General features: G+C 72.5%; 46 protein-coding genes (2 of these 46 only partly in view). 21 read left to right on the forward strand and 25 right to left on the reverse strand.

Going from position 1 to position 57,671, the window contains the following annotated elements:
- Nucleotides 1–429, reverse strand: the 5' portion of a protein-coding gene (locus B207_RS0111965) for a class I adenylate-forming enzyme family protein (protein WP_018636769.1). The gene continues 1,101 nt to the left of window position 1, outside the view; the window shows 429 of its 1,530 coding nt (coding positions 1–429); the start codon lies at nucleotides 427–429; its stop codon lies beyond the left edge, outside the window.
- Nucleotides 413–2,023 carry an NAD(P)-binding domain-containing protein gene (locus B207_RS0111970; protein WP_018636770.1) on the reverse strand — a complete coding sequence of 537 codons (1,611 nt, stop codon included), beginning with the start codon at nucleotides 2,021–2,023 and terminating at the stop codon, nucleotides 413–415. Before B207_RS0111970 ends, B207_RS0111965 begins: the two co-directional genes overlap by 17 nt.
- A gap of 64 nt (nucleotides 2,024–2,087) precedes the next feature.
- Here B207_RS0111970 and B207_RS0111975 point away from each other — a divergent pair, with 64 nt between their 5' ends.
- On the forward strand, nucleotides 2,088–3,578 hold the full coding sequence (locus tag B207_RS0111975; RefSeq protein WP_018636771.1) for an HAL/PAL/TAL family ammonia-lyase: 1,491 nt from the start codon (nucleotides 2,088–2,090) through the stop codon (nucleotides 3,576–3,578).
- A gap of 82 nt (nucleotides 3,579–3,660) precedes the next feature.
- Here B207_RS0111975 and B207_RS0111980 read toward each other — a convergent pair whose 3' ends face one another.
- The 11 genes from B207_RS0111980 to B207_RS0112035 form a co-directional block, all read right to left on the reverse strand.
- Nucleotides 3,661–4,983, reverse strand: a complete 1,323-nt coding sequence (locus B207_RS0111980; RefSeq protein WP_018636772.1) for a sensor histidine kinase — start codon at nucleotides 4,981–4,983, stop codon at nucleotides 3,661–3,663.
- The gene (locus B207_RS0111985) at nucleotides 4,980–5,669 is read right to left on the reverse strand and encodes a response regulator transcription factor (protein WP_018636773.1); all 690 of its coding nucleotides are present in this window, start codon (nucleotides 5,667–5,669) and stop codon (nucleotides 4,980–4,982) included. The genes B207_RS0111980 and B207_RS0111985 overlap by 4 nt, the downstream gene beginning before the upstream one ends.
- Nucleotides 5,670–5,718: 49 nt before the next feature.
- Entirely contained in the window at nucleotides 5,719–6,990 is a 1,272-nt protein-coding gene (locus tag B207_RS0111990; RefSeq protein ID WP_018636774.1) for a cation:proton antiporter, read from the reverse strand.
- Nucleotides 6,991–6,996: 6 nt separating this feature from the next.
- Nucleotides 6,997–8,316 carry a cytochrome P450 gene (locus tag B207_RS0111995; protein WP_018636775.1) on the reverse strand — a complete coding sequence of 440 codons (1,320 nt, stop codon included), beginning with the start codon at nucleotides 8,314–8,316 and terminating at the stop codon, nucleotides 6,997–6,999.
- Nucleotides 8,313–9,392, reverse strand: coding sequence for an alpha-hydroxy acid oxidase (locus tag B207_RS0112000; RefSeq protein WP_018636776.1), 1,080 nt, complete (start codon nucleotides 9,390–9,392; stop codon nucleotides 8,313–8,315). The genes B207_RS0111995 and B207_RS0112000 overlap by 4 nt, the downstream gene beginning before the upstream one ends.
- 7 nt (nucleotides 9,393–9,399) lie before the next feature.
- A complete protein-coding gene (locus B207_RS0112005; protein ID WP_195905282.1) occupies nucleotides 9,400–10,968 on the reverse strand; it encodes an NAD(P)-binding domain-containing protein in 1,569 nt (522 codons plus the stop codon).
- Between the two features lie 171 nt (nucleotides 10,969–11,139).
- On the reverse strand, nucleotides 11,140–12,507 hold the full coding sequence (locus tag B207_RS33600) for a citrate synthase (protein ID WP_018636778.1): 1,368 nt from the start codon (nucleotides 12,505–12,507) through the stop codon (nucleotides 11,140–11,142).
- 445 nt (nucleotides 12,508–12,952) lie between these two features.
- Nucleotides 12,953–14,170: an ABC transporter substrate-binding protein gene (locus tag B207_RS0112015; protein WP_230204978.1), complete on the reverse strand. Its 1,218-nt coding sequence runs from the start codon at nucleotides 14,168–14,170 to the stop codon at nucleotides 12,953–12,955.
- 368 nt (nucleotides 14,171–14,538) lie between these two features.
- The gene (locus B207_RS0112020; protein WP_026310969.1) at nucleotides 14,539–15,720 is read right to left on the reverse strand and encodes an ABC transporter substrate-binding protein; all 1,182 of its coding nucleotides are present in this window, start codon (nucleotides 15,718–15,720) and stop codon (nucleotides 14,539–14,541) included.
- 713 nt (nucleotides 15,721–16,433) lie between these two features.
- Entirely contained in the window at nucleotides 16,434–17,129 is a 696-nt protein-coding gene (locus tag B207_RS33605; RefSeq protein WP_018636782.1) for a response regulator transcription factor, read from the reverse strand.
- Nucleotides 17,120–19,033, reverse strand: a complete 1,914-nt coding sequence (locus tag B207_RS0112035) for a sensor histidine kinase (RefSeq protein ID WP_018636783.1) — start codon at nucleotides 19,031–19,033, stop codon at nucleotides 17,120–17,122. The genes B207_RS33605 and B207_RS0112035 overlap by 10 nt, the downstream gene beginning before the upstream one ends.
- Nucleotides 19,034–19,444: 411 nt before the next feature.
- Between B207_RS0112035 and B207_RS0112040 the strand changes: the two genes are divergently transcribed.
- On the forward strand, nucleotides 19,445–19,870 hold the full coding sequence (locus tag B207_RS0112040; protein ID WP_018636784.1) for a MarR family winged helix-turn-helix transcriptional regulator: 426 nt from the start codon (nucleotides 19,445–19,447) through the stop codon (nucleotides 19,868–19,870).
- 55 nt (nucleotides 19,871–19,925) lie between these two features.
- On the opposite strand, the gene B207_RS0112045 is transcribed toward B207_RS0112040, so the two are convergent.
- Nucleotides 19,926–20,939 (reverse strand): Gfo/Idh/MocA family oxidoreductase, encoded by a 1,014-nt coding sequence (locus B207_RS0112045; RefSeq protein ID WP_018636785.1) that lies wholly within the window; start codon nucleotides 20,937–20,939, stop codon nucleotides 19,926–19,928.
- A 180-nt stretch (nucleotides 20,940–21,119) separates the two neighbouring features.
- On the opposite strand from B207_RS0112045, the gene thpR reads away from it, so the two are divergent.
- Entirely contained in the window at nucleotides 21,120–21,704 is a 585-nt protein-coding gene (gene thpR / locus B207_RS0112050; protein WP_035740502.1) for an RNA 2',3'-cyclic phosphodiesterase, read from the forward strand.
- Here the strand turns inward: thpR and B207_RS0112055 are convergent.
- Complete coding sequence (locus B207_RS0112055) at nucleotides 21,653–22,054, reverse strand: winged helix-turn-helix domain-containing protein (RefSeq protein ID WP_018636787.1); 402 nt, start codon at nucleotides 22,052–22,054, stop codon at nucleotides 21,653–21,655. The genes thpR and B207_RS0112055 overlap by 52 nt on opposite strands.
- A gap of 115 nt (nucleotides 22,055–22,169) precedes the next feature.
- The gene (locus B207_RS0112060; RefSeq protein WP_018636788.1) at nucleotides 22,170–22,703 is read right to left on the reverse strand and encodes a cupin domain-containing protein; all 534 of its coding nucleotides are present in this window, start codon (nucleotides 22,701–22,703) and stop codon (nucleotides 22,170–22,172) included.
- A 1,020-nt stretch (nucleotides 22,704–23,723) separates the two neighbouring features.
- On the opposite strand from B207_RS0112060, the gene B207_RS33610 reads away from it, so the two are divergent.
- The 4 genes from B207_RS33610 (at nucleotide 23,724) to B207_RS0112080 (ending at nucleotide 26,555) form a co-directional block, all read left to right on the forward strand.
- Nucleotides 23,724–24,530: an NADPH-dependent FMN reductase gene (locus B207_RS33610; protein WP_018636790.1), complete on the forward strand. Its 807-nt coding sequence runs from the start codon at nucleotides 23,724–23,726 to the stop codon at nucleotides 24,528–24,530.
- Nucleotides 24,527–25,153 carry a flavin reductase family protein gene (locus B207_RS0112070; RefSeq protein ID WP_018636791.1) on the forward strand — a complete coding sequence of 209 codons (627 nt, stop codon included), beginning with the start codon at nucleotides 24,527–24,529 and terminating at the stop codon, nucleotides 25,151–25,153. Before B207_RS33610 ends, B207_RS0112070 begins: the two co-directional genes overlap by 4 nt.
- Nucleotides 25,154–25,301: 148 nt before the next feature.
- Nucleotides 25,302–26,201, forward strand: a complete 900-nt coding sequence (locus B207_RS0112075; RefSeq protein WP_018636792.1) for a sulfotransferase family protein — start codon at nucleotides 25,302–25,304, stop codon at nucleotides 26,199–26,201.
- Between the two features lie 78 nt (nucleotides 26,202–26,279).
- Nucleotides 26,280–26,555, forward strand: coding sequence for a DUF2530 domain-containing protein (locus tag B207_RS0112080; RefSeq protein WP_018636793.1), 276 nt, complete (start codon nucleotides 26,280–26,282; stop codon nucleotides 26,553–26,555).
- A 94-nt stretch (nucleotides 26,556–26,649) separates the two neighbouring features.
- Here the strand turns inward: B207_RS0112080 and B207_RS0112085 are convergent, their stop codons facing one another.
- Nucleotides 26,650–30,327, reverse strand: a complete 3,678-nt coding sequence (locus B207_RS0112085; protein WP_154675289.1) for a sacsin N-terminal ATP-binding-like domain-containing protein — start codon at nucleotides 30,325–30,327, stop codon at nucleotides 26,650–26,652.
- A gap of 226 nt (nucleotides 30,328–30,553) precedes the next feature.
- Here B207_RS0112085 and B207_RS0112090 point away from each other — a divergent pair, with 226 nt between their 5' ends.
- From B207_RS0112090 to purM, 3 genes are all read left to right on the forward strand, one after another.
- The gene (locus B207_RS0112090; protein WP_018636795.1) at nucleotides 30,554–31,354 is read left to right on the forward strand and encodes a sterol carrier family protein; all 801 of its coding nucleotides are present in this window, start codon (nucleotides 30,554–30,556) and stop codon (nucleotides 31,352–31,354) included.
- 425 nt (nucleotides 31,355–31,779) lie between these two features.
- Nucleotides 31,780–33,480, forward strand: a complete 1,701-nt coding sequence (gene purF / locus B207_RS0112095; protein WP_018636796.1) for an amidophosphoribosyltransferase — start codon at nucleotides 31,780–31,782, stop codon at nucleotides 33,478–33,480.
- Nucleotides 33,477–34,613, forward strand: a complete 1,137-nt coding sequence (purM, locus tag B207_RS0112100) for a phosphoribosylformylglycinamidine cyclo-ligase (RefSeq protein ID WP_018636797.1) — start codon at nucleotides 33,477–33,479, stop codon at nucleotides 34,611–34,613. The genes purF and purM overlap by 4 nt, the downstream gene beginning before the upstream one ends.
- A gap of 374 nt (nucleotides 34,614–34,987) precedes the next feature.
- Here the strand turns inward: purM and B207_RS0112105 are convergent, their stop codons facing one another.
- Both B207_RS0112105 and B207_RS0112110 read right to left on the reverse strand, forming a co-directional pair.
- Complete coding sequence (locus B207_RS0112105; RefSeq protein ID WP_018636798.1) at nucleotides 34,988–35,197, reverse strand: DUF3073 domain-containing protein; 210 nt, start codon at nucleotides 35,195–35,197, stop codon at nucleotides 34,988–34,990.
- Between the two features lie 285 nt (nucleotides 35,198–35,482).
- A complete protein-coding gene (locus tag B207_RS0112110) occupies nucleotides 35,483–36,598 on the reverse strand; it encodes a Leu/Phe/Val dehydrogenase (RefSeq protein WP_018636799.1) in 1,116 nt (371 codons plus the stop codon).
- 421 nt (nucleotides 36,599–37,019) lie between these two features.
- Between B207_RS0112110 and B207_RS0112115 the strand changes: the two genes are divergently transcribed.
- The 4 genes from B207_RS0112115 to B207_RS0112130 all read left to right on the forward strand — a co-directional run bounded on the left by B207_RS0112115 (nucleotide 37,020) and on the right by B207_RS0112130 (nucleotide 41,138).
- The gene (locus B207_RS0112115; RefSeq protein ID WP_018636800.1) at nucleotides 37,020–37,850 is read left to right on the forward strand and encodes a hypothetical protein; all 831 of its coding nucleotides are present in this window, start codon (nucleotides 37,020–37,022) and stop codon (nucleotides 37,848–37,850) included.
- Nucleotides 37,851–38,003: 153 nt separating this feature from the next.
- Complete coding sequence (bldC, locus tag B207_RS0112120; protein WP_006540950.1) at nucleotides 38,004–38,210, forward strand: developmental transcriptional regulator BldC; 207 nt, start codon at nucleotides 38,004–38,006, stop codon at nucleotides 38,208–38,210.
- 276 nt (nucleotides 38,211–38,486) lie between these two features.
- The gene (locus B207_RS33620; protein WP_230204979.1) at nucleotides 38,487–40,349 is read left to right on the forward strand and encodes a carboxylesterase/lipase family protein; all 1,863 of its coding nucleotides are present in this window, start codon (nucleotides 38,487–38,489) and stop codon (nucleotides 40,347–40,349) included.
- 141 nt (nucleotides 40,350–40,490) lie between these two features.
- Nucleotides 40,491–41,138 carry a DUF3592 domain-containing protein gene (locus B207_RS0112130; RefSeq protein WP_154675290.1) on the forward strand — a complete coding sequence of 216 codons (648 nt, stop codon included), beginning with the start codon at nucleotides 40,491–40,493 and terminating at the stop codon, nucleotides 41,136–41,138.
- A gap of 123 nt (nucleotides 41,139–41,261) precedes the next feature.
- On the opposite strand, the gene B207_RS0112135 is transcribed toward B207_RS0112130, so the two are convergent.
- Together B207_RS0112135 and B207_RS0112140 are read right to left on the reverse strand one after the other, a co-directional pair.
- Nucleotides 41,262–41,693, reverse strand: coding sequence for a VOC family protein (locus tag B207_RS0112135; RefSeq protein ID WP_018636803.1), 432 nt, complete (start codon nucleotides 41,691–41,693; stop codon nucleotides 41,262–41,264).
- Between the two features lie 66 nt (nucleotides 41,694–41,759).
- Nucleotides 41,760–42,746: an AraC family transcriptional regulator gene (locus B207_RS0112140; protein ID WP_018636804.1), complete on the reverse strand. Its 987-nt coding sequence runs from the start codon at nucleotides 42,744–42,746 to the stop codon at nucleotides 41,760–41,762.
- An 88-nt stretch (nucleotides 42,747–42,834) separates the two neighbouring features.
- Here B207_RS0112140 and B207_RS0112145 point away from each other — a divergent pair, with 88 nt between their 5' ends.
- A complete protein-coding gene (locus tag B207_RS0112145; protein ID WP_018636805.1) occupies nucleotides 42,835–43,989 on the forward strand; it encodes an acyl-CoA dehydrogenase family protein in 1,155 nt (384 codons plus the stop codon).
- Between the two features lie 54 nt (nucleotides 43,990–44,043).
- Here the strand turns inward: B207_RS0112145 and B207_RS0112150 are convergent, their stop codons facing one another.
- Entirely contained in the window at nucleotides 44,044–45,438 is a 1,395-nt protein-coding gene (locus B207_RS0112150; protein WP_018636806.1) for a hypothetical protein, read from the reverse strand.
- Between the two features lie 193 nt (nucleotides 45,439–45,631).
- Here B207_RS0112150 and B207_RS0112155 point away from each other — a divergent pair, with 193 nt between their 5' ends.
- From B207_RS0112155 to B207_RS0112175, 5 genes are all read left to right on the forward strand, one after another.
- Nucleotides 45,632–46,291 carry a response regulator transcription factor gene (locus tag B207_RS0112155; protein ID WP_018636807.1) on the forward strand — a complete coding sequence of 220 codons (660 nt, stop codon included), beginning with the start codon at nucleotides 45,632–45,634 and terminating at the stop codon, nucleotides 46,289–46,291.
- Entirely contained in the window at nucleotides 46,288–47,535 is a 1,248-nt protein-coding gene (locus B207_RS33625; protein WP_018636808.1) for a sensor histidine kinase, read from the forward strand. Before B207_RS0112155 ends, B207_RS33625 begins: the two co-directional genes overlap by 4 nt.
- A gap of 126 nt (nucleotides 47,536–47,661) precedes the next feature.
- Nucleotides 47,662–48,810: a thiolase family protein gene (locus tag B207_RS0112165; RefSeq protein WP_026310973.1), complete on the forward strand. Its 1,149-nt coding sequence runs from the start codon at nucleotides 47,662–47,664 to the stop codon at nucleotides 48,808–48,810.
- 52 nt (nucleotides 48,811–48,862) lie between these two features.
- Nucleotides 48,863–49,561, forward strand: a complete 699-nt coding sequence (bluB, locus tag B207_RS0112170; RefSeq protein ID WP_018636810.1) for a 5,6-dimethylbenzimidazole synthase — start codon at nucleotides 48,863–48,865, stop codon at nucleotides 49,559–49,561.
- Nucleotides 49,562–49,946: 385 nt separating this feature from the next.
- Nucleotides 49,947–50,288, forward strand: a complete 342-nt coding sequence (locus tag B207_RS0112175; protein WP_018636811.1) for an indolepyruvate ferredoxin oxidoreductase subunit alpha — start codon at nucleotides 49,947–49,949, stop codon at nucleotides 50,286–50,288.
- Nucleotides 50,289–50,334: 46 nt separating this feature from the next.
- On the opposite strand, the gene B207_RS0112180 is transcribed toward B207_RS0112175, so the two are convergent.
- The 3 genes from B207_RS0112180 to B207_RS0112190 form a co-directional block, all read right to left on the reverse strand.
- Nucleotides 50,335–53,814: an ATP-binding protein gene (locus B207_RS0112180; protein WP_051102495.1), complete on the reverse strand. Its 3,480-nt coding sequence runs from the start codon at nucleotides 53,812–53,814 to the stop codon at nucleotides 50,335–50,337.
- A 45-nt stretch (nucleotides 53,815–53,859) separates the two neighbouring features.
- Nucleotides 53,860–55,368 carry an FAD-binding oxidoreductase gene (locus tag B207_RS0112185; RefSeq protein WP_018636813.1) on the reverse strand — a complete coding sequence of 503 codons (1,509 nt, stop codon included), beginning with the start codon at nucleotides 55,366–55,368 and terminating at the stop codon, nucleotides 53,860–53,862.
- A 140-nt stretch (nucleotides 55,369–55,508) separates the two neighbouring features.
- The gene (locus B207_RS0112190) at nucleotides 55,509–56,267 is read right to left on the reverse strand and encodes an SDR family NAD(P)-dependent oxidoreductase (protein ID WP_018636814.1); all 759 of its coding nucleotides are present in this window, start codon (nucleotides 56,265–56,267) and stop codon (nucleotides 55,509–55,511) included.
- Between the two features lie 631 nt (nucleotides 56,268–56,898).
- Between B207_RS0112190 and B207_RS0112195 the strand changes: the two genes are divergently transcribed.
- A protein-coding gene (locus tag B207_RS0112195) for an amidohydrolase family protein (RefSeq protein ID WP_026310974.1) crosses the window boundary here: on the forward strand, nucleotides 56,899–57,671 show its 5' portion. Its footprint extends 430 nt past the window's final position; the window shows 773 of its 1,203 coding nt (coding positions 1–773); its start codon is at nucleotides 56,899–56,901; the stop codon falls past the right edge of the window.

Below are 57,671 nucleotides of genomic sequence, written 5' to 3' on the forward strand. Positions count from 1 at the left end.
CAGCAGTTCGGCAACGGTGAGCTGGGCGACCGTGCTGGTGGTCGGGCTGCTGGTGGCCGGGCTGTCGGCGACCGGTCTGTCGGAGACGACGGCTGCGATGTCCTGGCCGAGGATGTGCCGCAGCTGGCCGTCCGGCAGCCCGGCGCGTACGCCGACGACCCGGGCACCGACGACATGACCGGCGAGGATCGTCGCGAACGCCTCGGGATTCACCCAGAGCAGCAGCGCCAGGCCGTCGCCGGGGCGCACTCCCGCGCGCCGCAGCCCGGAGGAGATCCGCCGGATGAGGCCGAGCATCTCCGCTCCGGTGACGACACGGGCGCCGTGCTCGAAGACGGGACGCTCCCCGGCCTCCTCCAGCAGTTCCAGGACCGGTCGCGGATAGGCGTCCGGTGCGGTGCGGGTGAACGGGTCAGCCGGCGTCGGCAAGGCATTCCTTGAGGAAGGCGGCGAGAGGCTGCTGGTGCACCGCCGGCAGGTTCCACTCGTTCTCGAGGTTCTCGGCGAGGTGGTGGACGCCCGCCGCCTCACCGTCGACGTACCAGCGCACCACCGGGTGCAGGTAGCTGGCGTCGTGCGCGTTGGCCGCGTCGTTCTCGGCGACACGCGGCACGGAGATGTCGAACGGGTCGACGCTGTCGTGGTCGGGCCCGTATTCGAGCGTGACGACGAACATGTGCCGGGCGCCGCTCCCGCCCCCATGCCCGGAGCCCCCGGTGAGCCCGTCTCCGGCGAGCCTGTCTCCGGCGAGCCCGCCGCCGGTGGCGTACGGGACCGGGACCTCCTCGTGGTACAGCGCACGGGAGCCGTCCACCGTGACGACGTCGCCGATCACCCCGAACTGCTGCCACAGCGCGGACGAGCGGTTCACCCGGGCGATGATGGCGTCGCTGACGGTGTCCGCGGACGGATCGAGCGGCTCGGCCGGCCAGGGCGTGCCGTGATGGCGGGCGGCGAGAATCCGGTACAGCGCCCGGGTGCCGTAACGGAAACCGTGGATGAAGCCGCTGGTGGACCTTTTGAAGTCACGCTGCTGGGTGAGCGTGCCGGCGAAGTACAGGCCGGGAACGTTGGTCGACTCGTACGCCGCCGTCTGCTCGGGGAAGCGGTCGTTGATGACCAGGGTGGGGCGGCAGTCCTCGGCGAACACGGAGGAGTCGAAACGGAAGCCGGTGCAGGCGATCACCCGGTCGTAGAGGATCTCCCGCAGCGCCTCCACCGACCGGGCGTACCGGAACATCACCCGGTAGCGGCCGTCGGGAAGCCGCTCGATGCTCTCGACCGTGCCGTCGAGGACGGCGTTCTGGGACTTGAGCTGGTAGGTGTCGAGGAAGTTGTTGTTCACCGCGCGCAGGTGCCCCACATAGTGGGACTGCCAGGCGAGTCTGATCGAGTGCGGCCCGGCGACGTGGATGACGGCCGCCGTCTCCACCAGCGCGTCCGCGGTCTCGAAACCCGAGTTCCCCTTGCCGATGATGAGCACCCGCTGGTCGACGAACGACTCCGGGTCGGTGTCGAAGGTGTCGTAGCGCTGGGCGGTCTCGATACCGGGAATGGGCGGGACGTGCAGCTGGGAGACGCCGGTGGCGACGACGAGCCGGCGGCACCGCCATTCCTGGCCGGTCTGGTCCACCGCGACGAAACCGTCGTCGTCCCGGGAGATCCGCACGATCTCGGTGTCGTAACGCACCCGCGCCCCGGTCGCCGCGGCGAAGTCGGCCAGATAACGGATGAGATCCGCCGCCTGAGGGAAGTACCGTTTGCTGTACCGGGTGAACAGCAGCCCCGGGTCGTCGCTGAGCAGCGAGTTCCAGTCCATCCGCAGGCGCATTTCCGGGTCGTCGAGCCCGGTGTGCACCTTGTTGATGGAGATGAGTTGGCGGTGCCGGGGGTAGGTCTCGAAGAACGTGCCCGGGCCGGCTCCGCGTTCCAGAACGACATAGTCGTGACCACCGCGCTCCAACAAGGCGGCGAGCTGCAGCCCGGCTGGCCCCGAACCGATGATCAGGTAGTCGTGCCTCATGGTGAGGGAAGGTACCGGGGCGAGTTCAGAACACTCTGAGAAACCGACCCTAGGGTCTTCAGGCGTGCTCGCCACCGAGAAGGTTGTTGATCTTTCCGTGCCGCTGTCAGGCCCGGACCTGGTCCGGGCCTGTGGGCCGCTGACGGTGCAGGTCGGCCCAGCGGTGCGCAGCGGGGTCGAGCGTGGCCGGCGCTTCCTGCACGAGGTGCTGCGGGAGGAGGACCGCCCCGTCTACGGAGCGACGACCGGCTTCGGGGCGCTGGTCGGGTTCGCCGGCCGGGCCGATGAGGCGGACCAGTGCGACAACACCCTGGCCCACCTCGGCGCCGGCCAGGGCCCGGACCTGCCCCCCGACATCGTGCGGGCGGCGCTGCTGGTCCGGGCCTGGTCGCTGGCCCAGGGCGCGTCCGGGGTGTCGGCGCACGTCGTCGACGGCCTCGCGGCGATGTTCGCGACGACCTTCGTGCCCGCCGTGCCGCGGTACGGCTCGGTCGGCGCGAGTGGGGACCTGATACCGCTCGCCTACGCGGCGCAGGCGCTGCGCGGCCGCGGCACGGCCTACCTCGACGGTCGGCGGATGCCGGCGGCGCAGGCCCTGGCGGACGCCGGGCTCGTCCCGCTCGCGCTCGACGGCCGGGACGCGCTGGCGCTGGTCAACGGGACGTCCCTGACCACGGCCGCGCTCGCGCTGGCGCTGGCCGGCGTCCGCGCGTCGCTGCGGGCGAGCGCGGCGCTCACCTGCCTGCTGGTCGACCTGCTCGGCGCCGACCCGCAGTTCCTCGACCCGCGCCTGATCGCCGCCTACGCCCATCCCGGCGCGGCGGCGGTCGCCGCGGACATGCGCCGGACGCTCGCGGGCGCCAGCCCCTCCGGCCAGCGGGCGCTGCAGGAGCCCTACAGCATCCGCTGCTCACCGCAGCTGCTGGGCGCCGCCGAGGACGCGCTGCGCTACGTCGACGGTGTCGTCGCGGCGGACCTGCGCAGCGTCAGCGACAACCCGCTGTTCTTCCCGGCGGACGACGCGGTCGTGCACGGCGGGAACTTCTTCGGGCAGCCGGCCGCGTTCGCCGCCGACGTCCTGGCGATGGTCACCGCCCAGCTCGGCAACCTGGTCGAGCGGCAGCTGGACCTGCTCGTCGACCCGACCCGCAACGGCGGCCTGCCGCCGATGCTCGCCGCGGGCCCCGGCCGCCAGCACGGTCTGCAGGGGGTGCAGCTGGCCACGACCGCGCTCGTCGCCGAGATCCGCCGGGCGGCGGTGCCTGCTGGCATGCAGAGCCTGCCGACCAACCTGCACAACCAGGACGTCGTGCCGTTCGGCACCCAGGCCGCGCTGCGGGCCCACGAGATGGCCGGGCTGCTGCGGCTGCTGTGCGGCTCGCTCGCCCTGGGGCTGCGGCAGGCGCCGCACGTGGGAGCCCGCCGTCCCACCGCCCCCGGGTGCGCCGCCGTCCTCGACGCGCTGACGGAGGCGGTGCCGCCCGTCGATCCGGACCGCCCGCTGGACGGCGACGTCCGCACCGCCGCCGAGGTGATCGCTGCCATGACGTCCTGACGGGCCGGTCGGGACGGGCCGGTCGGGATGGGCCGGTCGGTCGGGATGGGTCAGTCGGGACGGGCCGGTCGGGGCGGTGGCGCTATCTCGCGTTTCGCGGGCCCGCGACCGCGTCGGCCGGCTCCGGTAGCCGGTCGGTCGACTCCGGCAGCCGGAGGGTGAACGTGGCGCCCTGCCCGGGCCGCCCGACAGCCTCGATGGTGCCGCGGTGGCCCGCCACCACCTCGCGCATCAACGCCAGGCCGAGGCCCAGGCCGGCACGACGCTCCCGACCGCCGGGGCCTCGGTAGAAACGGTCGAAGAGCCGCTCGGCGGCGGCGGAGTCGAACCCGTCCCCGTTGTCGGCGACGGTCAGCTCGATCCATCTGCCCCGATGGGAGCGGCCGAGGGCCAGCACGATGCGCCCACCGGCCGGGGTGTGGTTGACCGCGTTGGTCAGCAGCTCGTCGACCGCGCGGCGCAGCGCCGAGGCGACGCCGTCGACGAACAGGGGCTCGGCGGGGCGTTGGAAGTCCAGCGTCACCTGCTGCTCGGCCAGCCGGTCGGCCTCTGCCGCCACGGCCGCGTCGACGACTCCGGCCAGGTCGACCGGCTCCCGGCGGGGTTCGGCCGCGCTGCCCACGAGGCGGGCTGACAGCAGCAGGTCGTCGACGACCTCGCCGAGCCTGCGCACGGTCGCCGCGAGCTGTTCCAGCCCGCGCAGATGGTCGGCCGGAAGCCCGCTGGCCGCCCCCCGCCGGATGAGGACCTGCACCCGGGTGTAGGCCACGGTGATGGGGGTGCGCAGCTCGTGGCTGGCATCGGTCACGAAGCGGCGTTGGGTGGCCAGTGCCTCGGCGAGCGGAGCGACCGCGTGGCGGCTCACGGCCACCCCCGCCGCGATCGCGACGACCACCGAGCCGGACGAGACGACCAGCAGCGCGATCAGCAGGTGCCGGCGGTCGGAGAGCTGGTAGCGGGTGTCGAAGACAGCCTGGACGGCGCCGTCGCCGCGGGCCTGGGTGCGGACGACGTACCTGGTCCCGTTGCGGCTCACGGCGCGTTCCGAGGGCGTGCCGGAGACGGCGGTGGCGTCCAGGTCGGCACGCAGCGGGAACCCGGGCGGGGCCGGCACCGGGCCGGCCGTGACCCGCGCGTCGTCGAGGGCGAACAGCCATGCGCAGACCGGAGGTGCCGTGGGCGTCCCGTAGCTGAGGGTGTAGCGCAGCTCCCGCTCGATCTGGTCGTTCTGCGCGTGCACCAGCACCGAGTACGCGACCCAGCTCACGAGCGCGACGAGCAGGGTGATCAGCACGCCGACCACGACCCCGATGCGGAGTCTGGCCCGCCGCAGCACCGTCCGCTCGGCGGTGGCCCACGAGCCGCTCGGCTCGATCCACGAACCGCCGCCGCCTGGTCCGCTCACAGCGCTCCGAGGCGGTAGCCGAGGCCGTGGATGGTGCGCACGACGGACCGGCCGAGCTTGCGGCGCAGGTAGTAGACGTAGGTGTCCACGATCGACGCCGCGGGGGCGTCCCGGAAGACGCGGCGGCGCAGCTCGGAGCGGGAGTGCACGGTGTTGGGCTGTTCGGCGAGCAGCCGCAGGAGCTCGAACTCGCGGGCCGAGAGCGCGACCCGGTCCCCGTCGGGGAGCGCGACGTCGCGCAGGCCGAGATCAAGGTGGGCCGAGCCGATGGGCAGCACCTCGGTCATGTCGAGGGTGCGCCGGCACAGGGCCCTGATCCGGGCGCTCAGCTCGTCGAGGTCGAACGGCTTCACCAGGTAGTCGTCGGCTCCGGCGTCGAGGCCGTCGATCCGGTCGTGGACGGTGCCCAGCGCGGTCAGCAGGAGGGCGCGGGCGCGGACCGCGCGGGCGCGCAGCCGGACGAGCAGGTCGAGGCCGTCCAGGGCGGGCAGCCGGCGGTCGATGACGACGACGTCGTACTCCCTGGTCAGCCCGAGGTGCAGGCCGCGCTGCCCGTCGTGGGCGACATCGACGTCGTAGCCCTCGACCCGCAGGGTGTCGGTGAGGAGGGCGACGAGTTCGTGGTCGTCCTCGACCAGAAGCAGTCGATAGGGGCCGGACGACCGCGACCTGACTGGGGCCCGCACCCGCCAACCATCCCACGCGGGTGGCTGCCAGAAAAGTGACTGATTACCCTTATGCCCGCCCTTCCGGGACTATCCGGGCTGGTTGGGGGGCGGTGGCCCAGGCCCTCTCCCGGCGTTCGACCAGTGTCAGCAGCGGCGTCGTCATCAACGTCGTCACCAGGGCGACGAGCACCAGTGCGGTGAACAGGGAGGGCGTCACGATGCCCTCCTCCAGACCGACGTTCAGGGCGATGAGCTGCATCAGCCCGCGGGCGTTCATCAGTGCGCCGACCCGCAGCGCGACACCGTTCGGCTCGCCGCGCAGCCGGGCCGCGGCCCAGCACGCGCCGAACTTTCCGACGACAGCGACCACGACACATCCCACGGCGAAGAGCAGCACGGATCCGTCGCCGAGCAGGCCGAACTCGGTGCGCAGCCCGGAGTAGGTGAAGAACAACGGAAGAAAGATGTTCTGGGAGATCGGCGTCAGGGTGCCCGTGACCGCTTCCGCGCGCTCGTTGTGCGGCATGACCACGCCGACCGCGAAGGCACCGAAAACCGCGTACAGACCAATCTCGTCCGTGTACCACGCGATGGCGAAGAGCAGCGCGACCGTGCCGAGCAGCTGCTCCTGGGGGCTGATCCGCGGATGCGTCAGCAGCAGGCGGGACAACGGCCGGGCGCCGAACCAGACGAGCACCACGAAGAACGCCGCTCCGACGAGCGTGACCAGCGCCGGGCCGAGCTCGCCGGACGCCACCGCAATGACGAACGCCAGCATGATCCAGGCCACCACGTCGTCGATCGCGCCGCTGGCCAGCGCGAGGGCGCCGTGCCGGGTACCGGCCTGCCCGCGCTCGGTGATGATCCGCGCCAGCATGGGGAAGGCGGTGATGGCCAGCGCCACCCCCACGAAGGCGGCCGTCACACCGGTCGGCACGCCGTCCGCCCGGATCGGCACGTGCCCGCTCGTGGCGAGCACCAGCAGGGCGCCGAGCGCCAGCGGCGCGGTGACCCCGGCGAGCGAGACCGCGCCGGCGGTACCGAGGAGATTCGGCACCCGGTGGCGGGCGAACGCGTGGCCGGCCTGGAACATGAAGATCACCAGGCCGACCTGGCCGAGGATGTAGAGCACCGGGTAGAGCTCCCGGGGGAACAGCGCATCCTGCGCGTCGGGAAACAGCAGCCCGAACAGCGACGGCCCGAGCAGCACGCCGGCGAGCATCTCGCTCACCACCGCCGGCTGCCCGACCCTGCCCAGCGTCCACGCGACCAGCTTGCAGAACAGCAGGATCACGACCACGGCAATGAAGAACCGCGGCGCGAGCTCACTGGGAGTCACTGTCGGTTACCTCCGGGTGGTAGGAGATCCGAAATAGTTCGCGCACAGGCGCAGGCGGCGGGCATCGAGCACCATCACCGCACCGAAGAGGAGCTGGAGCACGCTGCGACCGGCGTCGGCCCAGCCGTCCCGCCGCCGCATCGCGCGCAGCCGGGCGGCTCCCGGCCCGGCCGCGGCTGGCGGCACCAGATAGCACGGTCCCCGGCTCGGCAGTGAGCGGGTGTGGTGCACGGTGGACGTCAGCGCGAAACGGCGCAGGACCTCCCGGGTGACCGCGCGCATCATCACCGGCGCGGCCCCCCGGGCCGGGCACGCTCGGTTGGCGGTCACCCCGAAGGGGATGAAGTGCGCCGCGCGCCGTTCGAGGGTGAACCAGCGGTCCGGGTCGAACGTGCCGTCGGCCGCCGGCCCGGTCCGCTGGTAGGCCAGGTAGTTGAACAGCAGCACCGATCCTGCCGGCAGCGTGACCTGGTCGTCGACCACGATCGGCGCGGTGGTGACGCGGTGGGCGACACCGAACAGCGGGTGGACCCGCAGCGTCTCGTCGATGACCCGGTCGAGCGCGTCGTCGTCGTCCAGGGCCTCGTGCAGGCGGCGCTGGACGTCCGGATGCTGCGCGAGGGCGAGGAGCAGATGGGCCATCGCCTCTGACATCTGCACGACCGCCGTGTTGAAGAAGGCGCCCTGCAGGTACCAGGCCGTCTCCTGGACGGTGAACGGCGCGGGCAGTGTCACCGGCACGGTGCCCGCCTCGATCCGGCCCGTCAGGTACCGGGTGAGCCGGTCGCGCCGGCGCATGTGCCGCAGCGAGCAGCACTTCAGCGCCGTGACGACGTCGTCGGCGTTCGCGACGATCAGATCACGGACCTGCGGCGGGCATGGCTCGGCGAAGACCAGCTCGTAGTAGACCTCGGCCCAGACGGGCATCATCAGGTCACGTAGCCGGACCAGGCTGAGCCGGTCGACCGGCAGCGCGTCGAGCCGGCGGGCGGCCGCGTCCCGGGCCAGCTCGTAGGAGCGCTGCTGCGGCACGGCGAGGACCTGGCGGGTGACGCGCGCGACCGCCCGGTACCGCCCGCCTGGTTCGAGGTGTTCCTGGTGCATCTGCGGCCCGGGCGCCAACCAGTACCAGAACAGGTCGGACAGGCCCGCACCCTGGCTGCGGCCGTTCGCGGCCGGGTCGGCGTAGACGCGGTGGAAGTGCTCCGGCCCGACGAGCGGCCCCGGCACCGGGACGCCCTCCCCACCGTTCATGCGGGTGAACATCCACTCTCGGGCCCGCACCAGCAGCGCCGGCAGCGCGGCGGTGTGGGCGGGCAGGGTCACGGGTGGCACCAGTGGGCAGGTGCGACGAGATCAGGGGTCAGCGCGGACGGCCGGTCGGCACCGCACAGCGCCATCGCCCGGTCGACGTCCTCGCGGAGCAGCTCCAGCACGGCCCGCGCGCCGTCCGTGCCGCCGGCGGCGAGTCCCCACACGACCGGTCGCCCGACCGCGACAGCGCTCGCCCCGAGCGCGAGTGCGGTCACCACGTCGGTGCCACGCCGCACCCCACCGTCGAGCAGGACGGGCAGCCGCCCCGCCACCGCGTCGACCACGGCGGGCAGCGCATCGAGGGTCGCCACGGCCCCGTCGAGCTGCCGTCCGCCGTGGTTCGAGACGACGATCCCGTCCACGCCGTGCTCGACGGCGAGCCTGGCGTCTGCCGGGTGGAGCACGCCTTTCAGGACGATCGGCAGCGGGGTCAGCGCACGCAGCCAGGCGACCGTGTCCCAGCCCAGCCCCGGGTCCCAGGCGATCTCCCGAGGGTGGCCGGCCCCGGGCTCACGCATGTTCTCGCAGGCCAGCCCGTCCGGGAGGTCGAGAAAACCGTTACGCAGGTCCCGCTCGCGCCGGCCGAACACCGGGGAGTCGACGGTGACGACGAGCGTGCCGCAGCCGGCCGCCTCCACCCGCCGGACAAGCCGTTCGGTGAAGCTTCGGTCCGGCTGCGGGTAGAGCTGGAACCACAGCGGTGCGCCGGCCGCGGCGACCTCCTCGACCGGCTGGGTCGCCGCCATGCTCAGAATCATGATCGTTCCAGTGGCGGCGGCAGCCCTCGCGGTGCCGACCTCCCCGTCGGGATGAGCGAGCCGGTGGAACGCCGTCGGCGCGACCAGGACCGGGAAGGCCAGCCGCTGGCCGAGGAGTGTCACGCTCAGGTCGCGTTGCCCGGTGCCGTGCTGCCCGGTGCCGTGCTGCCCGGTGCCGCGCAGCACCCGGGGCCGCAGCCGGTGCCGGTCGAAGGCCGCGACGTTGGCCCGCAGGGTCCGCTCGTCGCCCGCGCCGCCGGCGAAGAAGTCGTAGTGCGCCGGGTCGAGCCGGGCTGCGGCCTTGTGCTCGATCTCCGTCAGGGTGAGCACCGGGTGCTCAGCGGGCCAGGCAGCGGTCGATGAACGCGACCAGCGGTGCGCCGTGGACGTCCGGCCGGTCCCACTGGTTCTCCAGGTTCTCCGCCAGGTGGTGGACGGCGACGACCGCGCCGTCGCGGTGGTGGCGGACGACCGGGTGCAGGTACGCGGCGTCGTGCGCCTGCCCGGCCGCGTTCTGGGCGATGCGGCCCACGTTGATGTCGAACGGGTCGACCTTGTCGTGGTCCGGGCCGTACTCCAGCGTGACGACGAAGGCGTCCGTCACCTGATGGTCGTCGGTCGACAGCCCGACCCGGGCGAAGTAGTCGACCGGGACCTCCTCGTGGTAGCGGGCGTCCACCCCGCCGACGGTGACGACATCGGCGAGCACGCCGAACTGCTGCCACAGCGCGGAGGTCCGGTTGACCCGCGCGATGATGGCGTCGGCGACGGCCGTCGCGTCCACACTGATCTTCTCCACCGGCCACGGCACGTCGTGGTACCGCCGCTCGAGAATCCGGTGCAGCGCCCGGACGCTGTAGCGGAAGCCGTGGATGAAGCCGCCCGTCGACTTCTTGAAGTCCCGCACCTGGGACAGCGTGCCCGCGAAGTGGAGACCGGGGACGTTCACCGACTCCCACTCGTCGGTCTGCGCCGGGAACCTGTCCCGGATGACCAGCTCCGGTCGGCAGGTGTCGTCGAAGATGTCCGGGTCGAACCGGAAACCGGTGCACAGGATGATCCGGTCGTACCGGATGTCCTTCAGTACCTCGTTCACCCGGCTGAAGCTGAACGTGACCGTGAAGCCGTCGCCGTCCGGCTCGCGGCGGATCTCACGCACGTTGCCGTCGAGGATCGCGTTGGCGGACTTCAGCTGGTAGGTGTCGAGGAAGTTGTTGTTCACCGCCCGCAGGTGGCCGACGTAGTGGCTCTGCCAGGCCAGGCGGATCGAGCTCGGACCCGCCACGTGGATGAGTGTGGTCGTCTCCATCAGGTTGTCGGCCGTCTCGAAGGCCGAGTTCCCCTTGCCGATGATGAGGACCCGCTGGTCGGTGAAGTCGCGCGGATCCACCGAGACCTCGTCGTAGCTCTCGGCCGCCTCGATCCCCGGGATCGGCGGCAGGTACGGCCTGGAGACACCGGTCGCCACCACGAGCCGCCGGGCCCGGTAGGTCTCCCCGTTCGTGTCGGTGACCTCGAAGAACTCGCCGCGGTGCACGCGGGCGACCCGGGCGTTGTAGCGCACCCGCACTCCGGCGGCGGCGGCGAAGTCGGCCAGGTACCGGACCATGACGTCGGCGTCCGGAAAGTAGCGCTCGGTGTACGAGGTGAAAAGCGGGGTCCGGTCACCGAGGAGCGAGTTCCAGTCCAGGCGCAGGTTCAGCTCGGGGTCGGTGGACCCGGTGTGCGGCTTGTTGATCGAGATGAGCGTCCGGTGCCGTGGGAAGCGGGCGAAGAAGGAGCCGGGGGCGGGGGCGCCGTCGAGGACGAGATAGTCCCGTGTGCCGTCCTGCTCCAGAAAGGCGGCGAGTTGCAGCCCGGCCGGTCCCGCACCGATGATCAGCAAGTCCAGCGGTGTCCCAGTCACGACACGACGGTAGATCGGTCAACTCAGAGAAATTTCAGTCCGTGCCCGGGGCCGGCCGACGACCTCCTCGGGCGGGGGAAAAGCAGAACGACCGCCTGCCGGCCAGATGGCCGGAGGCGGTCGTCCGAGTCGGGGGGCCGCCCCGAGGATGGAGGGGGACCCCCCGGTAGGTCAGCGCAGCGGGCGGCTGGGGGCGGCCTGAGCGGCCTGGGCGGCGATGGGGTCGCTCTCGGAGTCCGTCGCCGTCGACCGGGCGTTCATCGGCACATACGGGCGCTCGTCGTAGCCGACGTACAGCTGCCGCGGGCGGGCGATCTTCTGCTCGGGGTCGAGCAGGCCCTCCTCCCACTGGGCCAGCCAGCCCGGCATCCGCCCGATCGCGAACAGCACCGGGAACATCTCGACCGGGAAGCCCATGGCCTGGTAGATGATGCCGGTGTAGAAGTCCACGTTCGGGTAGAGCTTCCGGGCGATGAAGTACTCGTCCTCGAGCGCGATCCGCTCCAGCTCCATCGCCAGGTCGAGCAGCGGGTTGGTGCCGGTGACCTTGAAGACCTCGTCGGCGACCTGGCGGATCACCCGGGCCCGCGGGTCGTAGTTCTTGTAGATCCGGTGGCCGAAGCCCATGAGCTTCTTCTTGCCGTCCTTGACCTGCGCGATGAAGGCCGGGATGTTCTCCACCGAGCCGATCTCGGAGAGCATGCGCAGGACCTGCTCGTTGGCGCCGCCGTGCAGCGGCCCGTAGAGCGCGGAGATCGCCGCGGCGGCGGCCGAGAACGGGTCGGCCTGCGAGCTGCCCACGGCGCGCATCGCGTTCGCGGAGCAGTTCTGCTCATGGTCGGCGTGCAGGATGAACAGAACGTCGAGGGCGTGCTCGAGGTTCGGGTCCGGCTCGTACTTGAGCTCGGTGGCCTTCCACATCATGTTGAGGAAGTTGCCGGCGTACGAGAGATCGTTGTCCGGGTAGACGTACGGGAAGCCGACGGAGTGGCGGTAGGAGAACGCCGCCAGCGTCGTGATCTTCGCGATCAGCCGGACGATCTGCAGCCGCCTCAGGCCCGGGTCGTCGATCGTCTTGGCGTCCGGGTAGAAGGTCGACAGCGCGCCGACGGTCGACACGAGCATGCCCATCGGGTGGGCGTCGTGGTGGAAGCCGTCGATGAACTTCTTGATCGACTCATGCACCAGGGTGTGGTGCGTGATCTCGTCTTCCCAGGTGGAGAGCTCGTCCGAGGTCGGGAGCTCGCCAGCCAGCAACAGGTAGGCGACCTCCAGGAAGCTGCTCTTCTCCGCCAGCTCCTGGATCGGGTAGCCGCGGTAGCGCAGGATGCCCGCGTCGCCGTCGATGTAGGTGATGGCGCTGCGACAGCTCGCCGTGTTGGTGAAGGCGGGGTCGTACGCCATGAGGCCGAAGTCGTCGTCGTCGACCTTGATGGCACGGAACGCACTCGAGCGGATCGTGCCGTCGGTGACCGGCACCTCGTACGTCCGACCGGTGCGGTTGTCTGTGACGGTCAGGGTACTGACCTGCTCGGACACGCCGGGCTCCTCTCGCCATGGCACTGCCGGGTGACGGCGTCGGCCACCTCCGGGCGCGCGCCCGGGTTCGGAGCGCTCTCGCCGGTTCACTGGTCTGGTTCGGTTGTCCCCAAGTCTCGCGGTTCGAGCCACGACATGCGCGTGATCGGTGGCGTCTGTCCCACGTGTGCTGTGCCACCCTGTATGTCGACGGGCTCAGAGTGGCGCGCGGGCTGATGCGCCTGGTAAGGGTCTGCCCGATTTGGGTGTCCTGGGGCGGTTGGGCCACCGGCCCGTGCTCCTGTGTGGGGCTGCCGTCGTCCGGCCCGGTCGCCGCCCAGGCGGTGGTTTGGCGAGATTGGTCACACCGGCGAGGGGTCGGTTCCCGCGCGTCGCGACCGCCTGATCGCGCCGCGCGGGGGACCTGCCTCTGCCGCGGTCCCGGGGCTCCTGGCCCCGACGCCGGTCAGCTGCCGGTGCCGTCGGCGCAGAGTCGCTTGCGGACGACGTCGAACGCGGTGCCAGCAGGATTGATCTTGACGAAGGCGTGGCAGTTGAGCGGCTCGGTCGCGTTGTTGGCCAGGTTCACGGGCTCGATGAGGCCGCCGGCGTCGTAGTCGCTCACCTTGCGCAGGGCATCGATGAACCCCTCGCGGGTCGGGCATTCTCCGGCCAGGTCGAGGCCGCGCAGGAACATGTCCGCGTAGATGTAGGAGTTGAGTGCGTACCGCTGGTCGGTCTGGACGGTTTCGGGCGCGAAGCGGGTCATTCCGTCCCGGTAGCGGTCGATCGCGGGCCCACCGGCCTCGAAGGGGAGGAAGTAGACGGGGAAGGAGACGCCCGAGAGCTGTGGGCCGAGGGCGGAGAGGACGCTGCGGTCGTATCCGGTGAACGAGACCGCGGAGGTCAGGCTCAGGTCCGACTGACGGGCGGCCTGCATGATGCGCGCGAGATCCTCGGGGACGGTGAAGGCGACCAGCGCGTTGACATCGTCCGAGGCCAGCTGCTGGACGACCCTGGCCGGGTTGTCGGTCGCGCTGGAGAACTGGATGGTCTCGGTGGTGGTGAGCCCGATGGACCGGAAGGCCTCGTTGTACCGGTCGATGACCGGGATCGTGGAGGCCGACGCCCCGGTCATCACGACACCGACCTTGGTTCCGCCGTTCGCCTGGATGTAGCGCCCGAGGGTCGTGGGGGCGGCTGAGGACAGGTTCGAGAACATGTTCGTGTGGGACGCCCAGGTCGGCAGGCCGTAGCCGACCACGGGTACGCGCAGCGCGGACATGGTGTCGATCGACTCGCCGAGGGCGAGGGTGACGGCCATGAGGCCGAACACGGAGTTGTCGCGGAGGAACTCCTCGACGACGCGGTCGCTCTGGGCGGGTGAGTTCGCGTCGTCATGCCACTCGTAGGCGATCTGCCGGCCGTGCACCCCGCCCTCCTCGTTGGCCTGGCCGATCCTCGCGTCGATGCCCGAGCGGGCCGAGGCGAAAGCGGTACTGCCCACGCCGGAGTCGGTGACGACCAGCCCGAGATTAACCATGTCGGGAGTGATGCCGGGGGATTCGCAGGTGGCTGAGCTGCCGCTGCTTCCCGCGCCGCCGGAGCAGCTGGTCACCCCGGCGGCGGCGAGAACCGCAGCCACCGCCAGGCCCAGGCTTCTTTTCCTCCTGGATAAGAGCACGCATTCCTCCGTGAGCATGAAAGGATGAAGATGGAGTGCCTGTGGCGATATGTAGCCTGCTGGTTCCACCCGTCAACCCGACCAACTGTTAGATCATCTCGTTAATGTTGTGGTTCAGGATGCTAGCGACCTGTTCAAGGGGGCGGTCCGAGGGGCTGGCCGCGGCGGGCCCAGGTGATTCGTTGTGGGTGAAGACGAATGTCTTTCGGTGTTCGGGTTGACGGCGTCGCTTCCAGGGCAGTCGTCTTTGGTCGGAGGTGCAATCTGCATATAGCAGGATGAATCGGGCGGATAGGTGCTGCCTGTCGACCGGGGCCCGGGCCCGGACCCCGGTCGCGTTGCGCGGGATGTCGGCCCTTCCGGTCGCGTCAGCTGCCGGTGCCGTCGGCGCAGAGTCGCTTGCGGACGACGTCGAACGCGGTGCCAGCAGGATTGATCTTGACGAATGCGTAGCAGTCGAGTGGTTCGGTCGCCGTGTTGGCCAGGTTCACGGGCTCGATGAGGCCGCCGGCGTCGTAGTCGCTCACCTTGCGCAGGGCACTGATGAACCCCTCGCGGGTCGGGCATTCTCCGGCCAGGTCGAGCCCACGCAGGAACATGTCCGCGTAGATGTAGGAGTTGAGTGCGTACCGCTGGTCGGTCTGAACGGTTTCGGGCGCGAAGCGGGTCATTCCGTCCCGGTAGCGGTCGATCGCGGGCCCACCGGCCTCGAAGGGGAGGAAGTAGACGGGGAAGGTGGCCCCCGCGAGCTGTGGGCCGAGGGCGGAGAGCACAGTGCGGTCGTACCCGGTGAACGAGATCGTCGCGGCCAGGTTCAGGCGCACCTGACGGGCTGCCTGCATGACGGCGGCCAGGTCCTGGGGCTGGGTGAAGCCGATCAGTGTGTCGACGCCGTTAGCGGCCAGGTGCTGGGCCACCCGGACCGGGTTGTCGGTGGCACTCGCGAACTGGACCGTGTCCGTTGTGGTGAGCCCGATGGACCGGAACGCCTCGTTGTACCGCTCGATGCTCTGGATCGTGCTCGGCAACGACCCGGTCATCACGACGCCGACCCGGGTGCCGCCGCTGGCCTGGATGTAGCGCCCCAGCGTCGCCGGAGCTGGCAACGAGAGGTTCGTGAACATGTTCGTGTGCGGGGCCCAGCTCGGCTGGCCGTAGCCGACGACGGGGATACGCAGTGCGGACATGGTGTCGATCGAGGCGTCGAGAGTCAGGGTGACCGCCATGAGACCGAACACGGAGTCGTCGCGGAGAAAATCCTCGACGACGCGGTCGCCCTGGGCGGGTGAGCTCGCGTCGTCACGCCACTCGTAGGCGATCTGCCGGCCGTGCACCCCGCCCTCCTCGTTGGCCTGGCCGATCCTCGCGTCGATGCCCGAGCGGGCCGAGGCGAAGGCGGCGCTGCCTACGCCGGAGTCGCTGACAACCAGGCCGATATTCACTGTGTCGGGGGTGACGCCCGGAGAGGTGCAGGCCACCGAGCTTCCGCTGCTTTCCGTGCCTGGGGAGCAGCTGGTCACCCCGGCGGCGAGAAGGGAAGCCACAGCCAGGCCGAGGCTCCTTGTTCTCCTGGGTAAGGGCACGATTTCCTCCGTGAACGAAAAGAGGGCGGTGGAGCGCTGGCGGCGCTGTACACCCGGCTGGCTCCTCCCCGCCGACCTTTCCCGACTTGACCGGCAGCCGTGACCAGGAAAGGGTTCGCGAGGTTAGATATTTGGCTGATGATGCAGGTCAGGATGCTAGCGACCTGGTCAGGGGTGCTGTTCGACGGGTGGTTGTCGAGGTCGAGCGTGCGATTCGGTGTTGGCGCGCCGACCGCTCCGGTGACGAAGTCATTGGTGGCTGACGGCCCGTCGAACCGGTAAAGACGGCTGCTGTCGATGACGTTGTCGAAGGGGGTTGACAGCACCATTTCAAAGACAGTTGACTTCTCTAAAAATGGTGCAATCTTCGCGTATCGCGGAACGAAACGGCCAAATCGGAAAAGTCGTGCACGAAGGGGAACCGTCTGGAGACGTCGTGAAGTGGTCAGGCTGTTACCCAGAGGGTGTGGTGCGCGTCTTCGGGTAGCGCCGCCGAGTACTCCAGCCGGTGGGCCCACCGCCTCGCGGAGCGACCGAGGGTTCTTGTCGGTGAGCAGCCGGTGATGGCTGACCTGCGCAGATGCGCGTGGACGTGGTGCCGAGCTCTCGTGCCGGGCGGCTGTCGCATGTCCCGTCGGACCGACGTCCGTGTGTCTGGTCCAGGTGCCCGGACTGCCGGATCAGCCGGGCTGTGCGCCGGGTGCACCTGCCGGGGGGGATGCCACCTCACCGGCGGAACGGAGCCAGGCGACAACGGCCAGCACCCGTCGGTTGTTGTCGCCCGAAATCGGCATCGCGAGTTTCGCGAACACGCTCGCCACATGGTTCTCGACGGTTTTTGGCGCCAGATGGAGTTTCGCCGCGATTCCCGCGTTCGAACGACCCTCGGCCATCTCGCGCAGGACGGCACGTTCCCGTTCGGTGAGCCGGTCGAGGGCCTCGGCGCGGCGGCGGTGCGTCAGCAGACCGGCGATGATGTCCTCATCCACGACGAGGCGGCCGGCGGCGATGCGGTGCAGCCCGTCGAGCAGGCTGTTGAGATCCGTGACCCGGTCCTTGAGCAGGTAGCCCACGCCGCCCCGGCCGTCGCCGAGCAGTCGGACGGCGTAGTGGACGTCCGCGTAGGTGGAGAGGACCAGGACCCCCACCGCCGGGTACTGCAGACGGATCCGCTCGGCGGAGACGAGGCCCTCGTCGGTGAACGTCGGCGGCATCCGCATGTCCAGGATGACGACATCCGGCGGATCGTCGGCGAGCCGGGCGAGGATGGGCTCCGGCTCGGCGGTCTGCGCCGTCACCTGCACCCCGGCCGCGGTCAGCAGCAGCGCGAGACCCTCGCGGAAGAGCGCCGAGTCGTCGGCGATGGCTACCCGCACCGCTCACCGCTCACCTGTCGAGCCCCGCCGTCATCTCGAGCCCCGCCGTCATCGCCTGCCCCTGTTCTGCCGCCGAAGTCCGGCCCGTCACCGGTGCCCTGGCTGTTACCGACGTCCTGGCTGTCGCCGGTGTCCTGGCTGTCGCGGGTGTCCTGCCACGCGCGTTCCGGGGGCCCGCTGGGGATCGTGGCAGTCAGCCGCGTGCCGGACTGCCACGGGCTGGACAGGGTGACCTCCCCTCCGAGCGCGCGGACGCGCTCCACCAGCCCGGCGATGCCGCCGTCCTCCCGGACGACCGCACCGCCCCTCCCGTTGTCGGCGATCTGGATCAGGAACTGCGCGCCCGCCCTGCGCACTGTCACCTGGACATGGGTGGCATCGGCATGTTTCACCGTATTCGCGAGGGCCTCGCTGACGGTGTAATACGCAGTGGTCTCCAGCGCGGTCTCGTAGCGCTCGTCCGGGACCCGCAGGTTCACCGTCAGCGGGAGCGGCCCGGCGACGTCCTCGAGCGCCGCGCGCAGCCCGCGTTCGGTCAGCACCGGCGGGTGGATCCCGCGGGCAAGCCCGCGCAGCTCCTCCAGCGCGACCCGCAGGTCGGCGGAGGCGGCGGCGAACGCGGCGGCCGTCGCCTCGTCGGCCGCCTGCGCCTGCGCGAGCCCGAGCCTGGCCGCGAGCGCCAGCAGGCGCTGCTGGGCGCCGTCGTGCAGGTTCCGCTCGATGCGGCGGCGCTCGGCGAGGCCCACCTCGACGAGCCGCGTCCGGGCGGCCCGCACCGCGTCCAGCTGGGCGGTGACCATGACGTGCAGCCGGGCGTTCTCCAACGCGATCGCGCTGGCGCTCAGGGCGACGTCCACCAGGTCACGGTCCCGCTCGAGGGACGACCGGGCGGACAGGACGGCCAGCGGCGCGCCGGAGGTGCTGCGGACCGGCAGCGAGAGCAGCGTGTCGTCCGCCGGGGGCGGGGCGGCGGGCTGCCCGTCGCTGTTGATGTGAACGCCCCGGTCGGGCACCCACAGGTAGATCTGCGCGTTCTCGTCACCCAGCGCGGCCCGCAGGACCTGCCGGATCGCGACCGGTGACGGCGGCATGCTCAGACCGCTCAGCAACTGGGCGATACGCGCCCGGGCCAGGTGCCGGCGCACCGCCGCGGCCGCGAAGGCCGCCGGGATCGCGAACAGCATCACCGCCATCGGTGTGAAGAGCAGGCTGATGTCGTGGCCGTTGGGGTAGTAGACGAACAGGTTGACCACCGCGGCCATCGCGAACGCGGCCATCATGCCCACGGCGACCGGGCCGAGGGTGCGCTGCTCCAGCGCCGACGCCCGCCGGTACCGCCGCGTGACGACGATCCCGAAGGAGACTACGACCCCGAGGGTCAGGGCGTCGAGGATGTTCACGACGACCTCGAACACGCCCGGGTCCACCGCGGAGCCGTACCACCAGACGTCCGCCTGGTAGCCGAGCTCCTCCGGCCGGCACAGCGCCAGCAGGACGAGGTTGCCCACCGGGATGGCCGCGATCGCGGTGACGACCAGGGCACGTTCGGTGGCGTTGGTGAGACGCCCCTCCGGGTACCGGAGCACGCCCCACCCCAGACAGACCCAGAAGTGGGTGTACGCGAACGAGGAGATCACGGCGCTCGGCCCGTGCTCCCAGGTCGCGGTCCAGGTCACCGCCCACATCAGTCCACCCAGCACGAACGCCCAGCTCACGCTGCCGAGGGCGTCCTCGTCGAGGAGCAGCAGGCCGGTGAGGACGAAGGTGACGGCGACCAGCACGTTCAGCGAGGCGGGAAACGGGGTGACCGACCAGGCCGGCCACTGCGCACCGATCGTCAGCAGCGACGTGATGATGCCGGCGGTGACCAGGGAGACGAGGCGATGCCGGGCGATCGCGTGCACCAGCGCCCGCGGTACGCGCGGCTCCCGTGGTACGCGCGGCTCCCGCGGGGGCCGTGGCTGTCGCGGCTGTCGTGGCTGTCGCGGCACATCAGTGTGCCGCCGCATCACCGTCCCACCAGGTGTGACGATCTCACCGCACAAGGGTGACACACCGGTCGGTCGCGTCTGAGGGTTACCCCCGGGTGGGCAGGGTGGTAAGTACCCCGAAACGGTGGAGGTGGCCCGGAAGCGGCGAACCGTCGCCGCGGGAAACTATGAGACCGGCCCTCCCGCCGGCTTCGCCGCGCACGGGCAGGTGCCCGCGAACGTCGGGAGCCGGACGCTACCGGGGGGCGGCCGGCCCCCGACACCCGTTGTGTCGCCGTCAGATCGGCCTTGAGTACGGATGAGGCCAACCAGTAGCTTCGACGGATGGAGAGCGTGGGTGTCGCGGAGCTTGCGTCGACCCTGCGTCTGTCCGTGATGCGGTTGTCCCGGCGGATGCGCCAGGAGCGTTCCAGCACGTTGACGCCCACCCAGGTCGCGACCCTGGCCACGCTGGCCCGGCACGGGCCGATGACCCTTGGTGAGATCGCCGCCCACGAGCGTGTGCAGCCGCCGTCGATGACGAGGGTGATCGCCATGCTGGCCGAGGCTGGCCTGGTCCGCCGCGGCCAGCATCCCTCCGACGGGCGTCAGGTGATCGCCGAGGTGACGGAGGAGGGCCGCGACCTGCTCACCGCCGACCGCCGCCGCCGGGACGAGTGGCTGGCCGAGCGCCTCGCCGACCTGCCCCCGCAGGACGCCGACGCGCTGCGCGCGGCGGCCCCCATCCTCGACCGGCTCGCCGGCCTCTGACTCGCGGCGCCGCCGGCCCGCGGCGCCGCGAGTCAGAGGCGGCGCCAGCCCAGTGCTAGAGCTCGACCCAGCCGCCGCGCTGCCGGGACGCTGTGGCCGCCACCTGCAGACGGGTGGCGGTGAGCAGGTCGTGGAAGGTGGCGCCACGGACCAGCGCGGGATCGTTCAGCTCCGCGGCGCGCACGACGTCATAGGTCGCCTCGACCAGGCCGGGCCGTTCGGCGGGGACCGTCGGCATCCACAGGTCGCGGACGCCTGTCCGGTCCTGGCGGCGTACCCGCCGGCCCTGGACGACCATGCGCCCCGCGTCGCCGCAGACGGTGACGACCGCGGTGGCGAGCTCGCCGCTCATCCGCTCGTTGATGAGGATCGTCGTGCCGTTGGCGGCGAGCAGGGCCAGCGTCACCGGCGCCTCCGGGGTGAGCGCGGCCGCCGGCATGCTGCCCGGATCCGCGCACACGGCAAGGATCTCGCCGCACCAGCGCAGCGCCAGGTCGATGGTCTCCGCCCGGCCCAGCGGGCCGGCCGGCGCACCGACGACGGTGATCTGGCTGAGCCGCCCCAGTGAGTGGACGGACGCCTGCACATGCCACGCCGCCGGCCAGGCCCGCCCGTCGAGGGCGACGACGTGGGCCAGGTCCGCGTCCTCGGCGACGTCGGCGACGGCGCGCAGCGACTCCGCTTCGGCGGTCGCCGGCCTGGCCAGCAGCACGTGCAGGCCCGCCTCGGCCGCCCGGCGGGCCACGAAGTCGGACGCCGGTGGGGCCATCTCGACGCAGATCGCCTCGATGTCGTCCGACAGCAGCGCGATCAGGTCGCTGTAGGCCCGCGGCGCATGCGCCTCCGCCGCCCAGGCCAGCGACTCCAGCGGCTCCGGGGCGAGCAGACCCACGACATCGACACCGGCGTCGCGCAGGACGTCCGCCGTGGTGAGCTCCGAACCGTCGGTGGCCAGGGCCATCGCGACCGGAAGATCGGGCTCGTCGCGCCGCGCGGCGCGACGGTCGGAGCGCCACGCCCGGGAAAGGCCGGGATCGCGGGGCGCCACCAGTTCGGGGACCGTCGTCACAGCTCCGATAGTGCTCCTGAAGGCCACCCGCGGGTGGGCGGTCGGGCCGATACCGTCGTCAGACCACCCACTCGAACCAGCCCGCTGTGACCAGACCGCCTCACGCCGAACGGGGGTGCCGTTCCGGGTGTGCCGGGCCAGGTGTGCCCACGCAGCCAGGGCGCGGTATGAGTGTTCGTGATGAGGTTCTTCGTCGCGCTGCTGCCGCCCGCGGGCGTCGTCCGCGACCTGGCCGCCGCGATCGCCGCACTCCCGGGAGACAGCCGTCCGGAAGAGGTCGTCGCGGCGCTGCGCTGGACGAGCCCGGACCGCTGGCATGTGACCCTGGCGTTCCTGGGGACCGTCGACCCCGGGGTGCGGGCGGGGCTGGCCGAGCGGCTGGGGCGCGTCGCACACCGGCACCCGCCGGTCGAGCTGCGGATCGACGGTGCCGGGCAGTTCGGTCAGCGGGTGCTGTGGGCGCGGGTCGCCGGTGATCTCGGGCCGCTGGCCACGGGCGTGCGGCGGGCCGCCGTCCGGGCGGGTGCGGCCGACGGAGACGACCGCCCGCTGCGGGCGCACCTGACGTTGGCCCGGGTGCGGCCCGGCGCGGAGGTCGGGCTGCGTGAGCTGGCCGGTGCGGTCGACCAGACCCTCGCCCGGGCGGCCGGGCCGCTGTCATGGACCGCCCGGTCGATGACACTGATGAGCAGTTCCGGTGGTCCGGCGCCGGTCTACGGCATCGAGGGCGAATGGGACCTGCGGGGCTCGTCCGCCGGCCGGTAGCGGTAACCGACCCGGCGGACCGTCTCGATGCTGTCCCGGTGCTGCCGGCCGAGTTTGCGCCGCAGCCGGGTGATCATGACATCGACCGTGCGGGGCGCGGAGGCGCCCATGGAGCCGGGGTCCTGCCCCCACACCTCCCTGAGCAGCTGCTCGCGACTGTGGACTCGTCCCGGGTGGCGCACGAGGTAGTCGAGGACCTCGAACTCCAGGTAGGTCAGGTCGATCGGCTGGCCGTCGACGAGGACCTGCCAGGCCAGCCGGTCGACGTCCAGGGTGCTGTCTGCAGGTGTTCTCTCGACGAAGCCGGCGTGGGCTGCCACGGTCGCCTCCAGGCGGATCAGGGCGGGCACTGCGGATGCGGATGTCGGGGCACTCGGCTGTCGAGGGCGCGGTGGCTGTCGAGGGCGCGGTGGTTGTCGAGGGCGCGGTGGTTGTCGAGGGCGCTGTCGGGGTCGCGGCGGCGGTCTACGGGCAGCCGGTGACGTCGTCGCTGGTCGTCCGGACGGATCCGGTCCAGCGCAGGTCCGGCAGGTTGACGACGATCGCGTCCTGGGTGCTCCGGGCGATCACCACGAGCGCCTCGTTGTCGGGGTCCGGGTTCTCCTCGCGGTGCGGCACCCACGGCGGGACGAAGATGTAGTCACCCGGAGTGGTCCGGATGCGGATCTCCCGCGGCGGGCCGCCGTCCGCACCGTCGGCGATGTCCTCCGGGAAGACGAACTCGGGACTGCCGCTCACCACGTAGATCGCGGTCTCGGACTCGCCGTGGTGATGGTTGGCCGAGGCGGTCGCCGGCGCCACGTGTGTCTGCCCCATCCAGAGCTTCGAGGACCCGACCGTCCGTGCGCTGACCGCCGCCAGCCGGCGCATGCCCGAGGTCTGGGCGGTCTCGGCGTCGAGAGCCCAGGGCGCCACGTGGTGCAGGCGCCGGTGGAAGGCGTCGATGTCGGCCGGGGAGGGGACGAGGTCCTCCGCTGTGCTGACGTGCAGTTCGCTCACGGGTCGGCTCCGCGCTCGGGTCGGTCGGGAACGTTCCGCGGCGGTGGTGCCGCAGCCGGAGTGTGGCGTGGATCCGGGCCGGGACCGCCGCGCCCGCTGTCGCCCTGGCCCACTCCTGCCCGAGGCTTCTGCCGCCGAAGGGCGGGGACCCGCGGTGGCGGGAGCCGGTGCCGCAGGCGCTGGGATGCTGCAGGCGCTGGGATGCTGCGGTGCTGCGGCTGCACGGGGCCGGGCTGAGCGGGGCCGGTGAGCCGGGCGGGTAGCGCGCCGCCGGCGCGGTCAGAAGGCCGGACAGGCCGCGGAGGCAACCCTCAGCAGGTCGATATGGCCCCGCGTGACGAGGTATGCCGGCTTCAACACGGGACCAACGGAAACACGCCTGACGATCCCGTGCCAACCAAACCGTTGTGTGATCTGACTCACTTTATCACCTCTTGACTGAACAAAGGCCCGCTCCGCACAGTTCTGGACGTGGCCGCTCACCTACTTCCCAGCAGTCGGGAGCTGCCGTCTCCTCGCTCGTTGTTCGCCTCCCGCCCGCTGCTCACGCGTCGGCGGTGCGTCGACTACGGCCGTGCCACCCGCAGTCGCTGTAGTCGCTGCAGCCGCTGACGGAGCTTTCTGAAGCGGGCCGGGTCGAGAGTCCGGGCCGCGGGTCCCGTCACGCGTTCCTGTCTGTTCCGCGTTTCCCCGCCTGTTCCGTCCGCCCGTGCCGCCACCGCCCACTGCCCGCACGTCCCGCGCGCCCACCGTCCGCGCCTCCGCTGAGTCGCGCCTCCGTCTGCTCCGTCCGTCCCGCCGTTCCTGACAGTGGCCTGCCGGCCTGCGCCGGCCTGCCGTCGGGCCATGTCCCGGGACGTCGGATGCGGCGGGGCCGGTGGGTGTGCGGCGGCCCGGCGCGGTCGGTCGGTGGCACGCCGCGGCCCGGAACGGGACACCCGCCATGGCTCGTGGCCGCATCCGCGGCCAGACCAGGTCGGACGCCGTGACGCGACGTCCGACCAGACTGGAAGGCCATCCATGACCCAGTCATCACCGCTCGCGCTGATCTCGTCCGCGTCCGTGCCCGTGCCCGTGCCCGTGTCCCGCGTGCCCTCGCCCGGCGCCCTGCCAGAGCCGGGCGAGCTGCCACGCCTGGTGGTGATCAGCGGCAACCCGAGGCCGGGGTCGCGGACCCTGGGCGTCGCGCGGGACCTCGCCGAGCGCATCGCGGACGATCTCCCCGTGGTCGGCATCGAGATCATCGACCTCGCGCCGCTGGCCCGCCGGCTGTTCGACAACGACAGCCAGGTCGCCGCGGCGGCCCGCACCACGGCCGCCGCAGACCTGCTGATCGTCGCCTCCCCGGTCTACAAGGGCAGCTACACCGGCCTGCTCAAGGTCTTCCTCGACCTGTTGCCGGGCGGGGCGCTGCGCGGCGTCACCGCTGTGCCGCTGGTGGTGTCGGCGGCGCCGGACCACTCCTTCGCCGGCGATCTCTACCTGCGCCCCGTGCTCGTCGAGCTCGGCGCCACAGTGCCCGCGCGATCCTTCGCGGTGGTCGAGGACCAGCTCCTCGACCTGGACATCGTCGTCGACTCCTGGGTGGTCTCCCACGGCGACGTCCTGCGGGCCGGCGTCCTCGGGAACGCGGGTGCCCGCCAGCGCGCAGGCGCCGCTCCCCGCGGCCTCGGCGCGGTGGGCCCGACGGACCACTTCCCGTGCGTCGCGACTGAGCACATCACTCACGCGGTGGCGGACGCCGTCGTGCCAGCCGGGCAGCGGTCCGCCGCGCCCGGCGGGCCGCGGACCATCCTGCGTACGGACCTGGCGGAGGCGGCACTGTGACTCTCGACACCCTCGGGGTGGAGGCCTTCGACGCGTGCGGTGCGGCAGTGGCCGACCGGCGCGGTGCGGCAGTGGTCGTTGACCGGCGAGAAACGGCGGCGGCGGACATCCGGAGCGCGGCGGTGGTCGAGCCGGCCGCCCTGCGGCGAGCGTTCCGCCGGCATGCCGCGGGGGTCACCGTCGTGACGATGGCCGGACCGCGGGGACCGGTCGGCTTCACCGCGACGTCCGTCGCCTCGCTGTCGGCGGATCCGCCGCTGCTGTCGCTGTCCCTGTCGGTGACCTCGTCGTGCGCGCCGGCTCTGCTGGCGGCGCCGGGCCTGGTGGTCCACCTGTTGTCCGATGGTCAGGAGGGGCTGGCTGCCCGCTTCGCCACCTCGGGTATCGACAGGTTCGCCGAGCCGACCCGCTGGCGACCGCTGCCCACCGGCGAGCCGCTGCTTGTCGACGCGTCGGTGTGGCTTCGGACGCGGATCCTCTCCCGGCTGAGTGCCGGAGACCACCACCTGGTGATCGCCGAGGTCGTCGAGACGCGGGTCGAGCCGGACGCGGATGTTCCCTCGGCGCCTCTCGTCTACCACAACGGCAGTTACGGGACGGTGACGCCTCGCGTTCCCGGCTGACAGCCGTCGCCCGCCGGATCCCGCCTTCGAGCCGCCCGGGCCCGGCTGAACACTGCCATGGTCCGCGGTATTTTCGACTTAACCCGTCGAGAAGTGCGGGTATATTCTTGGCTTCTGTATGACCGTTGGTCGGGAGGAGGGGCCGGCAGTGGCGCTGCCCGACTTCGTCGTGGTCGGAGCTCCCGATGCCGGCACGCGGATACTCCACACGGCTCTCGCCCGTCATCCCGGGCTGGCGATGTCGGAGCCGGCCGAACCCGGCTTCTTCCTCGCCCCCGGAGAACGGCCGCCGCATCCGGGCGGTGCGGAACCCGATGTGCCGGTCTGGTGCCGGGCGGACTACGAGGCGCTCTTCCCCAACAGCGGCCTGCGGCCCCGGGGCGAGAGCACCCCGTACTACCTGGCGGACTTCCCAGCCCAGCGGCGCATGCACGAGCTGCTGCCCTACCTGCGCATGGTCGTCGTCCTCCGTGACCCGGTCGAGCGCGCCTACGCGAACTGGCTGGCGCAGCGCAGCGCCGGCCTCGAACAGCTGCCGACCCTGGCGGCGGCGCTGGAGGCCGAGGAGGCGCGCCGCGCCGCGGGGTGGAAGCGCCGGTGGCGGTACGCCGAGCACGGCCGGTACGGCAGCCAGCTACGGCGCCTCCACACCCTGTTCCCGCCCGGTCAGGTGCTGCTTGTGCGCTACCGGGACCTTGTCGCCAGGCCGGCGGTCGCGCTGCGTGACATCTGCGCCTTCGTCCGCGCGGCCGACCCGGCGTCCACCGGCGCGAGCCTGGCCGCTCCGGGCTGCACGTTCGTCCCGGCGGTGCTCGGGCCCGACGGCGTCCGGGCGCGCGAGGTGCGCTCGGAGGACGCCGACCCCCTGGCGCCGGCGCTGGCCGTGCTGCACCGGCGCCTGGACCCGGGGCCGCCGCTCCCACCCGGTCTGCGCGAGCAGGTCCTCGACCGCTTTGCCGACGACATCATGCTGCTCGCCGAGGTCACGAGGCAGTCGTACGACGAGTGGCTCGACCGCGGGGACCTTCCGCTCGGCACCAGCAGCTGACCGGCCGCCGAACCCGCCCGCCGAACCCACTCGTTGATCCCGCCCGTCGGGACCGCGGGCGCGGTAGCGTCGCCGGTGATGAGCACACCCCTGCCGGACGCGGCCGGCCCGCGCCTCGAGGAGCTGCGCCCACTGCCGTATGACGGCGTCCGCTCGGTCGCCGTCGGCACCGTGGTGTGGCTGGTCGCCCTGCTGGTGATGCTGCCCTTCACCGACGACCTGCGCGCGGACGGCCGGCTCTGGTGGATCGCGACGGCAGCGGTCGGCTTCGGGCTCGGGCTGCTGGGTCTGTGGGTGGTGGTGCGCCGCCGCCGGCGCCTGCGCGCGGCCGGCGAGCCGCCCGGCGCCGCCTGATCCCCTGATCCCCGGCTGATCCCGGGCTGCTGCCGTTGCCGACCACCGCTGCCGTTGCCGACTACCGCTGCCGTTGCCGACTACCGATGTCTCGTCAACGGTCGTCGAGGTCGTCCTCGGCCTGGCGCAGCTGGGCGCCGTCGGGGTCGCGCAGGGCCGCGGCGAGGCCGTGCCGCCGTTCCCACTGGCCCGCCTGCCAGGCCAGCGCCCGGGCGAGCGCGTCCGTGCCGGCCTGGGCATCGACATGGATCTCGCCACCGATGCCGCCGACCACCCGCCAGGACACCCGGGTTCGTTGCCCGCCAGGGCTGCTGATCCACAGCTGCGGGTGCACGCGGTAGGTCGCCGTCAGCGGCCTGGCGGCGCCGGGGACGGCTGCCAGATCCGTGTCGATGTCGATGTCGGTGTCGGACGCGCCGGCGGAGCCGTCCGCGGCGGTCTGGTCGAGCACGGCCTGCTGGTCGAGCACGACCCGGCTCGCGGCGACCATCACCGTCCGGGTCACCGGGGCGCCGTCGAGCACGCGGAACCCGTCCAGCTCGGACGCCAGCCGCAGCCCGAGCACATGCGCGGCCTCGGCGGCCCGGTCCAGCGGGATCCGCAGGATCGGGTGGTCCGCGCCGAACGCGGCCAGCAGGTCGGGGGCATCGATCACCGCGACCTCGCCGGAACGGAACACCCCGATGGGAGTGCGCACGGTCAGCGGCGGGTCCAGCAGCGGGCCCGACCCCCCCGGTTCGGCCCCCAGCAGCCCGGCGGCGCTGACCGCCGCGATGTAGAGGGTCCGCGCCGCGGGCCAGCCGATCTCGCGGTCGGCATCGCCCAGCCGGTCGAGGAGGTCGACCACGGCCTCCGGGTCGGTGAGGACGTCATCCAGGGCCAGGCGACAGCCGAGCCGGCGCAGGAACTCCTCGTCCACTCCGGGCAACGGCGCAGCCGGCGCGAACAGCCCGGTGAGGAGAGGGTCCGCGCCAGGCAGGACCAGTTCCCCCGGCGGGAGCCAGGTATCCGAACCGTCGCCTGTCGGGAGCAGGACGTGCCGTGCCAGCCACCAGCGGGTGTAGGACGGCTCGGGGCCGAGCACGACCCTCCGCAGCGGCGGGCGCGCCAGTTCGGCGAGTGCGTCGGGCCAGGCATCGGGGTCGACGAGCTCGAGGTCACGGACGGCCGCGAACCGCCCGAGAACCAGCGGCGCGCCCGGAACGACTGGCACACCCTGGAGCGTCGGAGCCCCTGGGCCGCCCGTGGCCCGTTCGGAGGACTCGTAGACCTCCTCCACCCAGGTGTCGCTGTCATCCAGCTCGAGCAGGACAGGCTCGTCGGGGTCGAGGGTGACATCCTTCGCGCGGAGCACGCCGAACGTACGCAGGACGCCGACGGCTTCCAGGACCTCGCCCGGCCAGGCCTCGCCGTAGCGGGGGGCGAGCGTCCCGAACGGGGCGTCGTCGGCCAGCAGCAGGTCGAGCTGCCCGTCCGCGACGACCAGCTCGGCGGCCGGAGCGAAACCACCACCCAGTTCGGGGAGCAGCAGTCCGGACAGCCACGACGGGACACGCACCCGCCCGGGCCCGAAGCCTTCCGTCTCCACGCCGGGGCCGCCCGGCTCCTCCCCGTCCCCGTCGCCAGCGCCAGCGCCAGCGCCAGCGCCGTCGCCGTCGCCGTCATGGCCGCCCGCCGCGAGAGCGCCGCGGACCAGCGCCAGCACGCCGTCGGCCAGCGCGTGGAGCTCGTCGGGATCGTCGTCGGGATCCGAACGGGTGACGGCCTCCCGCACCGCGGGGTCCCGCAGGACCCCGGCCGGGGTGCCGTCCGCCGAACCCAGGGTGCGTAGCGCGTCGCGCGCTGCATCCGTGCAGGCATCGGGATGGACGACGCGCAACGGCAGGCCCGAGCGGGCGAGGGCGACGACGTCCAGCTCGGGGGTGGGAAGCAGCGCGCCGCGTGGCCCGGTCACCATCCGGCTGGGGGGTGTCGTCGTCGCGTCCGGCGAGGCCTCCCCGCTCCCCGGTCCCGGGGTGACCCGGCCGGGGCCGGTGCCGGCCGGGCCGGGCTCCCCGAAGGCCGAGGCACGCCTGAGATCGTCGAGGTCGGGCACGTCCACCACCGGGATGGGCAGTGCGCCGAGCGCGTCCCGATCCGGTGCGGTGAGCAGCAGCGGGTACAGGCCCGCCCACCATGACGGCGCCCGGTGCACGCCGCGGAGCACCTCCACGACCCCGCTGGTGTCCAGGCGCCGGACGCCGAGCAGGTCGAGCGCCGGTCGCCGCCGGCGGACCGCGAACTCGGCCGGCAGCAGGCCGTCGACGACGATCCCCTCGTCATCGCCGGCTCCGTCCTCGTGGCCCGCTCCGTCGTCATCGCCGGCGCTGTCGTCCCGGGCGCTGTCGTCCCGGGCGGCGGCGGCCCCGGCGGCGGCCGGGACGTCGGCGCCGGTGCGCAGCAGGGCGGTGACGGTGTCGGTGGCGGGTCCCAGATCCAGGACGACGCAGTCCCGGCCCATCCGGCCACCGGGCAGGAACGGGGCCTCCGGCAGGAGCGCGAGCAGGCGGTCACGGAGCCGGCCGTCCACCTCGCCGCGCGGCAGACCGGTGGGGACGAGATCCAGAACCGCGAGCGGGTCCGGGCCGGGGTGGTCCGAACCGGCGGTGCCGAGATGGACCGCGAGCGCGGCCACGGCCGCGGCGAGGCGGTCCGTGAGCCAGTCCCGCAGCGGGCCGGGGACGGTGTGCCGGCGAGAGGGGTCCAGCGGCAGATCGACGCTGATCAGCGCGGGGATGCCGACCGCCTCGTCGGTGGGCTGGGGGGCGCGGACGACCTGTGGGGCGCCGGCGGGCCAGCCGCCGTCCGGAACCATCGCCCGGGCCGTGTACCCCGTGCGCCCCCGCTCCTCGACAGGGCGGTCCGCGAGCAGCTCGGCGGGGATGCCACCGCGGAGCACGCACCCACGCCACCGCGTGCCGTCCACGGTGGCTACCTCGAGGTCGGATCCGTCCGGGCCCGGACGGGTTGGTTCCCAGGCGCAGCGGTGGACGCGGGTGGCGCCGTCCATCTCGATGACGATCTCCTCGAGGCCACGCAGGACCAGTGGGAGAGTGGGATCGAAGGCGGCGATCAGGGCGCGGGCTGTCGCGCGCGCGGCCTCGTCCCGCAGCGGCAGCCGGACCACGGTGTCGTACCCGGCGGGTCCGTCCGGTACGTCGATGAGATCGGCGGCCTCGGCGACTTCGGTGAGGTCGAAGGGCAGACGCAGCACGGGCACCGCCCCCGCCCGCCGGTCGAGCTCCCCGTGCAGCGCGGTCGCGTCCGTTCCGCGGACCAGATCGGCGGTGCGGCTTCGTGACCAGCCGACGCCCCGCCAGACGTCCGGGCCACCGTCGATCCGGGTGGATCTGGACAGGATCGACGGAGTGTCCGTCACCGCGAGCACGGCGGCGAAGCCGGCACCGAACCGCCCGACGGCCTCGACGTCGCGCTTGGCCGAGGCGCGCAGAGTCGACAGCGCCTCCACCCCGGCCGCGGTCAGCGGCGCGCCGGTGTTCGCCACCTCCAGCAGCCCGGAGCTCAGCCTGACGCGGACCCTGGCGGGCATCCCGGCGGCGGTGGCCGCGTCGACCGCGTTCTGGATGAGCTCGACCAGCAGGCGGTCCCGGTAGGCGCCGAGGGCGGCGTCCTCCTCGGCGTTCGCATCCTCCCGGAAGCGGCTGGGGGACGCGGTCCATGCCTCGAGGACGCGTGCGCGCAGCGTCGCGGTGCCGAACGGGATCACAACCACGGGCCCATCCTGGTCTGTGGCCGGCGGGCCGCGCCGGGAGGGGTGCCTACCATCGGCGCCGGGCAGGCGAGCGCCGGCAGGCGGCATGAACGCGGGGAGGGGTGGTCCGATGGCCGGCGGTGGTCGGGGAACGGGGCGAGGTGGCGGGGACCGGCGGGGCCCGGCCGGGCGGAGCCGCTCCACGGGGCGGGGCGGGGCGGGCGGACGACGGCTGACAGACGGCCGGGTGCGGTCGGCGGGCGCCGATCCGGATCTCGCCCGCACGCTCGCCGAGCAGTGGACGGCCGTCGCAGACCATGTGGACCTGCTGTCCGACGAACAGGTCGTCGGGCCGGCGGCAACTCCCGGGCTGACCATGACCGACCTGATCATCCAGGCCACCAGCCGCGTGCTCGCGCTCGACCGGGCGGTACGCGGACTACCGGCGTCTCCTCCCCGGGACGGCGATCCCGAAGCCGGGCGGCAGCCCGCGGATCCGCCCGGCGGGCGGCCCGCCGAGATCCGGGCCGAGTTCCGGAACGCGGTCGCAGCCGCGACCGCCGGCCTGACCGACACCGCCGGCCTGGCTGGTACCGCCGGCCTGGCTGGTACCGCCGGCCTGGCTGGTACCGCCGGCCCGACCGACTCGCCGCTGCCGCCGGAGCCGGAGCCGGGGGACGTCAGGGCCGGCGCGGTCGCGGAGGCGGTGGTGCTCGGCCTGGGGCTGGGAGCGACGCCGGTCCGCGCCGCGTTGCGTACGACAGTCCGCCTGATCACGGCGCTGCTCGCGCAGCGCGCCCCGGGGCACGCGGTCGAGCTGCGGGTGCCGCCCTTCGCGGCGGTGCAGATCGTCGAGGGCCCGCGGCACACGCGGGGCACCCCGCCGAACGTGGTCGAGGTCGAGCCGTCGGCTTTCGTCCTGGTCGCGACAGGCTGTCTCGGCTGGGAGGAGGCGGTGGCCGACGGCCGCATCCGGGCCAGCGGGGAACGGGCCGATCTTCGCTCGCTGCTGCCGCTGAGCCCACCGCTGCCGCGGCTGCCTGAGTAATCAGCGGAGCCACCGTGTAACCAGCGGAGCCACCGTGTAACCAGCGGAGCCACCGCCGGAGCCGTGTCCGGAGCGGCGGCCAGGCCCGTGGGCGCGCGGCGGCCCGGCCCGCACCTTGTCATCGGGCGTCGGCGGGTTTCTTCGACCGGCGGGACCGCGTTGGCTTTTGTCGTGCTTTCGCTGTGATTTCCTCGTGGGTCGGCGTCGGAGATCGTGCTCGACCGGCTGATCGGCGTCACCGCTGCTAGCGTTGGTTATGTGGGGAGTCGAGGGCGGGCGTGAACGTCGGGTGGTCCGAGAAACTTCTCGTGGCTGCCTGTTGATGTGAGCGTTGTCATGTGCGCCCGGGGTAGTACGACATCCGCCGTGAACCCGACCCGTTCCTCCCGACATCTCGGTCACCCTGACCTCATCTAGGAGACCTGGTGCCACACGTCGCAGACAGCGACGACTCCGCAGCCTGCCCGGAGTCGACCTCGGCCCACCCGCCCGAGTTGCGCGGCGGCTCCCGCCGCGGCGGTCCGGGGCGTGTCGGCCCGCTGCCGCCCGAGCTTCTCGACGACGATCCGGGCCCGCGCGACGCCTGTGGCGTGTTCGGTGTGTGGGCTCCGGGCGAGGACGTGGCAAACCTCACCTACTACGGCCTTTACGCACTTCAGCACCGCGGCCAGGAAGCCGCCGGCATCGCCGTCGGCGACGGGCGCACGGTTGTCGTCTTCAAGGAGCTGGGTCTGGTCGCCCAGGTCTTCGACGAGATCACGCTGTCGAGTCTTTCGGGGCACGTCGCCGTCGGCCACACCCGGTATTCGACGACCGGCTCGTCCACCTGGGAGAACGCGCAGCCGTCGTACCGGACGGCCGGGTTCGGTGGGCCGATCGCCCTCGGCCACAACGGGAACCTGACGAACATCGTCGAGCTTGCCAGCTCGCTCCACGAGCGCGCGGGCGGTCTCGGGGCGACCACCGACTCGGACCTGATCACGGCGATGCTGGCGGAGCATCCGGGGCCCACTCTCGTCGACGCCGCGCTCGCGGTCCTGCCCCGGCTGCAGGGGGCGTTCTCGCTGGCCTTCGCCGACGCGTCGACGCTGTACGCGGCGCGCGACCCGCACGGCATCCACCCGCTGGTCCTGGGGCAGCTCGAGGACCGGCCGGCGGGTGCCTGGATCGTCGCCAGCGAGACGGCCGCGCTGGACATCGTGGGCGCCCGGTTCGTCCGCGAGATCGAGCCCGGTGAACTGGTGATCATCGACGCCGCGGGCCCGCGCTCACTGCGGTTCGCCGAGGCGGACCGGCATGTCTGCCTGTTCGAGTACGTCTACCTCGCCCGGCCCGACACGACGATCGGCGGCCGGTCGGTGCACGCGACCAGGGTCGAGGTGGGGCGGCGGCTGGCGCGCGAGGCGCCCGCCGAGGCCGATCTGGTGATCCCGGTGCCGCAGTCCGGGGTGCCGGCGGCGGTCGGGTTCGCCGAGGCGTCCGGCATCCCCTTCGGGGAGGGGCTGGTCAAGAACTCCTACGTGGGACGGACGTTCATCCAACCGTCGCAGACGATCCGCCAGCGGGGGATCCGGCTCAAGCTCAACCCGCTGCGGGATGTGATCGAAGGCCGGCGTCTTGTCGTCGTGGACGACTCGATCGTGCGCGGCAACACCCAACGAGCGCTGATCCGGATGCTGCGCGAGGCAGGGGCGACCGAGGTGCACGTGCGCATCTCCTCGCCGCCGGTGCGGTGGCCCTGTTTCTACGGCATCGACTTCGCCACCCGGTCCGAGCTGATCGCCAGTGGCAGCGGCGTGGAGGAGATCCGCGAGTCGCTCGGCGCGGACTCGCTGGCCTATGTCTCGCTCGAGGAGCTGGTCGAGGCCTCCGAGCAGCCCGCGGACGCGCTGTGCCGGGCCTGCTTCGACGGCATCTACCCTGTTCCGCTGGCCGATGCGGACAAGCTGGGCAAGCACCGGCTTGAGTCGTTCGGCCCGGCGACCACGGAAGAGGTCATCGCCCAGGCGGTGCGGGCACGGGTGACACTCGGCATGAACGGGGCCGACCCGTCACCGGACAGCCACGACGCCGACATCGAGCCGGTGCCGCTCGTGCCGACCCGGACAACCGGAGGTTCCCTGTGACCGGCGCCGTCACCGATGGCGCCGGAGGTTCGGCGCGCTCGGTCTCCTACCGGGACGCCGGGGTCGACGTCGAGGCCGGTGACCGGGCCGTGCAGCTGATGCGTCAGCACGTCGCGCGGGCGACCCGCCCTGAGGTGGTCGGCTCGCTCGGCGGTTTCGCGGGCCTGTTCGCGCTGGACGTCGCCCGGTACCGCCGCCCGCTGCTGGCTTCGTCCACGGACGGTGTCGGCACGAAGATCGCTGTTGCCAGGGCGATGGACACCCACGACACGGTGGGCATCGACCTGGTCGCCATGGTGGTCGACGACCTTGTGGTGTGCGGTGCGGAGCCGCTGTTCCTGCTCGACTACATCGCCTGCGGCTCCCTCGAACCCGGCCGGATCGCCTCGATCGTCTCCGGGATCGCCTCCGGCTGCGAACAGGCGGGCTGCGCGCTGGTGGGCGGTGAGACCGCCGAGCACCCCGGCCTCATGGGAAACGACGACTACGACCTGGCCGCGACGGGGGTCGGGGTCGTCGAGGCCGACGCCGTGCTCGGGCCGGAGCTGGTCCGGCCGGGGGACGTGGTGGTCGCGATGGCGTCATCCGGTCTCCACTCCAACGGCTTCTCGCTGGTACGGCACATCCTGTTCGGTCCGGTTGAGCCTGACCAGCCCGGAGGCGTCTCCGCTGCGGGCCGGGAGCTTCTGGCCGGGTACGAGGAGGCCCTGGGCGGCACTGTCGGGCAGGCGCTGCTCGCGCCGACCCGGATCTACGCCCGGGACTGTCTTGCCGTGAACGCGGCCGCCCAGGTGCATGCCTTCGCCCACATCACCGGTGGCGGGCTCGCGGCGAACCTGGCCCGGGTGATCCCACCCGGCGCGGTCGCCACGGTGGAACGCTCCACCTGGCGCCCGCCCGCGGTGTTCGGCTTCCTCGCCGAGCGCGGCGGTGTCAGTGAAGCCGACATGGAGGCCACGTTCAACCAGGGCGTTGGAATGGTCGCAGTGGTCGCCGCCGACGACGCGGCGGCTGTGGTGCGTCTGTTGACGGACCGGGGGGTGGTCGCCTGGATCGCGGGCGGCATCGAGGCCCAGCCCGATGGTGGGGAGCCGCAGAGCGGTTCGGCGCGTCTCGTCGGCGCCTACCGCTGACAGGGAGCACCGCGCGCGGCCCGGGAGATCGGCCTGTCGGGATCGGCGGGACACGGTCTCTCGCGCCACGTGCCGCCCCGCCGTTGTGCGGGCGCCGCGCGCGCGCGGATCCGGACCGCCCCCCGCAACCGATGGTGAATGGTCGCAGGTCATTGCCGTGGGAGCCTCCTCGGCCGGAAAGATCCTGACCTTCGGAACTCTAGACCGCGACACCGACAGTTCCGCCCAGATCAGTTTCGAGGCCCGGTGTGCCCGTACAAGACGGGCGTACCGGACTCGACCTCCGACACCCATGGCCACCTGAGGCCAGGCGGCCATGGCCTGCCCACCCGGTGTCACCCGGAAGGGCGGCATCGGCCGGGGCGGCCCCGGACTCAGCGGGATGAGCGGTGCTCGTCCTCATCGTCCAGGTATGAGTCGTAACCGTATTCGTCATCCGAGTACGGTTCGTCGCTCTCGGTCTCCCGCGATGGAGTACCCGCGCCCAGATCCGCCTTCAACCGGTCGAGATCCATACTGGGCGAGTTGTACTTGAGCTCGCGGGCGACTTTCGTCTGCTTGGCCTTCGCTCGGCCGCGCCCCATGGCTCGACCCCCTCGAACATGACGACGGGGACCCGCCCCGGTGCTCTCACTGTCTCGTGCTTCCCGAGACTACAGGGATCGCAGCCCACTCGGCACGCCAACCCGACAGTTACCTGTCGTCGGACAACAGAAAGAAGATCCCCGGAGGCTCCAGGGCGCCCCCGGGACCCCCTGACAGCGGGCACGCGGGCCCCCGGAGAGGGCATGGATGTGCTCATCGTCACGCTCTCCTGATCGCGGTGGGGCACCCGGCGCGGCGCCGGTGGCCGTCGGGCGCCCCGCCGGTCACGGGAGTATCGGGCCGGGGACGAGGATGCCCCGCAGACGGCCGATATCGGCCATCCGGCGCCGGGCGAACCGGCCCGCGGCGACCTCCGGCGTGACGCCCTCCGCCTCCGCCAGCCGAAGGACGTCCCCGGTCGTGTCGAAGATCCGGCCGGCGCGTGCCCTGGCCCGTTCCGGGGAGTACCCCTCGATCTCGTCGGCGACCTGGATGAGGCCGCCCGCGTTGACCACGAAGTCCGGCGCGTACAGCACGCCCGCGTCGGCGAGCACCTTGGCGACCCCGGGGTCGGCGAGCTGGTTGTTGGCGCCGCCGCAGACGATCCCCGCCCGCATCCGCGGCACGACGTCGTGGTCCAGCACGCCGCCCAGCGCGCAGGGGGCGTAGATGTCGACGTCCGCCCGGATCAGCTCTCCGGGGTCGGCGACCGCCCGGACCTCGGGATGCCGGGCCAGGACGCGCCGTACGGCGGCCGGATCGGTGTCGCCGACCAGGACTGCCGCCCCGGCGTCCACCAGGTGCTCCACGAGGCGCTGACCGACCTTGCCGACCCCGCTGACGGCAACCCGGCGGCCGGTCAGCTCCGGTGTCCCCCATCGGTGCCGGGCACAGGCGCGCATGCCCTGGAAGACGCCGTAGGCGGTGAGCACACCCGAGTCTCCCGAGCCGCCGTGGGCGGGCGACCGGCCTGTCGCCCAGCGGGTCTCACGGGCCACCACGTCCATGTCCTCGACGTAGGTACCCACGTCGCAGGCGGTGATGTACCGGCCGCCGAGGGAGGCGACGAACCGCCCGTAGGCCCGCAGCAGCGCCTCGCTCTTGTCGCGCGACGGGTCGCCGAGGATCACCGCCTTGCCGCCGCCGAGATCCAGGCCGGCGCAGGCGGCCTTGTAGGCCATCGCGCGGGAGAGTGCGAGGGCGTCGGCCAGTGCGGACGCCTCGTCCGGATAGGCGTGGAACCGGGTGCCGCCGAGCGCCGGCCCGAGCGCGGTCGAGTAGACCGCGATGATGGCGCGCAGGCCACTGGCCTGATCGGAGCAGAACATCACCTGCTCGTGCTCCGCGCCGGCGCCGAACACCGATGAGGCCACCGTGGGCGTGTCGACCTCCGATGACATGGCTGCCTCTCCTCTCCGCGGGCGGTGCGGTGCGGTGCGGTGTGCGGGCCGCGGAGGGGGCGGGGCAGGGCGCGGGGCCGCGGGCTCCGCCAGTCGTTTCCGGCCGAACATACGGGCCTCCCGCTTCGCCTCCCGCCGCGCCGGCGCGCAGCGCGCGCACGCGGCCACCCCCCGTCCGCGCGAGGGCAGTGGCCTTTCGGTGGGTGGGCGGCACCCGCCCGGAAACAGTTCACCGGGCCAGGCCGGCGAGATGCCGGACCTCTCACCGCCGTCCGGCCCGTCCCGCCCCTGGTCCGTGCCAGGATCGGAGGCATGCCAGCATCCAGGGGCATGTCAGCACCCGTACCGGTGCCCTGCCGGCGGGCGACCGGTCCGGTCGCCGCCGTGCCGGCAGCCAGTCCCGCCCATGCCGGGTTCTAGGGTGCCCGTCGTCTCGCCCGCGGCGTACCTGCGGATCTACGAGCCACTGGCGGCCTTCCCGCCCTCCGACCGGGTGCGGTGGCAGCGCTACGCCGCGTCCGGCCCGCCCTCGAGCCGTGCGGGTGCCCGGCGCGAACGGGTGGTGGCGCTGGTGGCCACCGTCCGGCCGTCGCTGGATGTCGCCGACGAGTCCGCGTTCATCCAGTGGGTGGACGGACTGATGTTCGTCTGCCCGTGGTCGACGCAGCTGCGCGTGTGGCAGGCGGCCAGGGAGTTCCGGGGGCAGATGCCGGAGCGGGTCGCGGAGGCGTTCCTGCCGCGCCGGCTGGCGGACCCGGCCGAGGTCGAGCTCGATCGGTGGAAGGCGCGCCGGCCCGAGATCAAGCTGCATGTCCAGACCTGTACCTGGATGGTGCCCCCGACCTGGTTCGTGCTGTTCGACCCGGCCGAGCGCGCACTGATCACCGGCGACAACGCCGACCGTTCCATGATCTATCGGACGACGATGAGCCTCGCCCGCCGCCGGATCGGCCGCGCGGTGGAGGCGATGGAGACCCTCCGGTCGGGGACCGCGAACGTCCCCGCGATCGAAGGCGTCGCCGAGCTGGCCCGTTGGCTGGGGTCCTTCCATCCGCAGAGCAGGGTTGAACTGGACTACGACGGACTAGTTGACCTGCTCGACGACGACATGCTTCGACGGGACACCTCGGTCGAGGACATCGTCGAAGCGGTCAGTGCGTTACGCCGAGGGCGAACAGACCTTGCGGTCGAGGCGTACGAACGCGTGCTGATCAGGTGGAGACCCCTGCAGTCACGGGAATCCGCCAGCTGATCGGCGCCTCCTGTTAGCGCAGCGTTGCACTCCGCTTCGGACGAGCTGTGACTAGTCAGCAGATGGTCCTGACGTGCCATGTCCGAAATGCCCCCGAAGGATGCACGATCTGTATGGGACGGAGCGACGCTCTGTGACGGGAGGCCAACGCAAATGACGACGAGAACGCCGGATGCCGAGCCGCTGCTGACGCCCGCCGAAGTTGCCACGATGTTTCGGGTGGACCCGAAGACCGTGACCAGGTGGGCGAAGGCCGGAAAGCTGACCTCGATCCGGACTCTGGGCGGGCACCGCCGGTACCGCGAGGCCGAGGTGCGGGCCCTGCTGAAGGGGGTTCCGAGCATCGGTAGCGACATCTGAGACCGGCGCCGACTCGGCGCTGATGGAGGCGTCCTGGTAAGTCCAGGCGTTCGGCGGCGGCCCGGCCGGGCTTCGAGCCCCAAGGCCGGAACCGCCACCTGAGCGGACGTCCCATAGCGATATTTTCCACCGCTCCGGGAGGGCGGTGGTGGTTCGCGTGTCGAAACCGACGGGCAGCAGCCACGCTGCCCGTCGGTTTCGTACGTTTTCGGCGCACGTGTAAGGATTAGACGTGTGATCTTGCGTCGCGCCGCGGCGCCGGTGAGGCTGTCCGCCATGGCAGGGGGACCGGGCGCGGCAGGGCAGGGCTCGACGGGGCAGGGCTCGACGGGGCAGAGCTCGACGAGGCTGGCGGGGATGCTCCTGCCGCTGTTCCTGGCGGTGGCGGTTCTCTGCGGCGCCTGCAACGGCGGCCGAGGCGGATCGGCCGAGCCTCCGGGCGGCCTGGGAGCCGTGCCCGCGCCGGTGGTCGCGACCACCGGCGGCGAGGTCCGCGGGGTTGTCACCGGTGATGTCGCCTCCTTCTACGGCATCCCCTACGCGGCGCCCCCGGTCGGGGATCTCCGCTGGCGGGCACCGGCGCCGCCGGTGCCGTGGCAGGGAGTCCGTGACGGGTCGGTGCGGGGCCATCCGTGCCCGCAGACCGATGCGCTGGCGGCCGCCGCCAGCGAGGACTGCCTGTTCGTCAACGTGACCGCCCCGACGGCCACGGTCGTCCCGACGGCCACGGTCGCCGCGGCGGGCACTACGAGCACGGGCGGCAGTACCGGAGCCAGTACCGGAGCCAGCACTGGGGCCAGTGCTGGAGTCAGTGGCGGAGCCAGCGCCGGTGCGAGCGCGACCGCTCGCACCGGGGAGGGCCGGCGGCCGGTGCTGGTGTGGATCCACGGTGGCGGCTTCGCGGCCGGCTCGGCCAACGAGGTCGACATGTCGGCACTCGCGGCCGGCGGGCCCGCGGTGCTCGTCGGGGTGAACTACCGGCTCGGGGCGCTCGGCCAGCTCGCGCTGCCGGCGCTGACCACCGAATCGGGCGGTGACGCCGGCTCCTACGCGGTCGCGGACATCATCGCTGCGCTGCGCTGGGTCCGGGACAACGCCGCCGCCTTCGGCGGTGACCCGGGAAACATCACGATCTTCGGTGAGTCGGCCGGTTCGGTGAACGTCTGTGCGGTGCTGGCCGCGCCGTCCGCACGCGGACTGGTCCAACGGGCGGTCATGCAGAGCGGTCCGTGCCTGTGGCCGTATCCCTCGATGGCGGCGGCCGAGCGCACCGGCGAGGCGTTCGCCGCCCAACTGGGCTGTACCGACCCGGCCACCGTGCTCGGCTGCCTGCGGGCCACCCCGGTGGAGCGGGTGCTCGACATGGGCGGCCAGGCGGATGTCCTGACCTCGCCCAGGTGGGCTCCGGTGACCGGGAGCCTGACCCTGCCCCGGCCCCCGGGGGAGGCGATCGCCGAGGGTGCGGCGGACCGCATACCGGTCATCGTCGGGACCGTGCGGGACGAGGGGCGTGCCTTCACCGCCAACTTCGACCCGGGTCGGGAACTGACCGCCGAACGCTTCACCCAGATCGTCCGGGAACAGATGCCGGACAGGGCGGACGCCGTCCTCGCGGCCTATCCGCCCGGCGCGGTGCCGCCCCGCGAGCGCCTCGCCCAGGTGATCACGGACCGGCTCTTCGCCTGCCCGACCGCCCGCTCGGCTGACCTGTTCACCCGGACCGGCTCGCGGGTGTACGGGTACGAGTTCGACGTCCCCGGCCTGACGCCGGTCATCGCCGGCGTGAACCCGGGGGCCACGCACGCCGCGGAGCTGCCCTACCTGTTCCCGACCGGATCATCCGGATCGTCTGGATCGCCGACGTCGTCCGGTCCCGCGGGGTTCGCCGGGGGACCGTCGGCAGGGCCGTCGCTGACCCCGGACCAGCGTGACCTGTCGGCCGCAATGATCGACTACTGGACCCGGTTCGCGGCAGCCGGTGATCCGAACGCGGCCTCCTCCACCGGCCCGCTGCCGATCTGGCCCACCTGGCCGGTGACGCCTATCCCGCCCTCACCCGACCGGCTGGTGCTCCAGCCGGGCACGATCGAAGCAGATACCGGCTACACCGCGGCACACCACTGCGAGATCTGGGGCTGAGCCCGCCGACGGCCGACCCGCACGGACCGGCCGTTTGCAGCGACCGCCGGCCGCTGGCCGTTCCTGCTGTTGGCCGTTCCTGCTGATGGGACAGCCCTCCTCAGACGCGGCGGGCCGGGCGGTATGCGGAACAATCGGCCGGTGTCGGCAGACAACCAGGGCGCGGCCACTACTGGCATCGGAAGGAGAGATCGCCAGCAGCTCCCGCGGCGGCTGACAGACGCGGACGTCATCACCGATCGTGATGGTGAACGGCGCGAGCGGACCAGGGTGCCAGAGCGCACGGTCGGTGCCCTGGCGAACAACGTGGCCTGGTTGGTGGGGGAGGCGGTTGTCGCAGCATTCGTCCTCGTCCTCGTGCTCGCGCACGCGCACGCGGTGCGTGAGGGCAGCCTGGTGTCGCTGATCCTGGCCGCGGCGTTCGTCGTCGTGGTGCGGGCTGGGGCGGAGTTCCGCGAACAGGTGCGGGTGGCGCGTCATGGGCTGGTCGTCGACGGTGTCGTCGTGCGCCTGTCCAGGCTCGGATTCCTGGATCCTGGCTGGAAGCGAGTCAAGGTGCGCTTCACCACCGCACAGGGTGCAACCCGGTCCTGCTGGATGACCGTGCGACCTGCGGGGGTGGGGGAGCGGGTGACAGTGCGCCATGACCCGTGGTGGCCACGGCGGACGGCCTGGGGACCGGCTGGAGGGGCACTGCTTTTCCTGGCCGTCGCCCGGCTTGTCCTGTGCTGTCTCGTCTATTTCCTGATCATCCTGGGTGAGATCGTCGCGATCGACGCGATGGGCTGAGACGCGCCGCGCACCCTGCGCACTCTGCGCGCCGGGCACGTCGGCGCCGTCCGGCATCGGGGGCGCCGTGCGCCGTGTCAGGTGGCCGCCGCCGCGGCGGCAGGCGGCGGCCGACGCCGGCCGTCAGTCCTTGCGGGGCGCGCCCGGGTAGGTGCCGAAGGACCACAGGTTGCCCTCGGGGTCCCGGGCGGCGAAGTCGCGTGACCCGTAGTCGGTGTCGTGGAGCTCGACGGTGATCCGGGCGCCCGCGGCGCGGGCCCGGGCACACAGCCCGTCCGGATCGGCGGTGACGACATAGGCGCCGAAGGTTCCCGGGCCCAACGCGAACGGGTCATCAGCACCGCCGCGGACAGTGCCCAGCATGATCCCCCCGCCCTCCGGCCAGGCGAGCTCGGCATGGTCAACACGGGCGGGGGATTCCGGCGACGCGGCGGTCTCGCCGTAGCAGACGATCTCTTCGAAGCCGAAGGCCGCGGCGAGGAAGTCGATCAGCGCCCGGGCGTCGCGGGCCCGCAGACAGGGCCAGACCTGGGGCGGGGGTGCGGAGTCGCTCATGATTGCTTCGGGTCCCCTCGTGTCGGTCAGGGCGATCGCAGTCCGATCGGCTGTGATCGGCTGTGATCAGCGGGGCCTGGCCGACCCCGGCCCGTCCAATACTTCGTCGTAGCCGTAGCTGCCGGCTTGGACGTTTCGGAACTCCTCGGCGAGCCAGCCACTCGGGGTGCAGCCGGCGAGCGCGCGGAACTCGCGGGCGAGATGCGCCTGGTCGAAGTACCCGCACGCGGCCGCCAGATCGGCCAGGGTCAGCGACGGTCGCGGCCCGCACCCGGGGCTGCTCCGCGTGCCCCGTTCAGCCGCCTGTCGGGCCGCCTGTCCGGCGGCCCAACCGGCCAGCACCCGCCTGGCCCGGTCGAACCGGATCACCCGTCCGGCGGCCTTCGGGGAGAGCCCGATCTCGGCCTGGAAACGGGAGCCCAGATGGCGGGTGCTCCAGCCGACCTCGGCGGCCAGCGTGGACACGGCGACGCCGCCGCCGTGGTGGCGCAGCAGGCTCCAGGCGTGCCGGATCTCGGGCCGCACCTCCCGGTCGATCCGGCGGTCGGACCAGGCGAGGCGGGCGAGTTCCGCGTCGAGAACAGCGAACCGCTCGGGCCAGCCCGGCGCCTCCCGCAGCCGATCCGAAAGGCGGCGGCCGGCGGTGCCCAGAACCTCCTCGGCGTGGAGGTCGTGTGCGGCCAGCGCTCCGGCGGGCAGCCCGAGCAGCGCGCGGACGCCGAGCGGACGCAGCGCCAGCTGGACGCCGGACTGGGCCCCCTGGTGGCTGATCAGCGCGGGTGTCATGTGCAGGCCGGCCACCAGGGAGTCGAAGCTCCGGGCAGACGGCGCCGGCACCGCTGGTGCCGGGGGTACCGCTCGTGCCGCTGGTGTGGGCGGTGTGAGCAGGACCAGTGGTTCGTCCAGAGTGAAGATCAGAGTCAGGGCGGGCGAGGGCAGGCCGCGGTGGGCCGCGGGGGGCAGGCCCCGCTGGCGGTACCCGCTGTACCAGGCCACGTAGGGGCGCAGCGCCGCCGCCGGCGCGATCCGGACGTGCTCGTCCACCTGCTCCACCGTCTCAGTGTCGACATCCGGCGCGGAGTTTGTCCGGTGCGCCACGCGACGGGGACGGCCCGGCCGGGGGGTGCGCCAGACTGGTCGGATGGAGCTGTCCGCCGAGGAGCAGGCGATCGTTGCCACCGTCCGCGACTTCGTCGACCGAGAGGTGCGGCCGGTCGTCCGGGAGCTGGAGCATGCGAACACCTATCCCGAGCGGCTCATCGGGCAGATGAAGGAGCTCGGCGTGTTCGGGCTGGCGGTGCCCGAGCCGTACGGGTTCGGGAAGGTCTCCACCCCCTGCTACGCCATGGTCACCGAGGAGCTGGCGCGTGGCTGGATGAGCCTGGCCGGGGCGATGGGCGGCCACAGCGTCGTCGCGAAGCTGATCTCGGCCTTCGGCACCGAGGATCAGCGGCGGCGCTATCTGCCGCGGATGGCCACCGGGGAGCTGCGGGCCACCATGGCCCTGACCGAACCGGGCGGTGGATCGGATCTGCAGGCCATGCGGACGGTGGCTCGTCCTGACGCCGGCGGCTATCTGATCAACGGCACCAAGACCTGGATCACGAACGCGCGCCGGTCCGGTCTGGTGGCGCTGCTGTGCCGCACCGACCCGGACGCGACACCCCCGCACCGGGGGATGAGCATCCTGCTGGTCGAGAAGGTCGAGGGCTTCACCGTCTCCCGGGACCTCCCCAAACTGGGCTACAAGGGTGTGGAGAGCTGCGAGCTCGTCTTCGACGACGCCCGGGTGCCCGCCGACGCCCTGCTCGGCGGGGCGGAGGGCCACGGGTTCCCGCAGATGATGACCGGGCTGGAGATCGGGCGAATCCAGGTCGCCGCCCGGGCGACCGGCGTCGCGCGGGCGGCGTTCGACGATGCGCTGCGCTACGCCCAGGAGCGGGAGAGCTTCGGCCAGCCGATCTGGCGGCACCAGTCCATCGGCAACTATCTGGCGGACATGGGCACCCGGATCACCGCCGCCCGGCAGTTGCTGCTGTACGCCGCCCGCCGCCATGACAGCGGCGAGCGCTGCGATCTGGAGGCGGGCATGGCGAAGCTGTTCGCGTCCGAGACCGCGATGGAGGTCGCGCTGAACGCCGTCCGCATCCACGGCGGCTACGGCTACTCGACCGAGTTCGACGTCGAGCGCTACTTCCGGGACGCGCCCCTGATGATTGTCGGTGAGGGCACCAACGAGATCCAGCGCAACGTCATCGTCAGCCAGCTCGTCCGCCGCGGTGGCCTCGACGGCTGATCCCGGGGTGCGCCTTCCGGGCACGCACCCCGGGCACGCACCCCGGGCACGGGCTCAGGCCTCGCCGACTGCCAGGGTCAGCTCCGGGTTCTCACTGCTGAACAGCCCCCAGGGGCTCTCCCAGCCCGGGACGACCCAGGCGTGCATCATCCAGGCCTGGTTGGCGCTGACGCCCGCGCGGGACCGGCCGCCGACGGTGGCGCAGTCGTCCGGGTTCACCAGCGGGACGACCATGCCCTTCACCGAGCACAGCGAATCGTGGTAATGCCAGTCGTCGTTCGGCCCGGCGAAGCCGGACGGCTCGGCGTCCGGGGTGGACTGCTGCAGGTAGCTCACCCCGACCACGGGCGCGTCCCGGCGGTTCGAGCCGTACAGCAGGATCTCGGGCTTCGCCGCGTCGAGGCGGCCGTCCCGCACGTTCGCGATGCTCAGGTAGTGCGCGCCGATGCCCGGCAGGTACTGCGTCACCTGGATGTAGCCGGCTGCCAGGGCGTCGGCGGCCGTCGGCAGCGCGAGCGCCGCCGCGCGGGACTGCTCCAGCTGGGTGGTGAGGGTGGCCCTCGTGGCGGGGTCGGTGACCGGTTCCCAGGCCGCGGGACCGGAGTGTCCGTGCCCGCCGTTGCCCTCACCCGATCGCACCATGGCCTCGACGCCCTCGTCGACCAGTGGGGCGATCTGATCCCGGCCCGGCCCGTCGGGGTTGCGCCGGAGGACCTCGGTGACGAGCCATTCCTTGCTGTTGCGCATCGCCATGTCGATCTGCGCCTGCGTCATGTCCGCCGTGAACGCCTGATAGCGATCCATGACCAGGGCTGAGCCGCCGTGGTCGTGCCCGCCGTCGGCGTGGGAGTGCGAGTGGCCGCCGCCGGTCGCTCCGGCCGGGGCGGCCACGGCCAGCACGGCCACCGCGGTCACCGGGGCGACCCACAACCGGGCCCGGTCCGGCCCGGTCACCGCGGCGAGCAGCAGCAGGCCGGCGAGGACGGCGACCGCCTCCAGGCCGAGCACCGCGACCCCCTGGGCGTCGAACGCCTCCGGCTCCGCCAGGCCGGGCAGCGGCGCGCCGGTGGTGTGCGCCAGGGCCAGCACCACCGCGGCGCCCAGGTTCACCGCGGTGACGGCGGCGGCGATCAGCCGTCCGGGCTGCGCCCACAGCGCCAGCGCGAGCGTGACCTGCACGGCTCCGGTCAGGGCCATGCCGCCGCCGACCAGGGTGTCGGCACCGTGCGCGAAGGCGATCGGCAGGTGCACGATTCCCGCCGCGATGGTGGTGAGGGTGACGATGTCCACCACCAGCCGACTCGACCGGCCCCGGGCCCGGGCCTGATCCTGGCGCTCGTTCTGGCTGACGCTCTGGTCACCGCCTGAGGTGCCGTCCGGGGGCGGCTGGTACGGCGGGGCGGTGGGTGGATCAGCCGGGCTGATGCCCGTGCCGGACGGGGCGGTCATAGTGGGCCACTCTCCCGATGGTCGCTCGAAACTCGGGTGTCACGGGCCTCCGGGGAACCGTGGGAATCAGCGGTCGGATGCTCTCTCACGTAACCGGAACGCCCGCTCGGCACAGTAGGTGGCGGCGCGTATGGCCCGCGTCTGGTCACCTTCCGTCCGGCCGCCGCGCCGGCGCGGCGAAGGGAGAGGCACCATGCGGGTGCTCGTGGTCGAGGACGACGAACCGCTGGCGGACGTCATCCGCCGGGGCCTGCGGGCGGCGGGGCTGACGGTGGACAGCGCCGACGACGGTGTCGTCGCCCTGGAGAAGGCGACGCTGGTTGACTACCCGGTCATCGTGCTCGACCGGGATCTGCCCCGGCTGCACGGCGACGAGGTGTGCCGCCGGCTCAGGCGGGACTCCCATCCCGCGCGGGTGCTGATGCTGACCGCGTCGGCCGCGGTGGCGGAGCGGGTGGACGGCCTGGAGCTGGGCGCCGAGGACTATCTGACGAAGCCCTTCGCGATGGCCGAGCTCGTCGCGCGGGTCCGGGTGCTCGGCCGACGCCCGCCGCCCACCCTGCCGGAGCCGCTGCGCTGGGCGGACGTCGAGCTGGACCCGGCCCGCCGCGTGGTCCGCCGCGGTGGCCGGGTGCTGAGCCTGACCCGCAAGGAGTTCGGGCTGCTCGAGACGCTCCTGGCCGCCCGCGGTGCGGTCGTCAGCGCCGAGGAACTCCTGGAGTCGGTGTGGGACGACAACGCCGACCCGTTCACCAACGCCGTGCGGATCACCGTGATGACGCTGCGCCGCAAGCTCGGCAGTCCGCCGCTCGTCGAGACGGTGACCGGGGTCGGCTACCGGATGGCACCGTGACCGCGTCGGCCGCGGTCGGCGGCGTGCGGCGGCGTCGGTGGCCGCGGCCGACGATCGGGCTGCGGCTGACTCTGCTGATCACCGCGCCCGCCGTGGTGATCACCGGTGCTCTGCTGCTCCTCGGCTACCTGCTGGTCAGAGACTTCTTCTACACCCCGCTGGACAGCACCGACCGGACCCGGCTGCTGGCGGCGGCCGGAACCGAGCGGCGGGACCGGGCGACCAACCGCCGTTTCCGGGACAACTACGGAATGTCGGTGTCCGACTTCCTGGACGGGATCCGCCGAGAGATCGGGGACGAACTGCTGCGGGCCCTGCTGACCCGGTCGGCCGTCGTCCTCGTGGTCACAGCTGTCGTCGCGGGTGTCTGCGCGTGGGTCGTCGCACGCCGGGCACTGCGCCCGATGCGGGAGGTCACCGCCGCCGCCACGACCCTCTCCGAGGGTGACCTGCGGGCGCGGATCCCGACACCGGGTGTGGACGACGAGGTGCGCGACCTGGTGCGGGCGTTCAACGGCATGCTGGCCCGGCTCGAGGCGGCGTTCGCCGCGCAGCGGGCGTTCGCGGCGCTCGTCTCGCACGAGCTGCGGACGCCGCTCGCCAGCCTGCGCGGGGAGGCGGACCTGATGTTGGCCCAGCCGGACTGCTCGGAGCGGGAACGGCTGGTCGCCGGCGCCGCGGTGGCCGCGGTCGAGCGGTCCGAGGCGCTGGTGTCAAGCCTGCTGGCGCTGGCCCGCGCGGAGTCCGGTCAGTTCGACGCGCGTCCGGTCGACCTGGCCGACGTCGTCGGCGAGGTGGTCGGCGAGCATGCGGAGGCGGCCGGGCGCGCTGGTATCCGCCTCGACCTGCGGCTGACCGAGGCGCGGCTGCCGGTCCACGGCGAGCGGGCCCTGCTGACCGCGATGGTGACCAACCTGGTCGGCAACGCCGTGCGGCACAACCGGCCGCGGGGCACGGTCGTGGTGGCCGTCGACCGCGCCGGCCCCGAGGCGACGCTGGAGATCACAAACACCGGCGCTCCGCTGTCCGACGAGGACGTCGCCGCGCTGCTGCGGCCGTTCAGCAGGCTCACCGGTGACCCGGGCCCGGCCGACTGCCGCCCGGCCGGCCACGGGCTGGGCACCGCGGTCGTCGCCGCCGTCGTGGCGGCGCACGCGGGCACCTTCACCGCGCGCCCGGCCCGCCCGGACGGCCTGCACGTCCAGGTGCGCCTGCCGACCGGCGGGACCGAGCCGGCGCCCTGACGCGCGGGGTTGTGCGTCTCGTCACGGCTGGCCCCGGGACGGGCCGGGCAACGGGGACGTCCGCCTGCGAACTGTGGCACCGTTGGGCAGGCCGCCTGGAACCGGGACGAGAGATGAGGGACTGCCGTGCGGGAAGCAGTGATCGTGGAGGCGGTGCGCACGCCGATCGGCAAGCGCAACGGGTCCCTGGCGGGTTTGCACCCCGTGGACCTCGCCGCGATGGCGCTCAACGAGCTGATCAGCCGGACCGGGATCGACCCCGTGCTCGTCGACGACGTCCAGTGGGGGTGTGTCGGCCAGGTCGGTGACCAGTCCAGCAACGTCGGCCGGTACGCGGTGCTCGCCGCCGGCTGGCCCGAGTCCGTGCCCGCGGTCACGGTCAACCGGGCCTGCGGCTCCAGCCAGCAGGCGCTCGACCAGGCCGTGTTCGCGGTCATGGCCGGTGCGCAGGATCTGGTCGTGGCCGGCGGGGTCGAGTCGATGAGCCGGGTGCCGCTCGGCGCGACCCGCCAGTCGGGTGAGCCGTACGGGCCGGCGGCCAAGGCCCGCTACGACGGCTTCGAGTTCAACCAGATCGTCGGCGCGGAACTGATCGCCGAGCGCTGGGGCTTCACCCGCCGGCAGCTGGACGAGTACGCCTCGCTCAGCCACGAGCGGGCCGCGGCGGCGATCGACGGCGGGGCCTTCGAACAGCAGACGTTCGCGGTGCCGACCGAGTCCGGGCCGTTCACCGCCGACGAGGGCCTGCGCCGCGGCACCACACCGGAGAAGCTCGCCGGGCTCAAGCCGGTCGCGAAGGAGAACGGCCTGATCCACGCCGGCAACTCCTCCCAGATCTCCGACGGTGCCTCCGCGGTGCTGGTCACCACCCCCGAGCGGGCCCGTGAGCTGGGCCTGCGCCCGATCGTGCGTTACCACAGCGCCGCCGTCGTCGGCTCGGACCCGGTGCTGATGCTCACCGGGCCCATTCCGGCGACGCAGAAGGTGCTCGCCCGTGCCGGCCTGTCCATCGGCGACATCGGTGCCTTCGAGGTCAACGAGGCGTTCTCCTCGGTCACCCTGGCCTGGCTTGCCGAGCTGGGCGCGGACATCAAGACGGTCAACCCCCTCGGCGGCGCGATCGCGGTCGGGCACCCGCTCGGCGCCTCCGGCACGATTCTGATGACCCGGCTCATCCACCACATGCGCGACAATGGCATTCGCTACGGCCTGCAGACCATGTGCGAGGGCGGTGGCACCGCGAACGCGGCGATCGTCGAGCTCGTCGCCGAGTGACCCCCCGCCCCGCGGATCCCTGACCCGATTCGCCGGAGCGGAGCTGAACCCCGTGACCTCACTGCCCGATTCGCCCGTCCCGCCTTCTTCTGACGTCCCGCCTTCCGCGGACGTCCCGCATGTCCCGTCCGCCGCCGCCGGCCTTTACGAGGTCGTCGGGCGGCGGCGGGACGTCCGCGGGCAGTTCACCGGAGAGCCGATCACGGCGGGCGCACTGCGCCGGGTGCTGGGCGCGGCGCACGCCGCGCCCAGCGTCGGGCTGACCCAGCCGTGGGACTTCGTCCTGGTCGAAAGCCGGGAGACGAAGGCGGCCATGTACGCGCACGTCAGCCGCGAGCGGGAGATCTTCGCCGGCACGCTCACCGGTGAGCGGGCGGCGCGGTTCGCCGGCATAAAGATTGACGGAATACTCGAGTCCACTCTCTCCCTCGTGGTCACCTACGACCCGGCGCGCGGGGCTCCGGCCGTCCTCGGCCGGAACACGATCGCGGACGCCGGCCTGTACTCGGTGTGCCTGGCCATCGAGAACCTGTGGCTGGCCGCCACCGCCGAGGATCTCGGCGTCGGTTGGGTGTCCTTCTACCGCGAGGAATTCGTCCGGGGTCTGCTCGGGATACCCGACAGTGTGCGTCCGGTCGCCTGGCTGTGCCTCGGGCCGGTGAGCCACCTGGAGATCACACCGGATCTGGAGCGCCACGGCTGGGCGGCCCGGCGGCCGCTGGACGCCGCCGTCCACCACGAGCACTGGTAGCGCCACCGGAGCGTGGGACGTCCCGGCGGAACCGGAAAGGGCCGGCCGGGAACCGGCGGCCGGGCGGATGGTCCCGGGGGGCCGCCAGGCCAGCCCGCCGCCGCCGGTGTCGGCAGGAAAAACTTTTCCGGGCAGAGTTCCAAAGAATTATCCCGAAGACGGGTCCGTGGAATTCATGTGGACAGGCTGCCCGCTTTTCTTCGTTACCTCGCGTTTACCGCCGGAAGCGTCGGCGTGACAAACGCCCGCCAATAATCTATGCGGGTTCGCCGGAGCTCGATCCCATTTTGGTCGGCGCGCGGCTGAAGTGCGCCGGCCGCCGGTCACGGATCCGCCGTGGCCGGCGAGCCGGAGCAGTTTTCGGCTGATTGGAGACGATTCTGCCATGCCATTCGTGATCACCTCCGCGTGCATCGACGTGAAGGACGGCGGCTGCCTCAGCGGCGGTTGCCCCGCCGACTGCATTTACACCGGCGGGCGCAAGATGTACATCAACCCCGACGAGTGCACCGAGTGCGGGGCATGCGCGGTGGCATGTCCGGTCGGAGCGGCGATGCTCGACGAGATGGTGCCCGCGGCGGAGAAGGAGTTCATCAAGAACGAGGAGCTCTTCTTCACGGAGGTCCTCCCCGGGCGGGACGAGCCGTTGGGTGAGGAACCGGGCGGCGCGGCGAAGACCGGAAAGATCAACGCCGACACGGAGTTCATCGCCAACTTCAAGAAGTAGGTCCCGCCCGCGTGACGACCCGTCCGACCCGTCCGACCCGTGCGGCTCAGCGGAGCAGCTCGTCCGCCGCGCGGGCGACGCCGGCCATGCCCCGGCGGGTGGCCCGTTCGGCGATGTCGCGCAGTTCGGCCGGGTCGACGGGATCGCCGCTCTGCCTGGCGAGCTGGGCGGCGACCAGCCGGGTGCGCAGGAGCGCGCCGATCCCGTGCGAGCGGGCAGCGGCGTCCGTCGCTGTCCGCAGGTGCGCCTGGGCGGCTGGGAGGTCGCCCTCCAGCGCCGCGAGCCGGGCCAGGCCCAGCGCGACCGGACCGGCCATCCCGCACTGGCCCAGGTTGGCGATGCTGCCCGCGATCGGTGCGAGCCGTGCGGTCAGCGACCCGACGTGCTCCCGCAGGCCCCGGTCGGCGACCGCGTGGGCCAGCATCGTCAGGGCCGCATGGGTGGTCCAGACCACCGGTTCGACCTGCCGGACCGCTGCGGCGATCAGCTCGTCGGCATCCGCGTCGTTCCTGGCGGCGGCGAGCACCGCCACCACCCAGGGCGCGTTGACGGCATTGGGGGCCTTGTCGTCCGGCTCGTGCAGCCGGCCCTGCTCCCAGCGCAGCGTCAGCCGGGCGAAGTCGTAGACGCCGCTCTGGTACAGCTCGGTCTCACGGTGCAGGGCGAAGGCCTGGTCGTAGATCCGTTCGGCGCCGTCCAGGTCGTCGTCCCGCCACAGGGCCAGCGAGCCCTGCGCCCAGCGGAACTGCACCCGGCTGGCCGGCAGCCGGAGCAGGTCGCTGCCGAGCGCGCCGAGACGCGCGTGCTCGGCGGCCGCCGGGTCGCCCAGAGCGGACTTCGCCAGGTGGAGCAGACCGTGGGTGATCACGCTGTCGATCTGCGCGGCGGCATGCGGGACGTCCGCCAGCCGGGCGAGGAGCTCGATCGATTCGGCGGCCCGCTGGGCGATTCCGGAAAAGGTGAGAGCACGGCCGAGCAGGGCGTCCGCCAGGCATTCGTCGTCGCCGAGCCGTTCGGCCAGCTCGATCGCGCGGCGGCTGAGCCGGTCGGGGACGGTGCCGTCCGGGTCGTAGGTGCTGCCGACCGCGAGCGCGGCCAGGATCCGCACGTGCGCGGCCGGGTCGGCGGCGACCAGGGTCTCCAGGCCGGCCAGGCGGGCCAGCAGCGGAGCCGAGTCGTGGCCGTGGGCCGGCCAGGGCCAGCAGCCGGTGGTCCGCAGCAGCGCGGCGGCGAGACGGCCGGCGGAGTCGAGCCGCCCGCGCCGCACCGCGTCCAGCAGGCCCGCGTCGACCACGTCGAGCAGGGTCTGCCCCCGGCCGTCGCGCGCCAGCGCGCTCACCCGGGCCACCAGCAGCTCGTCGCGGTCGACGTCCAGGTCGCGGTGACTCTGGTCGAGAACTGCCAGTGCCTGTCCCCACCAGTGCGCCGCCGCCTCCGACTGCCAGCGCTGCTCGGCGTCGAGCGCCGCCGCTCGGCAGGCGTCGAGGACGTCGGTGGCCTCGGCCAGCGGCCAGGCGGCCACCAGGTGCGCGGCCCGCCTGGCCTGGGTCTCGCCGCCGTCTCCCGACGCCAGTGCCTCGGCGATCCGCAGGTGCAGGCGCTGGCGGCGCAGGCTGGAGATCCCGGCGACCACCTCGTCGCGCAGCAGCGCGTGCGCGAACATGTACCGGCCGGTGCCGGCGGCCTGGACGATCACATGTTCGTCGGAGGCTTCGTCCAGCATGTCGGCGAGCGCGTCGTGGTCGAGCCGGGTCACCGCGCGGAGCAGCCCGATGTCCAGGGTGTCGCCGATCAGCGCGGCGGAGCGCAGGACCTGCAGCACCGCCGGGTCGAGGCCGGCGAGCCGCTGGCCGAGCACCGAGCGCACCGCGACCGGGACCTCCCCACCGGCGCGTTCCTGCTCGGGAAGCCGGGCGTACTCGCAGACGAAGAACGGGTTCCCACCGGTCCGCTCCGCGAGCTCGGCGGCAGCTGCCGCGCCGATGTCCTGCCCGCTGACCCGGCGGACCAGCTCCTCGACCTCCCCCTCGCTCAGCGGGGGGACGGCGAGGCGCCGCGATCCGTGCCCGCGGGCGGTGGCGGCGAGCAGCCGGTCCAGTGCGGGCCGGCCGCTGACGTCCCGCGCGGTGGCGACCACGGCCAGCCCGGGGCGCGGGCCGGCGGCCGCGAGATGGGTGAGCAGCCGCAGCGACGCCTGGTCAGCCCAGTGGACGTCCTCGGCGACCAGCAGCAGCGGGCGGTGCCGGGCCGCGGCGGACAGTGCGGTCAGCACCCGGTCGTAGACCCCGAACCGGGCGGCGTCGGCGTCCAGGCCGGTCGGCGGGGTCAGCACGGCGTCCGGGTCCAGGCCGAGATCGCGCAGCAGCTGGCGGACCGGCCACCACGGCGGGACAGCCTCGTCGTCGGGGCATCCGGTCCGCGCGACGGCTCCGCCCGACCGCGCCCAGAGGACGGCGGCCTCCTGCGCCAGCCGGCTCTTGCCTATCCCCGCCGGGCCGGTCAGGACCACCCAGCGTCCGTCGCCGGTGAGCGCCTCGGCCAGAACGGACTCCAGGACGGCGATCTCATGGACCCGGCCGACCAGGTCACCGCGCTGGCCGCCGGGCCCGGACCGGGCCGGCGACCCGCCGTCGGCCGGCGACCCGCCGTCGGCCGGCGACCCGCCGTCGGCCGGCGACCCGCCGTCGGCCGGCGACCCGCCGTCGGCCGGCGCCACCGGGCCGTCGCCCGGGTCCGGGGTGCTGGCCCGACCGGGCCAGGAATCAAGGCCGGCATCCTGGCGAAGGACGGCGCCCTGCAGGTCGCGCAGGACCGGGCTGACCTCCAGACCCAGCTCCTCGTCCAGGCGGCGGGCGTGTTCGCGGAACACCTCAAGCGCCTCGGCGGGACGTCCCGCCCGGTACAGCGCGATCATGTGCAGCCGGCAGACACCCTCCGCGAGGGGGGCGTCGGCCAGCAGTTGGCGGGAGCGCAGCACCGCGGTGGTGACCCGGTTCAGACCGAGCAGGCCGATGACCGCGTTCTGCTCGCACTGCGCCCACCGCTCGGCCGCCGCCGTCGCGGCGCCCCGTACCCACGGCTCGTCGCTGAACTCGGCGAGCAGCGGGCCCCGGCGCAGCGCGGCCGCGCGGTCGGCGGCGGCCAGCGTGCCCGGCCAGTCGCCGGCGTCCGCGGCGGCCTGGGTCTCGTCACAGGCCCGTTCGAACAGCCGCAGGTCGAGGTCCTCCAGGCTGATGTCCGCCAGGTAGCCGGGGGTACGCCGCACGATCGGCGAGGTGGCCCGATCGCCGTCCCGGAGCAGGCGCCGCAGGTTGGAGATGTGTGCCTGCAGGCTGGACAGCATGCTCGGGGGATGCTCGTCCCCCCAGACCGCGTCGGCTAGGCGGTCCACGGAGACGACCCGGCCGGCGTTCAGCAGCAGGGCGGCCAGGACCGCCCGCTGTTTGGGACCCCCGAACTGGACCGGCCCGCCCTCCCGGATGACCTCGATCGGCCCGAACAGGTGGTAGAACGGCACGCACCTCATGATGCCGTCACCTCGTCTGGCGGGCTGTCCGAGCCGCCGCCGACGTCAGGACTGGACCAGACCGGCTGCGGCGCGCACCGGGTCGGCCGCCACCATGCGGGCGTTCGGGTCGTAACTCGCGGTGAGGGTCGCCAGCCGGGCGAGGGTCGCGGCGTCGTACTTGAGCGCCACGACCGCCGGGTCGGTGCTCGCGCCGAGGTTCGGCGTCGAGATTCCGCCGGACCACGGGTCGAGCGCCGCCATCACCGCCGCCGCGTGCCCCGTCGTCGCCTCGACGACCGGCGGGGCGGCGATGCCGATGGTCAGTGCCGCGTAGGCGGCGTCCCGGTGGCAGACGGCGCTCGGCGCGCGGGGGGCGCGGGCCAGCGCACCACCGAGCAGCCGCAGCTCGACGATCACCTGCGGGCAGTCGGCCTCCGGACCGGCCAGCGCGAGCAGCGTGCCGACCGCGTCCTGCGGCAGCTCCCGCAGCAGCACCGAACGCTCGTGGACGGGCATCGGGTCCACCGGGTCCGCGTGGATCATGCCCAGGGCGTTGAACGGAAGCACTCCCAGCCCGCCGAGGATCGGCGGCGCCAGCGTGCTGATCGGCTCGGCCACCCGCCCGCCGTCCGCCGGGTCACCGACCCAGGCGAACCGGACGGCGACGGTGCACCGCCCGGCCAACGGCGGCGGCACCGCCGGCATCGCCGGCAGCCGCAGCACCGCCAGCGAGGTCGTCGCCTGCTCGGGCAGCGACGCCGACCACACCCGCCACGCCGAGATCACCCGCTCCGCGTCGGCACCGTCGAAGTAGAGGCAGCCACCGTAGATCTCGGCGACGTCCAACAGCTCGAACTCGACCGCGGTGACGATGCCCAGCGCGCCCTTCCCGCCGCGCAGCGCCCAGAACAGCGAGGTGTTCTCCGTCGCGGTGGCCCGGCGCAGCTCGCCGTCACCGGTGACGACCTCGAAGGCGGTCACCAGATCGCTGCCGAAGCCGTAGGTGCGCGCCACCGGCGACAGCCCGCCGCCGGTCAGGTAGCCGACGACGCCGACCTGCGGCGCCGAACCGGCCAGCGCCCCGAACCCGTGCGCCGCGGCGGCGTCGAGGACCTGCTGCCAGCGCACCCCGGCGCCGACCCGGGCCCGCCGCGTCACCGGATCGATCACGAGTTCCTGCAGACGACCGGTGTGCACGAGCAGGCTGCGCCGGTCGTGCGCGAGCGCGCCGTGCCCGGTGGAACGCACCTCGAGGGCGAGATCGTGGGCGTCGGCGAAGCGCACGGCGCTCACCACGTCGGCCGCGGCCGCCGCGACGACGACCGCCACCGGCGCGGAGGGGACCGCCACGTTCCACGGGGTCGCGGCCTGGCCGTAGCCGGGGGTTCCGGGCAGCAGCACCTCGCCGCGGACGCGGCCGGCGAGGTCTGCCAGCGCCGCCTCCAGCACAGCTGCCGAGAGAGCCGAGGGAACCGAGGGAGCTGGTGGAGCCGAGGACGCGGCCACCGGAGCGAGGGAGCTCGGGGCGAGGGGCAGGTCGTGGGACGAGGAATCGGGCACGAGGGTGGACATGGCGCCTCCGTCTGGCGATCGGTGTCGAGCGGGACGGAGATCAGCGTGCGGTGGGCAGCTTGGGCTTTCCTTGCGACGGCGCACTCCGCGCCTGCGCCGCGCGCCCGGCCCGCTTGGGGCGCGGTGGCGACGTGTGTGGGTCAGCGGGCGGTCATCCGCAGCGCGCCGTCCATGCGGATGGTCTCGCCGTTCAGATAGTCGTGATCGGCGATCATGAGAACCAGCCGGGCGTATTCGGTGGGCTCGGCCAGCCGGCGGGGGAAGGTCACGGTCTCGGCGAGCCCAGCCCGCACCTCGTCCGAGAAACCGGCCATCATCGGTGTGTCGACAATGCCCGGCGCAATGGTCATGACCCGGATTCCGAACTGGGCGAGATCCCGGGCCGCGGTTATGGTCATTCCCGCCACCCCGGCCTTCGAGGCGGCATACGCGATCTGGCCGATCTGCGCCTCGAAGGCGGCGATGGACGCCGTGTTCACCACCAGCCCCCGCTGGCCGTGCTCGTCGGCGTCGAGCTGGCTCATGGCCTCGGCGGCCAGCCGCAGCACGTTGAACGTGCCCAGCAGGTTGACCATCAGCACGGTCCGGAACAGGTCCAGGTCGTGCGGGCCGCGGCGGGACAGGATGCGCGCCGACGGGGCGATGCCCGCGCAGTTCACCGCGAGCCGCAGCGGGCGGCCCTCGCCCGTGATGCGCTCGATCGCTGCGCTGACCTGCGCCTCGTCCGTGACATCGGTCGGGATCAGGTGAACGCCTTCGGTGGGGTTGGCGCCCGCGACCGCCTTGTCGAGGTCCAGTCCGTACACGGTGACACCGCGCCCGGCGAGTGCCGCGGCCGTGGCGGCGCCCAGCCCGGAGGCGGCTCCGGTGACGATTGCCGCGGTGTGATCGAGCTGCATGACAGGGCTCCTCGAAAACGATCGATGACGCATCGGCGGGCGGCCGGATACTACGACACCGCCGCCCGGAACGGCCATGATCGCACCGATGGGCTCAGGCATCGCGTGGAAGAAGTGGGCACGGGCGGAAGAGGCTACAGCCGGCTGGAAACGTGAATGTGATGGCGTGTGGAGCCCGCGAGAGAGCCCCCGCACAACCAGCGGAAGCAGAAATCCTCGGGTGGAATCCCGGGGCTGTTCCGTGGATTACCGCACGACCTGTCGTGACTGGGCCGGCCCCTCTCCGAGGGCCGTCCGGCTGACGTCCGCCCTGCGACGTCCGCCCTGCGACGTCCGCCCTGCGACGTCCGCCCTGCGACGTCCGCCCTGCGACATCCATCCCCAGGCGTGTGCTGCCGGCCGCTGCCCAGCCGACCCCGCCCGCTGCTCCGAGCCGGCGTGCGGTCGCGGGGCGAGGTTGATCGACAGCTTAATTTTGACGTCGATGTCAATAAGTGCTAGCGTGCGGATGCATCGGAGATGATGTGCGGGGTGGGTGCGTGTCCGCCCCGCGGAGGCCTCACCGCGGGAGTCAGGTGACTACCTCGCGGTGTCGAGCTGGTGGGGTTCCGGCCAGCGTACGGAGGTAGTCATGCCCAGGACAGATGTCGACTTCCCTGTCTTCGACGCGGATAACCACATGTACGAGACAGTGGATGCCTTCACGAAATTCCTGCCGAAGGAACACGAAGGCCTGATCAAGTACGTGCAGGTGAACGGTCGCGACAAGATCGCGGTACGCGGGGTGATCTCCGAGTACATCCCGAACCCGACCTTCAACGTGGTCGCGCGGCCGGGCGCCTGGGAGGACTACTTCAAGAACGGCAACCCGGAGGGCAAGTCCACCCGGGAGCTGATGGGCAAGCCGATCCGCTCGCCCGAGGCGTTCTTCGCCCCGGAGCCCCGGCTCAAGCTGATGAACGAGCTGGGCATCGACCGGGCCCTGATGTGGCCCACGCTGGCGAGCCTGCTCGAGGACCGGCTGCGTGACGACCCGAAGGCCACCCACGTGGTCGTCCACGCGTTGAACCAGTGGATGCACGAGCAGTGGAGCTTCAACTACGAGGACCGGATCTTCGCGACTCCGGTGATCACGCTGCCGATCGTCAGCGAGGCCATCAAGGAGCTGGAGTGGGTGGTCGAGCGCGGAGCGAAGATCATCCTGATCCGGCCGGCGCCGGTACCCGGCTACGAGGGCTTCCGCTCGTTCGCGCTGCCGGAGTTCGACCCCTTCTGGGAGAAGGTCGTCGAGGCTGACATCACCGTCGGCCTGCACTCGTCCGACGACGGTCTGACCCGCTACTACAACATGTGGGAGGGCCGGCCGGACGGTGAGCACCTGCCGTTCGCCTCGCCGACCGCCTT

This window comes from Parafrankia elaeagni (assembly GCF_000374165.1).
Lineage (GTDB): Bacteria > Actinomycetota > Actinomycetes > Frankiales > Frankiaceae > Parafrankia > Parafrankia elaeagni.

Bases quoted from the DNA above. Each gene is read 5' to 3' on its own strand.
- B207_RS0111970 (WP_018636770.1), bottom strand. From the start codon at position 2,023: ATGAGGCACGACTACCTGATCATCGGTTCGGGGCCAGCCGGGCTGCAG.
- B207_RS0112040 (WP_018636784.1), top strand. From the start codon at position 19,445: ATGGAGAGCGTGGGTGTCGCGGAGCTTGCGTCGACCCTGCGTCTGTCC.
- thpR (WP_035740502.1), top strand. From the start codon at position 21,120: ATGAGGTTCTTCGTCGCGCTGCTGCCGCCCGCGGGCGTCGTCCGCGAC.
- B207_RS33610 (WP_018636790.1), top strand. From the start codon at position 23,724: ATGACCCAGTCATCACCGCTCGCGCTGATCTCGTCCGCGTCCGTGCCC.
- B207_RS0112080 (WP_018636793.1), top strand. From the start codon at position 26,280: ATGAGCACACCCCTGCCGGACGCGGCCGGCCCGCGCCTCGAGGAGCTG.
- B207_RS0112105 (WP_018636798.1), bottom strand. From the start codon at position 35,197: ATGGGGCGCGGCCGAGCGAAGGCCAAGCAGACGAAAGTCGCCCGCGAG.
- B207_RS0112110 (WP_018636799.1), bottom strand. From the start codon at position 36,598: ATGTCATCGGAGGTCGACACGCCCACGGTGGCCTCATCGGTGTTCGGC.
- bldC (WP_006540950.1), top strand. From the start codon at position 38,004: ATGACGACGAGAACGCCGGATGCCGAGCCGCTGCTGACGCCCGCCGAA.
- B207_RS33620 (WP_230204979.1), top strand. From the start codon at position 38,487: ATGGCAGGGGGACCGGGCGCGGCAGGGCAGGGCTCGACGGGGCAGGGC.
- B207_RS0112135 (WP_018636803.1), bottom strand. From the start codon at position 41,693: ATGAGCGACTCCGCACCCCCGCCCCAGGTCTGGCCCTGTCTGCGGGCC.
- B207_RS0112145 (WP_018636805.1), top strand. From the start codon at position 42,835: ATGGAGCTGTCCGCCGAGGAGCAGGCGATCGTTGCCACCGTCCGCGAC.
- B207_RS0112150 (WP_018636806.1), bottom strand. From the start codon at position 45,438: ATGACCGCCCCGTCCGGCACGGGCATCAGCCCGGCTGATCCACCCACC.
- B207_RS0112155 (WP_018636807.1), top strand. From the start codon at position 45,632: ATGCGGGTGCTCGTGGTCGAGGACGACGAACCGCTGGCGGACGTCATC.
- B207_RS0112175 (WP_018636811.1), top strand. From the start codon at position 49,947: ATGCCATTCGTGATCACCTCCGCGTGCATCGACGTGAAGGACGGCGGC.
- B207_RS0112180 (WP_051102495.1), bottom strand. From the start codon at position 53,814: ATGAGGTGCGTGCCGTTCTACCACCTGTTCGGGCCGATCGAGGTCATC.
- B207_RS0112185 (WP_018636813.1), bottom strand. From the start codon at position 55,368: ATGTCCACCCTCGTGCCCGATTCCTCGTCCCACGACCTGCCCCTCGCC.
- B207_RS0112190 (WP_018636814.1), bottom strand. From the start codon at position 56,267: ATGCAGCTCGATCACACCGCGGCAATCGTCACCGGAGCCGCCTCCGGG.